Genomic DNA, 57,336 nt, shown 5'->3' on the forward strand with positions numbered 1-57,336 from the left:
AAGCCGAATCCTGACCCTTCGCCTGTTCAAACAGAGCCTGCCAGACGCCGAGCTTTGCCCAGCGGATGAAGAGTTGGGCTGCCGTCCACCAGGGGCCGAGTTCAGCAGGAATGGAGCGCCATTTCGCGCCGTTCTGATGGCGCCAGAAAATCGCTGACATGGTCCGTCGCAGATCGCGAGGCGGGGTTTTGCCTTTCGGACGAACCGTCTCGATCAGAGGTTCCCAGATCGACCATGCATCATCGGAAAATACAGACTGTATCATGCTCATGACAAAGAGCTATGCAGTGCGCTCCGTCTTTCAAGACCTAACAGGCCCTAGCATCATGTATTCTTTTTGAGCACTGATGTCACATAAAAAATTATCTCGGCACGTTTTTATATTTGTAAATATTTCATGATATTAATATAATAATAATAATTCTAATAAGTAATTTCGTGATATATTTTGTTTACATTCTGAATGCTGTTCATAAAAATTACAAAAATTTTCACTCTTAGTTTTACATATATGTGATGTTTAAACACAAACCAATTGCATTTGTGTAGGACGGATTTCGCCCGCTAGAGTCGCAGCAAGGAAGGAAAACTTCATGCGCCCATCATATTTCACTCTTGCTGCCCTCATCGTCGCACACACAGGCCTGTCGGCGCCGCTGAAAGCAGCCACAAGTCGTGACGCAACAGATTATCTAGGTGAAATAGAAGGGGTAAAGGCGCTCGAGTGGGTAAACGCCCAGAATCGCCGAACATCCAACACACTTGAAAGCGATCCCCGTTATAAAGGGTTTTACGACGACGCGCTCGCAGTGGGCCAAAGTCAGGACCGGCTGCCTAAACCCCGCTTTCTTGCCGGACAGATATGGAATTTCTGGCAAGATGCCGGGCACCCGCGCGGCGTTTGGCGCCAAACGACGCTGGACGCCTACCGGCAGCAATTTATCAGCTGGGTCACGCGTCTCGACATCGACGCGCTCGCAAAAAAAGAAAACAAAAATTGGGTGTTCCAGGGCGCTGACTGTCTTGCGCCCAAGGACCGGTATTGTCTTGTCGCCCTGTCCAACGGAGGGGAAGACGCACAAACCTTGAGAGAATACGACACCCATATGGGGCTATTCGTTCAAAACGGTTTCAGTCTGCCACGCTCCAAACAGTCGTCTGCATGGGTGGACCGCGATACAATTCTGGTGGGCCGCGACTGGGACGGAGCCGGGACGACCCTGACCACGTCCGGCTACCCTTTCGTGATCAAGCGTGTGGGACACACACAATCTCTGGAGGACGCAGTAGAAGTCGCGCGAGGAGAAAAGAGCGACGTCGCTGTCGAGCCTGTATCTCTGACAGACGGCGACGGCCACAAAATCGTGCTCATCCGACGCTCTCCGACATTCTTTACCAGCCGGTTCGCGATTCTCGACGGAATGGACAGCGCGCTGGAGGGGAAAGGACCAGGGCATCTCCGCTGGCTAGCATTGCCTGATCACATAGAGTTGCAGGGCATGCTTCGCGGACGACTGATTTTTACCGTGAATGAGGATTGGACGCTTCCCGACCGCCGGCTCATTCCAGCAGGTAGTCTGGTCTCCGTGGCTCCTGCGGCGAGCGATCAGGACGTCGAACTTCTTTTCACCCCCAACGACTCCCAGGCGCTTGATGAAGTCGCCGTGACGCGAAATACTGTCGTAGTTACCTACTTCGAGAATGTTCGCGGTCGAGCGATGACCATGACTGCCCCGAAAAAGGCTGGCGAACCCTGGGCGAAACACGTCCTGCCTTTGCCAGACATGTCGACAGTTCACATTGTCGATGCCGATCGGACATCCGACAGGGCGTTCCTGACGGCCGAGGGATACATCTCCCCACCGCAGTTGTGGCTGGTGGGCGATGTTTTCGGGAAGGCTGAAAAGATCCGTGAAACCCAAGCTATGTTCGACGCCACCGGCCTGACTGTGGAACAGCTTTGGGCGCGATCAAAGGACGGCGCCAGAGTCCCCTATTTTGCCGTACATTCCAAAATGATGAAGAAAGATGGGACCAATCCAACGTTGCTGACGGCTTACGGCGGATTTCAGGCATCTTATACGCCCAGCTATGCACCCGAGATCGGCCGCCTATGGCTTACAAGGGGCGGCGTTTATGTCGTGGCAAATATCCGCGGCGGCGGCGAGTTCGGCCCAGCATGGCACGAAGCAGGACGAAAAACTAAGCGTCAGACAATTTACGACGATTTTTCCTCGGTAGGTCGCGATCTCGTTGCACAGGGAATTACGTCCGTCGCACATCTTGGCATTCGAGGCCGTTCCAATGGCGGCTTGCTGATGGGTGTAGAATTCACCCAGCATCCAGAACTGTGGAACGCAGTTATAATCGGCGTTCCACTTCTCGATATGCTCCATTACGAGACTATGTCCGCCGGAGCATCATGGGTGGATGAATATGGTTCGATGAGCGTTCCGGCGGAACGGCTTTTTCTGGAGTCTATTTCGCCGTTGCAACATCTTCAGGACAAAATTCATTATCCTGAACCGTTCATTTTCACTTCGACAAAGGACGATAGGGTTGGCCCAGTGCATGCGCGGCGCTTCGCCGCACGCTTGAAAGAACTTGACGTGCCGTTCTTGTATTATGAGGATACGGAAGGCGGACATTCCGGAACGGTCAACGCGAGGGAAGTCGCCCATGAACGCGCATTGGAAGGCGTCTATCTTTCACAAAAGCTGATAGATAAACCAGATGCCCATTAGATATGCGACGATCGTAAAAATTACATGTTACATGCATAAAATTCGTCAGATTCAGGCTTCCTGTTGCCTCAGTGGCAATAGGCAGCCCATTTTCAAAACATCCGCCGTTCAGAAAATACAGAATTTAATTCTTAAAATATCACTTGGTTGGTATGTTAGATAAAAATCGAGTTTTATAAATATTAACTCGAAAAAATTAATATCATTTCTTCCAAGTATGTTCTATGTGTTTAAAATCCATACAAAACATCAAAATGGCTTCACAACGACCATAATCACGATCACAATCATCAAAATCGTCGGCACTTCATTTGCGATTCTGTAAAATTTCTCTGATCGGACATTTTTGTCGTCCGCAAAATCACGACGCCACTTCGCGCAAGCTCCATGAAAGGCAAACATACCTGCAAGGGCTAGAAGTTTGGTATGCCACCATCCCGCTTTCCAATCTACCACTCCTGGAGTCAGAACAAGAAGCACGCCAAATGCTAATGACACCATCATCGCCGGATTGATAATTGCGCGCAGAAGTCGACGTTCCATAATTTTAAAACGTTCGCTCTCCTGGGAACCTTTTATCACCTGGCAATGATAGACGAACAGACGCGGCAGATAAAACAGACCGGCCATCCACGCGATCACCGCCATGATGTGCATCGCCTTTAACCACGGATACCAAGGCTGCAACACGCTTATCATGGTGTTTTCAGTTTTTGGGAAAATAGTGCATTTTCCAAAATTGGCTGAAATTCCTTTAGCGTTTCAATTCGAATCAGATTATCTTCATATGGAGCGGACTCTTGTGCTGGACGAAGAAGGACACAAGTCATTCCGGCCGCGAGAGCTGCCCGAGCCCCTGTATCGCTATCTTCCAACACGACGCATTCTGCAGGCGTCACGCCTTCGAGGGACGCAGCATAAAGATACACATCCGGATCAGGTTTCGGCTTTTTCATATCCCTTGCTGAGTGAATGCGTCCATCGAGTCGATCATAAAGACCGGTGACACGGAATTTCACATCCATCTCGGCCATTGAAGAGTTTGATCCCACTCGAACAGGCAAGCCCAAGTTGATGACGCCATCCAGCATCGCATGTGCGCCGTCGACAAGATCAACACCATGCCCAAAAGCCTGAACAAAGCGATCCTGAATTGTGAGACACCAGTTCTCACCCAGACTGCTACCTATAGCCTCTTCAATATCCGTCTGGATCGAAGAAAGCGCCCTTCCAGCGAACCGCGCGACGGCAGCTTCGTCGGGCACATCCAGTCCCGCCTCCCGCGCGGCTTCCGCGACAATCCGGCAACTCGTCGCCTCGCTGTCGACCAGAACGCCGTCGCAATCGAAGATTACAAGCCGCAATCTGCCTTCAGGCGATAGCGCCGAACCGCACGTCAATGTCATGTGTCGATGTTTCGGATAGTCGCGATCAGTTCGCCAACATGCTCAGGCGGCGTGGTGGGCAGAACGCCGTGGCCAAGATTGAAGACATGGGCTCTGCCACGTCCTGCTTCCCGAACGGCCAGAGCCTCCCGACGCATCGCTTCGCCACCCGCAAGAACCGATATCGGATCAAGGTTTCCCTGCAGCACCAGTCCCGGCGGAGCCTGAGCCGCAATCGCCTTGATATCCGCCCCGGTGTCGAGCGCCAGAGCGTCGACCCCGGTTTCGCGAGCGTATTCCAGGGCCATGATGCCCGCCAGTCGAGGGAAACCGATGATTTTGACGCAAGGATGGCGGGCCTTCAATGCGGCGACGATCTGGCGCGCAGGGGCAATCACATGACGGCGAAATTCCGTAGGAGGCAAAAGCCCGGCCCAGGAATCGAACAACATCACCGCCTGCGCACCTGCTTCGATCTGCGCCGAAAGCATATCCACCGTGCTTTCCGTCAGCAGAGCTATCAGCCGGTCGAACAGAGACGGTTCGGAAAACGCCATCAACCGGGTTTGCGCAAACTCTCGCGAACTACCGCCGTCGACCATGTAGCAAGAGACCGTAAAGGGCGCCCCGGCAAATCCCAGCAACGTTACGCTGTTGGCGGGCGCCGCTCCAACGGGTTCGCTCAGGGCGCGGCGTAGCCGAGACAATGTTTCCATAACTGGCGCAGTGACCTCCGCCACGCGACGGGGATTCAGCCGCGCCAGATCAGATTCACTGCGAATCGGTTCGAGGACCGGACCTTTATTTTCAATGAAATCAAGAGATTGTCCCATTGCCCACGGGAGAATCAGAATGTCCGAAAACAGAATGGCACCGTCCATCGCAAAACGACGAATCGGCTGCAGCGTCAGCTCAGTCGCGATATCCGGCGTCATGCACCGGGTGAGAAAATTCGCCTTTTCGCGAAACGCCCGGAATTCGGGGAGGAAACGCCCTGCCTGCCGCATCAGCCATACCGGAGGAGGCCATACGGCTTCACCGTTCAGCGTTCGTAAGAGCCGCCGACCTTGATGCGTCGTATTTTCCACCGTCACCGCCCGTTCACCTCGTATCTCGATCAGTGCCGCCATCTCTAAACAAGAAAAGAGAAGAAAGAAATATTGGGTTTGTTATGAGCCCTGTGGATTAAGGGGTACCCGTCTTTCCAAAAACGTACCCCATGTTTCCCCAGATGTGTACAGATTGCGACCCGTTGAAAAATAGACGTTTTTTGAAGTTATCCCGATTTACTCGCAGGAAGGCTGTGTACAACTCACCGTACCCGGGGGCGAAGGACTTGTCCCCGGTACTCGGTACCGCCGAACTACGCCTCTAGTACTATCCACATGTACCCCAGTACTAAACGGCCTGCCCACCGAAGTACTCACCTCCCGCATCACACCCAATGTTTCGAGTCGATTGTCGAGAGCTATGTAGAGATCGCAAAAACCGACTCGGAAACTGTCACTGGAGGACGTCATATGCAGCGTGAACTGATGGAAAAGCCCCCACTCTTGCTCGCAAGCGGTTCGAGTGCGCGACGTTCGATTCTGGCGGCGGCGGGGCTGGATTTCACATGGCGAGCCGCGCCGGTCGACGAGGCGCTCTACAAGACGCGGGCGCGCGCCATTGGTCAGGACGCTGATGCGGTGGCGCTGGCGCTGGCTGAAGCAAAAGCTGCGGCTGTCGGAGGGATCCCCGGCGTCTCCAGAACGTCCCTGATCATAGGGGCGGACCAGATGTTGAGTTGTGAGGGGCGATGGTTCGACAAGCCCGCGGACATCGAGGGCGCGCGCAACCAACTTCGAGATCTGAGAGGGCGGACCCATCGGCTGCACAGCTCCGTGACGCTTTGGCATGATGGAGAAGTTATATGGCGGCATGTCGCGCACGCTTTCATGACAATGCGAACATTCTCGGACGCGTTTCTCGAGGGATATCTGGAGCAAGAGGCCGATGCATGCCTCTCCTGCGTCGGTGGGTATCGGGTGGAGGGGCCAGGCATTCAACTGTTCGAGGCGGTCACCGGCGACCAGTCCGCTATCCTTGGCCTGCCGATGCTCCCGCTTCTTGGGGCGTTGCGTCGCTATGGCGTAATCGGGGTGTAGGGTGAATGGCAGCTTTAGATTTTATCCTGCGATAGGGGTTGCCAGAGGCTTTCAGCAAGGTTATACCGCGCCCACTCCGTAGGACGCCGCAGGCGACCTTAGCGAGGGGCCATAGCTCAGTTGGGAGAGCGCCTGAATGGCATTCAGGAGGTCGTCGGTTCGATTCCGATTGGCTCCACCACTTCCCATCTACAAATTTTCAAAATTCGGTAGGTGATTGAACTGCGGTGGTCGAGTCTCCGGACTCTTTTGAATCACACCGCCCGCGACTCCATGAAAACTTGATATCTTTGATAGCGGTCGAAAAATCTGCGCGTGAAACTGGCGCAGTTGAGGCCTCCGATCCGACTCAGGCTTTTGCCCCTTTGCTGGCGCAGGCTCCCAATACATCCCTGTGCTGCAGGGTCAGGGAGAGCAGCGGAATTACGGGCCAAACGGGTAAGAAAACTGGTGCGGGGCGTTCCAGTAGGCGGCCAGTTCGTTGTCGGTCAGCACGCGGTCACGCGACGAGTTGCCGCCTTCAACGATCAGATCTCCGAAGGAATTGGCTTCAATCAGTTGCCTGGCGAATTCTAATCTGAAGTGCAGCGTGCGGGGTTTTATCGTGGTTGCGCCAGATGAAGGAGCCACTCCATGCCACGTGGATATGCCCACCTCAGCTTCCCCGAACGCCGTCTGATAGCAACCCTTAGGGAAGCTCTGAGGTCAGCCTGCGCGAGATCGCCGGCAGGACGGGTCCTCACTACTCGACGATCTCCCGTGAACTGTGACGCAACACCCATCGCAGCGACGAGACTGATCTGATTGGCTCTCTGGTCTCGGCAGAATCGTCTCGATGACGCCTGCTTAGCCGAAGCCTGTGAAGCCGCCGCCGCACTTGCAAGAGGAGCTTCCTGCCTGTCCTTACTGTAATTTCGCTGTCACTAATTCCGCTGGCTCGTCGCGGCAAATTGCTGCGCGCCTGAAGGTAGGCTTTTGGTCGGAGCGTAATACAGAGCTTTCCGTTTTGCCCGTTTTTCAAGACTGCTTCGAAGAATCTCGTAGGTATTTCATTCCGTAGCGAGATCAGAACGATATACACATGCTCACTGGAGGCTAATTTCGCTGTTTTAACCGCCGTTCCTCCTAATTCCGGAGCAATGCTGCAATGCCATTGGAAATCATGCCAACCTTCATCCATGAAAGGCAGTTAAGTGCACGTTCACTTCAGATGAAGTCGTTACATCGGTCGGCCGCCTACTTACATTTCGTAGCAATGCTGGAGCGCGTCGTGACGCATACTTGGGTTGTGGTCATGTAAATCGGGCGAGTGACTTCGAATCCCGCCCCTCAGGATGGAAAACGATGAAGCGGACTTTGCTTGCAGTACTGCCTACGATGGCGATCGCTCTGGGCTCTTTTGGTCTGATCGGCTGCGCCGTCGCCCACGATCATCCGCCCATGGAGGCTGGTCCGGGCCCTCATGGTCCCGGCATGGGCGGACCAGGCTTTCCGATGCTCGAAGGGCTCGATCTTACGTCGAAGCAGAAATCGGCGCTACACGACATCTTCAAGCAGGTTCATGAGGACAAAAAGGACGCTCGTGATCAGGGACGTGATCTTCACGAGCAGATCACGAACATCCTGTTGACCCCGGGCGCTGTCGACAAGACGCAACTGGCTACCTTGCAGCAGCAGGAAGAGGCTTTGCACGCCAAGGAAGACGCCGCCCGTCTGGACGTCGCCGTGAAGATTCATGATCTTCTGACGCCGGAGCAGCTTGCGAAGGCGAAGGCGCGGCACGATCAGGTGTCTGCACTTCTCAAGCAACTGCACGACATTGAACGCCCCGGCCCGCAACCGGAATAATTTTCCAAAAACGCTCATTTTGTAACAATTCTGGAGGCCGCGCGTCTCCAGAATCATGGCGATGATGACCTCATCGCCGTGATGACGACAGTGGCGCCGCCACGGTCTCCAGAGATTGGCCCTCCGCGTCGACGCCCCACTTCAGGGTGACGGCCGCCGCGGCCAACATCAGAATCGCTGAAGCCAGGTAGCCGTAGGCAAGTGGTAACGGTCCGGGCTCCTCGATCAGGTGGCCGAACAGCATTGGCGCCGCGACGCCCCCGAACAGTGTGCCGACGGCATAAAACAATGCGATGGCCAGAGCGCGCATTTCCAACGGAAATATCTCGCTGGCGGTAAGGTAGGCGGCGCTGGCGGCGGCGGACGCGAAAAAGAAAATGGCCGACCAGAAAACTGTCTGCGTAAACGCCGTCAGAACGTTGTCGCCAAACAGCCAGGATACAGCCAGCATGAGCGCGCCGGAGACACCGTAACTGATCGCGATCATACGCCGCCGGCCAATCGTGTCGAAAAATCGACCCAGCAGGAGCGGCCCCAGCAGATTGCCGAGGGCGAGCGGAAATATATAAAGCCCTACACGCTCGTCCGCGACATGGCCGTAACGCGTCAGGACAAGGCCGTAGGTGAAGAACACTGCGTTGTAGAGAAAGGCCTGGGCGATCATCAGCACCAGCACATAGGCCGCACGGCTTCGGTAATCGCCGATCATGACCTTCAGACAGTCGAGCAGCGAAAAACTTCCTGCAGGATAAATCGTCACCGTTGGCAGAATTTCGTTGATTGCGGTTGTTTCGACGCCACCGGCGTGAACGCGGCGTTCGATCTGCTCCACGACGCTTTCAGCCTCCACGCCGCGGCGATGTGTCATCAGCCATCTTGGACTTTCCGGAACCCAGCGGCGCAGGACAACGACCGCTCCGCCCAGAATGGCGCCGATCACGAAAAGTAGACGCCAGACGACAGGAACCGGCAGCAGTTGCGACTTCAGCAACCCCATCGATGCCCCGGCTCCCAGGGCCGCACCCGCCCAGAATGTGCCGTTAACAAACAGATCGACGCGCCCCCGCACTCTGGCGGGCACAAGCTCGTCGATTGCGGAGTTTATGGCCGCGTATTCCCCGCCGATTCCAAACCCGGTGATCATCCGGAAAGTCATGAAACTGGTTGCATTCCAGGACAGGCCGCTCAATCCGACGCCGATAATGTAGAGGGCCAGGGTGATTACGAATATATGCCGGCGACCCATCCGGTCCGTAGCCCAACCGAACCCGAGCGCCCCCAGCACAGCGCCAGCCACGTAAGCGGAAGCAGCCTCCCCAACCTGTGCGTCAGTCAGCGAGAGCGTGTCGGGTCTTTTCAACACCGGGCCGAGCGTACCCACGATGGTCACTTCCAGCCCGTCCAGAATCCAGGTGACGCCTAGCGCCGCTACGAGCAGAGTGTGGAATCGTGACCATGGAAGGCGGTCCAGACGCGCCGGAATGGTGGTGCGTAAGGGTTGCGCGTCGGTTAAATCGGAAGCGACGGTCCGCGGCCGTTGGGCGGGCATAGAGAGGTGGCGTCCTTCGGGCGTTTTCCGTTGCTCCAAACCGGGCAAGCTACCCGCATCTTCGTTCGTAAGCTCGCCAGGACGCAACTTGTGGCGGACGTTATGCAGCCTGATCGGTTCGATACACGAACCGATGCTGTAAACCAGTTAATGCAACGACGGAGCGCAGGCGCAACGAGGAGGCGCTGGACTGGGGGGCAAAAAACGTCTTGCTCGAACAGTGACGCCCGAGGTTGATGAGAAACGAAGAACTGCGTCACTCACGGTTTGCCGACGCTCTCCGGCGCTCAGGCGTTGACCGCACGCCCCTCCCTGTTGGCTCTGGTGGAGCCGAAACGCCAGCAGAGATGCGCCAGCGCCATTAGGGTAGGTCCGGCGAAAAGGCCGATCAGGCCCCAGGTTTCCAGGCCTCCGAGAATACCAAGAAGGACCCAGACGAAGGGTAGGCGGATAGAGCCGCCGATCAGGACAGGTCTGATGAAGTGGTCTGCAAGAAACAGGACAACGCCGCCGAACACGGCGACGCATGCGGCCGCGACGACACTTCCTTTGATCAGAATCAGAGCGACGCTGAGAGCGACCGCAACTGAGCCGAGCATTGGAATCATGGACGCCAGGGCGGTGAATATACCGAGCAGGAGTGGCTGAGGCGCGCCCGCGACGACGTAGGACAGGCCGATGACAAGGCCCTCCCCCAATCCGACCAGAACCAGTCCGGCCATTGAGCCGCGCACGGCGCCGACGATCTGTCGCTGCGCCATACGGCCTCGTGGGCCGAAAAGACGCCAGATCAGCAGGTCTAGCCCGTTTGTCAGGCGCGCACCTGAACGCAGGAGAAAGAACAGGATCAGCAGCGTGAAGGTCAGGAGCACCAGTCTGTTGGCGACGTCATGGCCGAGATGCTCGATAGCGCCAAGACTCTGTTCAGTCCGTAGGTGGCGCACTAGTTCGCGTGCGCTGTCCGGTTGAGCCAGATTGCTCGCCCACCAGCTTTCCGCCTGCGCTTTGCCCCATGGAAGACGGTCCAGCCACGCCGGCTGCGGGACGCCGTCGGCCATGATTTGTTTGACCCATGCAGATCCGTCCTTGGCTTCACTTGCCGCTGCGCCGATGAGAAAGCCGGCAGGCACGACGAAAGCGAGTCCGATGGCGGCGACAATGGAGGCGGGAATAAGCGTAGCTGAATGGCGTGACGTCCATCGCCGCTGCAGCCATATCATCAACGGCCAACATGTGACCCCGAGGACGGCGCTCCAAAGAAGAGCGACACGAAACCGCCCCAGCGTATAGAGGGTAAGGCCGACGATTATGGCGACAAGCACGCCCTGCGCCCAGAATTGGAACGTGCGTCGGCCCGGCGGGCGGATGCCGGGTCGAAGGTCGGGGAGCGACTGGTCAGGAGTAGAGTGCATGTGTTGCTCTGGCGAAAGAAAAGTGATCGGAGGCGTAAATGCTGAGATGTGTGGTTTCTGCTGAAACCCGGGATATTCAACGCAAATCCTGCCACGGTGTTCAATCGCCAGAGACGTCGTCGTCCGTAATTATCCAGACGGCGCCACCGGCCAAGCAGGCTTGAATCGAAGTGCGAGTTGCACGGAGAGGCGCGTTGTACAATCAATCCCCGCTGATTGCGTCAGGTTCGACGGGGCACATGCATTACGACCCGTAATCGGGCGGCGTTCGCTATGCAAAAAACGATGGAAGATGCAGCTCCGAATTATATGAGCGCACCGATGCGCTTATGAATTCACGGTGTGCCAGGTTTTTCCCTCGAATTTGTATTTGACGTCGAACTCTTCGATGACGTCGTTGAAAGTGGCCTGATCGTAAATCCTCATGGACGGCAGACCGCCGAGGCGGTTGAAGTCGGCGTGGAAAGCCCTGTTCACAGCGCGATTGAAGACGCCGGGCCCTGTTTTGTATGGAATATAAAGCCCCGGATAGAGGTAGCTGTTTCTGTAAAGAGACAGAAGTATGTCGCCGAGAATAGGGCTGTTGGAGATCGATCCGAAAAAATCATTGTGGATGTAATGATTGTTTGTCAGAAGAAATACGTGATCTCTGCCATGATCCAGTCGTTCGAAGAAAACCTGCTCCGATTTCAGGCGTATATCCGCGTCCAGCCACCACCCGCCAAGTTGCTGGATGACATGCACGCGCAGGAAGTCAGCGGCTTCCGCCGGGTGTCGCGACGACAGAAACAGGTTCCGCGCTTCAACGCCGTAGACGTCATAAAGCCATTGAGCGGCTTCTTCCTGATCGAAAATCTTTACGTCTACGCCCTGAAGGGAGCGGTGATAGGAGAAATTTTTCTCGATTTCCTCGGGAGGGTTTTGGTCCCAGTACATATAGATTTTTCTGGGAATCGCGCCGAAAGTCGAATTCGCGCCGCTGCAAAGGGTGTCGCGATAGACATTGCGCATAACCTCCAGATAGAGGCAGTCGCACTCTTCCCCTGTATGAAACTCATCGTAGCAGTTGCCCATGACACGGGCGGCTTTGACAAAATCGCCGGTCCGCCACGCTGCCTGAATGCCAGTGATATAGTTGAAATAGGGTATGGAGAGAGCCCGCAACTGCTTCAGATCGTCGTCAGCGGGCGTCTCGCCGCTTTTCAGTTCGCACAGAAGACTGACATGCAACAGCGTGTGCGCCGGAGGCATCTGGTGCGGCTGTTTTGAATGCAGGTCGTAAGCTCTCCGGTAGAGACGGGCGGCTTCCGCGACGCAGCGATCCGTGTGGAGGATGTTAGCAAGGGCGAAAGCGTCTTCGACAGTCTTGCAGCCATGTTCACCGAGATAGGCTACGGCGCGTTCGTTTCCGGCCAGATCGCTTGCCGACAAGTCGCTGAGGGTGCTGGTTTCGGACATTCAAACCGCTCCGGACGCAGATTAGCTAGGTCCTGTTCTAGGGAAGCTTTGGGACAGGCACAAGCACGCGCAGAACGAAGGAAATCGGGAGATTTGCGATCGGCCGGGAGTTCCGCATTTGCGGACCCCACTGGAACGACGTCGAAGAACAGGCCGCTTCATCGAGCCGCGTGTGGTCAGATCGCCTGAGCATAGCGAGGCGTCGTGTCGTCCCCGTTCGGGAGGTAACGGTCGAAGACCGCCGCGATATGACGCAGAAACGGCCGTCCGGCTTCAGTAATAAACAATCGACCGCCATCGACGGAGACGAGGCCATCACGAGCCAGAGCGTCGAGAGCAGATTGCTCCCGTTGAAAAAGGCCCTCCGCAAGATCAACGGGCGCGCCACACATGATACGCTCGATCTGGCGTCGTCGGACAAGATCGTCGCCAGAAAACGCGACGCCGCGCGCGACGGGAAGCGAGGACGAAGCATCCAGTTCACGCGCATAGGCGGCAGCTGAAACGACGTTCTGGGCGTAGCCTTGGGGAAAGGAGGAGATCGCGGAAGCCCCGAAGCCGAGAAGAGTTTCCGCCTCGTCGGTTGTGTAGCCCTGGAAGTTGCGCCGAAGCGAGCCCTCGCGTGCAGCCTTGGCCAATGCGTCGTCCGGCAGGGCGTAGTGATCGAGGCCTACAGCCTCGTAACCATGCGCGCGAAGGGTCAAGTCGATAATTTCCCGCTGCGCCAGCCGTTCGGCGCCGCCAGGCAGATCAGAGTCCTTGATCAGGCTCTGTCGTTTTTGTTTCCAGGGCACATGCGCGTAACCAAACACCGCGAGGCGATCAGGGCGGAGACTGGCGATCCTGTCGGCAGTCTGCCGTGCGCCGTCCGTCGTCTGCAGGGGTAAACCGTAGATCAGATCTATGTTCACGCTGTGAAACCCTGCTCGTCGCAGCGCTGCGACGCAGGTCTCGGTTTGCTCGAAACTTTGTATTCGGCCGCAGGCGTGTTGCACAGTCGGATCTATATCCTGAACGCCAAGGCTGCCGCGGGTGAAGCCCATTGCGGCGAGGTTTTTCGCCATGGCCTCTGAAAAATGGCGGGGATCCAACTCTACGCATTGCTCGACGTCAGGCTTCAGGTCGAAGAGCTTCTGTACTTCAGCGAGTATGGCTTGCAGTGTTTCGGCTGGCAGCGTCGTCGGCGTGCCGCCGCCGAAATGGATATGAGCGACAGGAAGAAGACGCTCCGCCTGCGGCATGAGGGCGACGACCCGCCGAAGCTCTTCGATCAGAAGCTCGCCGTATGCCCTGCGCGCTGGCTCCGAACGGACCACGGAGGTGTTGCAGCCGCAAAAGCGGCATAGCTCGTCACAGAATGGCACATGGAAATAGAGGGAGGCCGGCTTGGCCGGAGGAAGACGTCGCAGCCAGGCGGCGACGTCTTCTGAACCGACCGCGTCCGTAAAACAGGCCGCGGTCGGGTAACTTGTATAGCGCGGCAGATTGCCGTTGTAGCGCGCCAGCAAATCGGCGGTCGCCACACTCATTTTCAGAAACGGTACCCGATGCCCATGCCAACGACGGTCGGATCGAGTGAATCATGCGCCTTGATAAAAGCCCCCGACCCACGATCGTTCGCCCAGGCGTGAGCGCGCATGAAGATCTGCTTTACGTCGACGTTGAAGAACCAGTTGCCGACAAGCTGGTAGTCGAAACCGGCATTGATCGCCGGACCGCCGGTCACGCCCATGTTCAGTTTCTGCACCAGACCGCCAGCCGGAGAGACGTTGTGGAACCAGGTTAGCGAGCCGCCCACGCCCAGATACGGGTTGAAGCGTTTGTGGGGGCGAAAGTGCCACGCGAAGGTGACGGTTGGCGGAAGCACCCATGCGCTACCGACGTCGATGTGGCCGTAAGGCGTGGAGTCGGCGGCGATTTCATGCCGTGTGCTGGCCGCAATCAGATCGACCGAAACGTTGTCGGTAAAGAAATACTCAAACGTGAATTCCGGCGCCGCCTGACGCGTGGCCTTGACTCGGCCCGGGATCGCGGCCCCGTTCAGCCAGAGCTTGCTGTCGCGGTCTTGCGGAAGAACGCCAATTGCAGACAGGCGGACGATGAAATCACCGCGCCCCAGCCCAATCCGCGTGCTGGCGCAGGTTTCGAACAGACCACAATGACTGCTGTGGGAAATAGGAGCCGCGACCGGAGCGGCCACAGGCGCGTTGATATAGGAGGCAGCTGCGGATTGCGCCGCCTGTGCGTGGGCGGCGCCGGTGAAGGCGCTCGCCGCAAGCAGCGCTGCGGCCAATGCGGAGCGGTATGCGGTCATGGCTGGTCGTCTTTCAGAAAAACTTTACGTCGAGACGGACAAACCATGGTGATCACGAAGAAGCCTTGATTTGGATCAAGAAAATGGCTGTTCCATCGGTTTGTGGTTTTTCTGCAGCACCACGATTTCGTCGGCTATTCCGGCCGCATGGAATTCAAAAGCCATAGCCATGTCCTGCGCGGCTATATGGTATTCCGTTTCTACGCACCCGAGACGGGCCGCTACCCTGACGCTTTCCGCCGCGATTGCGTGCACCACGGGCCAACTCGCGCCGCAGGTGGCGACGATGATGGAGTTCACAATCAACCGTGTCTTTCCACCACGCTTTGTCTCGCGACGATAAATAGCCAGACCGCAAGGGGCTCGCGCCCCTTCGTAACGCGCCAGTAGGCCGCCCTGCGTAGGGTTTTCGTTTTCGCGCGTCAGAATGCGAGCGGTGCGCATCCAGTCGCCGGGCGTCATGGAAGGCGTCTTCAGTCTCATCAGCGGATAGGCGACGAGAAGGTCGTGTCGCCCCATGGGTTCGACCTGAATGGGAATGGCGTTCGTGCGCTTTTGCGCCATTGTGTGCATCATCCCTGCCAGTTCGCGTTTGCCCACAAGATTGTCAGGAAATGCTCGCGCTTAGCGAACGCGCCTCCGAATGACTACGTTTGTCACGTGTTTTATGCGTCGTAGCGAAACGACCTTTGGAGGTCGTGCGATCAGGCGCGGTAATTGCACGTCAATTCACCAGCAGCGGGCTTTCACGAATAATCTTCTGTGTCGCGTTGGTGGCTGGTGGAGCCGGGTCGGGACAATGATATAAATCAAGAAATTATTCGAACGGAGGGGATGCGGTTTGCGCGTTCTCGCGGTAAAACAACGCGCATCTGCGCCTGGACCATACTCGCGGTCTGCATAAGGAGGATAAAAACCTCGTGTCGACTGTATCTTTATCGGATCAAGCACTCCGCCGGCCTCGGCGGCTTGTATTGGCTGGCATGGAAGGTTGCACAAATTGCGCCGCCTGCGAAGTTCGTGGTCATGGCGTGTGCAGCGCTCTTGCCGACAAGGAACTGGAGCGCTTGTCCCGCGCCGCCGTAAAAGTGACTGTGCCTGCTGGCCACGTGTTTATCGAGGAGGGATCGGCTGCTCACGATTTCTTCAACGTTACTGGCGGCACGGTGAAGCTGTTCAAGTCGCTTCCCGACGGGCGGCGGCAGATAACGGGATTTGTCGGCGTAGGGCATTTTCTGGGGCTGGCCGTTTCCGATCATTACGCTTTTGGCGCTGAATCGGTCGAGCAAGTTCAGTTGTGTCGTTTTTCGCGCACGAAGCTTGAGACGCTCATGGAGGAGTTTCCAAGCATAGAGCGCCGTCTGCTCGCCGAAGCCGCGAACGAGCTGGTGGCGGCTCAGGATCAGATGCTGCTCTTGGGGCGCAAGACGGCGCATGAACGCGTCGCAAGCTTCCTGTGTGGTCGTTTGGTGGAAAAATATGGGGAGTGCATGCCGCCCGCGGCCGATATCTTTCTCCCCATGACGCGCGCCGATATTGCAGATTTTCTAGGTCTTACGGTCGAGACTGTGAGCCGCACCTTCAGCCGCTTGCGGCGGGAGCATCTGATCGGGGCTGGCGCAGGGCAGGATATTCACATTCCGTCGGTGAGCCGGCTTGAAGCGATCGGCAGCGGTGACGGCTAAGCGGCGTCTTTTGTTCGATTTTAATGGAACTTATAGGAAAAATACATTTCCTATTGCCTTCAAGACGCGCCTGTATCAGAGCTGGAAATTTTTACGATCATTCACCAAAGATTATTGCTCCGCAAAATTGTTGAACCGATCTGTTTATTGAGGGCATGCCGCAGTAGCGCGTACGGACACAGCGAGCAGGGCGTCATCCGTTTTCCAGAGCGTACTGGTCCGGCGTGATCGGTTCACGATTTCACCGGTGCCTTGATTTTCGGGAAGAAAAGGCAGCCATTTTCGTGTGAATCGGCACAGGAAATGCGCCGCGCTGCGAGATACGCCGTGTGAGAGGAACATATGTTCTCAACCGGCGCATTATCGCCTGAAATGCTCTGCTATATCGGGATTTTGCGTGGGGTTGGAAATTTCCGCTTCTGACGGTGATGTCGGTATTCTCCAAACCTTGCTTTAAAGTGCTACGCGTCGTCCCAAGACAGGAGGTTGTCTTAATCTGGCGTTGATTTTTCCAAACGGACTCTATGTGCTCTCCTTGGGCTTACGAATTCACCTTTAGCAATTTGGGGAAGATGAGCGAACAAAAGTAGAATGCTTTACAAAACGTAAAAAATAATTTTCTGATCAAAATTAATCCATGCAAAAATGTCGTGTTCTGATAAGCGTTCACATCCAGATGCGACGTGTGATCGATGTACGTAACGGATTCGAATCTAACTCTCCAGAAAATTGCGTTGTTTGCGCCATGTCGGTTTCAAGCATTTTCTGGGACCGAACATTCTGATTTTATGTGTTCTTTGGGACGCCCTGAGCGGAAAAGCCGGGCGAATGAGAAAATCTTCTTGGTCCAGACTGAAACTGATGATTGTCATGCGTCCTTGCGTCGCTGTATGTGCATGGGAACGCGGTGTGCGTCGCACCGGCGGGTTTACGGAGTTATAGTTTACACATGAGCAAAGCGTTCATTGCAGCGGTGCTGCAGGACTCCTTCGGGAGCACGGGAGTCGCCGCGCAGAAGGCGGCTGAAGATTTGATCGATGCGATCGTCGGCGAGTTGCTGTCGACCGGTGGTTTCACGCTGCCGAGCTTCGGCGCGTTCACCGTTCACGACACGCCTGCCCGCAATGCCCTGAATCCCCGCACTGGCGAGCCCGTGAAGGTGCAGGCTGGCAGCACGGTGCGTTTCAAGGTTTCCCCGGTCCTGCGCAAGACGGTCACCGAAATTCGTAAGAAGCCCGCCGCGAAGAAGAGCGCCGCTTCAAAGGCCGCCGCGCCCGCGAAAAAGGCCGCCAAGTCCGCCGCCATCGAGAAGGCTCCCGCCGCCGCGCGTCGCGGTCGCAAGTGATCTGACCGACCAGTCCGGTCGCGCCGGAACTCTTCTGGCGCGCATGGCGGCGCGGAAGCGCCGCCATGCGGTTCTCCTCATTCAAGGAGGAGAAGTGGCGGGTTACCGCCCTGCATTTTCTAGTTGTACCTGCCCGCAGTAACGAGCAGCCCCGGCGTCCTCGCATACGGGGGGCCCCGTTGCGCTTCCCTTGGCGCCATGAAACAGGCGTAAGAGCGGTTAAAAACCCAGAACCATATCCACTCCAAACGTGAACTGCCCGACATTGCGAAGGTCGTTGAAGGGCGTGGTGCCGTTCAAAGAGCGGTCAAATCGAATTTCCGGCCTTATCTCGAACAGCTTCACGCCATGCCCGGTCTCCGGCCGCCAGGTGGCGCCGAGCGTAAGCGCTCCATACGTCGTCGCCGGCGCAGATTGCGTTGCTGCCGATTTGCCGAAAAGTGCGCGCATATAAGCTGTGTCCGACAGGAAGCTTGTGACCACCAGTCCGGTGTTGTCGCGAAATATCTCCCCCCGATAGTTCAGAGTGAGAGTCGGCGTCAGGTGGTAGCTCAGAAAGCTGACAAATCCATATGTGTCGGCGCGCAGGCCTGCATCGTGCATGACGTTCAGCTCGCCAGTCAGGGTCAACTTGCTGCTGAGCTGATACGTGACGTCGAGGTCGTTCCAGAAGCGTTGCGCCCCGTTGGCGCGCGCGCCCAAAAGGCGAACGGCATTTTCCGGGCCGATGCGGCCAAGATAGGTCACTGCCAGCTTGCCGCCAGCCAGCCCCGTTCCGGTAAAGCCGAAATATCCCGCCGCCGCGCCGTTGTTGTCGCCGCCGCCGAACGAAGTCTGGTTGCCTGTGTCCACACCAAACAGAATGTCGAAATGTTTGTTGAGATGAAGTTGGAACATCGCGCCGACATGCTCGAACGGGGTCGCGAACTCTGTCGTGTAAGCCAGAGAATAGAACGGCCGCGTCGTAGGGTCGAGCGTCTCGATCCCCATCGGGGAGCCTAGAACCCCCGCCTGCACGTCGAGCCCGCGCCGGGTCAGCCAGGGAAGGTGCGCATCTATATGCGCCTGCGGCAGGATGAACTGATAACGCGAGGGGATCGCCCGGTCCGTGAGTCCGTCCAGATTGTAATAGCGAGCATCGGAGCCGTAGAGCGCGCGCAGGACAAAACCGAAATCATATCCGCTGGCGCCAGTGTCCACGGCCCGCGCCATCGTGGCCGTCAGCTGGTTAAGCTGAGCCTGATTGGCGCGATCTCCGATGAACTGACCATAATTGACGCCATTGCCGGGTCGGGCCGGGTTGGCGTTGACGCCGCCCTCGATCTGGGCCGCGAACGTCACGCTGGAAAGCCAGCCCTGCGCAGTCACGGCTTCAGACGTTGCGCCGTGCGCCGCTGCGGACGCGCCGGCAGCGGCGCATAGAGCCGCCGCCCGGATCCCGTTCCTCAGGGCGTACGGGGAGATCAGACGACCCTTCCGATGAGTGGCTTCATGATCGGTTCTCCGGCTTGTAAGCGTTACGCACTGCCCGTGCGCGGGTTGCGTCCCGTAAACATGCGGCTTGAGAGTGGTTCATTCTTTCCTGATGGATGAAAACGAGTATCGAGAAAGAATAAGGCAAATTATAGAAGACGACGCAAGAAAGCGTAGTGTATGACTGCGTTACGAAATCCAGTCCGTATTCAGAGCGATTTTTTCGAATACGAAATCTATAGAAAAAATATCCGGATCAAACCATCTTTTCCCCACGACGCATCGGTTTCTTCTGCGCCGGAGTTCCGTGACGTAGCGTCCGCCAAGCAAATCCCGTCTTGCAGACCACCTCTCGCGCACGAACGACGACCGGGCGCGTCATGCACGCTGCAGGTGCCTGTCCCGATGAAATGGCATTCTCCGCCCCGCCGCAACTTCAACAAACCGGGCGCACCCGATAGTATCGACATCGAAAGTAACGCGACGCCCCGCAAAGGGACGACCGCCGGAAAGGAGACGCACGACATGGACGCCGGAACGACCGAACAGAGCCTTCGCGAAGATCTGGCCGCCGCATATCGTCTGATCGCCCATTTCGGCATGACCGACCTTGTCTATACGCACCTGTCCGTGCGCCTGCCGGGGGACGCCAACCGGTTTCTGGTCAACCCCTACGGCTTCCTGTTCGAGGAAATCACCGCCAGTTCGCTCGTCATCGTCGACGCCGATGGACAGCCCGCGCAGAAGACCAGCCACGACGTCAACCCGGCGGGCTTCGTCATCCACTCCGCCATTCATCGCGAACACCACGACGCCGCCTGCGTCATGCACACCCATACGCTGGCGGGCATGGTGATCGCAGCGCAGGAGGGCGGCATCCTGCCGCTCAACCAGATCAGCATCGAGTTCTGTCGGGACGTCGCCTTCCACAGCTATGAAGGCGTGGCTGCCGACGACAACCTGAGCGAGCGGGAACGGCTGGTGCGCGACCTCGGCACGTGCAAGTCCATGATCCTCGCCAACCACGGCCTTCTGACCGTCGGCGCCACGGTCGCGGAGGCGTTCTACCGCATGTATTACCTTGAGCAAGCGTGTCGCATCCAGGTCGCGGCGCAGTCTACCGGCGCGAAATTGATCACGCCTTCCCCCGCCATGGTCGATCGCACCTTCGCGCAGTTCCAGAAAGAGGAGAACGTGGGAATGCTGGTGTGGACGGCGTTGAAGCGGAAGCTGGACCGGGAGCAGCCGGGGTATCGGGAGTAGAATAAAGCCTAAGATTTGGGCTAAAAGTGCTTCCGCGAGAGGACGGTAGCACACGATGGCCATTCAAAACAAAACGACGCCTCGTCCATATGTCCCTGTTGACGTCGCATGGAAAGCGGCGGACGAACGGGTCACGATACTGGACGATCGTATAGACATTGAAGACGATGCTGTATTCGTTTGGCTTAAAGCTCATCTCGTTCACGCCCATGGTCACGGGTTAACTAAGACGGTTATTGGAACGGGGCTTTTGCCACCAGCGTGGCGAGCGGTGACTCGGCGCTTTTCATCGCCTGTCGATGTTCAACACTTCATAAACGATCTTGGGCTTCGCGCTGATACAGTTCTTTCACTTCAAGCTATTTACAGGCAATTGACTCCCGCATCTGGTCCTGTTGATCGTGCTGCCCTCCTAAAGGCAGTAGGGGATGCTATTACGTGCGGACAAGCTTGGGTTTTGGAGGCTCGCCGCATGAAAAGCAGATTCTCAACGAAGACGAGTGAACAAGCTTTTGCTTTCATTAATCCGAAATTAGGTACGAATATAAACTTTCAGTTCATAGCGAGGGCTGAAGGCGATCAGTGGCTACGGGGTTATGTGCCTATGCAGCACGGAGTCGTCATTGGCCACAGCGGTATGACGGTTGCATCAGGTTTCGATTTAGGTCAATGGACCGTTGGTGATATGAAGAAGCAGGGTTTATCAGGACCTCTGCTAGAAAAAATACAACCATTTGCAAATCATAAAATGTTTGGAATGACAAAAGCGCAAGTGGTGGCTTTAATCGCTACGCTCGGTCCGGTTCCTGTTCTCACCAAGGATGAGGCCGATATTTGCGATATGATTATTTTCACCTCTATAACCAATACCGCAAAAATATCGTGGGACACTCAAGCTAAAAATAAAAATGGAGTGCCGCTATTCGCAGCGCTGCCTCAAGGTTGGCAAACTGTTTGGGTATCGAGATTCTACCAAGAGGGAGGAAGTCCCAAATTTTCGAGCGCCATTAATTTCAGGAGCAACGCATTGGCAGGTAATTGGCAGGATGCAATTGATGCACTCAACTCCTATACGAAATACCGGGACAGAATTACCTCGGAAATAAATTTCCTCAAACAGCAAATTCCGCCAAATATTCATGAAAGTGATAATAGAGAAAATTTACAAGCAAACTGAAGACTTTCACAAAAAAAATTGAGGAAGCAATGTCTGGTATTCGTGAAAACATGTCCGTATCCATGTTGGCCTCTGGAATAATGATGTTTCTTTGGAGCGTTTCGGCGTGGGCAATCAATTGTTCAAAAGCATCAAGTTCTGTAGAAAAAAAAATCTGCGAAAATTCGGATTTGATGAAAAAAGATAAAGAAATTTCCGATAATTATCAAACTCTTTTGAAAATGTCCTCGTCAAAAATAGCAGATGCCCTGCGCGCCCAGCAACGGCGTTGGGTGCAAGGGCGTGACGTCCAGTGCCGTCAGAACGCCACAGCTACCTGTTTGATGCCCCTTTATAACAATCGCCTAGATGAATTGACCGCCATGCTTAGTTCGGCCGGCACACAAGAAGACGGCTTGCTTGATACATTGAACCCTACGATCCTTCGTGGTCATTGGGTGGTGGAGCCATTGCAACGAAAAACAAGAGAACGCGACACCTCCTCGGAAGATGAAATCGAGCAACTGTCGAAACAACATCTTCCGAAAGCGGGAGATCAGATTACAGCGACACCTGAGGGGCTATGCGTCGGCGATAACCCATGTGAGGCCGTAAGCTGGTCGAAATCGACAGTCGGATCATTGATAGGAGCTGGTCGATATGAGGAGGACTTTCATCTGCGTCCTGAGCAAGATGTTTACTCCGGGCGCGTATTCGGAAAGTGGAGCTTGCCGATCATACTCGTTCCAGAATCAAACGGCGACATGCAAGCTATCGCCGCTATCTGTGCAACAGGAGGAGAACCCTGCTGGAACAGTTTCCAGCCATGGCGTACGAAAATAAAGTAAGTCCGGCGCCTCGCCGCTTTCACCTCACCCTCCAGCCCCTGTCCCCCCGTTCCGCCTCCCCCCGCAACTCCAACTCATCCAGCATAGCCCCCAACATTTCCGCCGACGCCCGGCGCAGCTTGTCCGGCATCGCGCCGTAAAGTTCGTCGCGCAACGCCTCCTCGCTGCGCCAGTCCTGCGTCAGAAGCCCCCGCGTCTGCTGGATCTTGCGCTGGCGTGCGCGGATCAGCCCCTGCACGAATGCTTCCGGTTCGGTGATAGTCGGGCCATGGGCGCTGAAGATCGCCTCGTACCCGGCAGACAACACCGATTGCAGGCTGTCGAGATAGAGCCGCATGTCGCCATGGGGCGAACGCGGAACAACAGTGGTCGACCACCCCATGATATGGTCGCCGGACAGTAACCGCCCGCCCCCGATATCGAGGCACACATGGTCCATCGAATGGCCCGGCGTCTTCACAAGCCGCAGGCCGGGCGCATGGAACGTATCGACGTCCAACCCGTGCGCGCCGCCATAGACCGTGGCGCCGCTCATCCGCGCGAGGGTCGCGGCCCCGGCCTCGTGGTCGTGATGCCAGTGCGTGACGAAGATGGCGGGCGTCCCTCCGCCGCAGGCGTCGAGCACGGCGCGTAGGTGCTCCGGGTCGTCCGGCCCCGGATCGAGTACCACCTTTCCCTCCGGCGTGTCGATCAGCCACGTGTTGGTGCCGTGATAGGTCATTGGGCCGGGATTGCGCGCGACGATGCGGATCAGCCCCTCGCTTTCGACGATCGTGCGACCGTATTCCGGTGTCGGCTCAAGGTATTTCATGGAATTCGCAGGCCTGTTGAAAACGCGCCGCGTTAATTAGGGGCAGGTTTCCGGTTTTGCATAGGGTTCGGGCGCGCTGCGGCGTCGCGATCACCAGACGTTGAGGTTGTCGGACTGCGAAAGACGCGCTGCAATATGGCGCAATCGGGGATGCGGACGTTACCCTTCCGGTTCGGATCACGAACAGGTTTCATCGTCAGAGGACAGGCAGTGCAGACATTCCTTTTCATAATGGTGGTCGGCGTCGGCTCGACGCTGGCGCTCGACCTGTGGGGTCTGATCGCAAGAAAAATGGGTTGGCTGCCCGGCGCGCACTGGCCGTCGGTGGGACGTTGGCTTCTTGGCCTTCCGGCGGGACGGTTCTTCTTTGACGGGACGAATACGGCCCCCAACACGACGACGGAAAGCGTTCTGGGCTGGGCGTTCCATTATGCCGTCGGTCTGGCGTACGCCGCGATGCTGCCTTTGTTCTGGGGCGCGGACTTTATTCGTGATCCGGGGCTCGGTCCGTGTCTGGTCATAGGGCTGGGTGTCAGCACCGTTGCGGGCCTGGGGTTCTTTATGCCTGCGATGGGTGGTGGCCTGTTTGCGCGCAAGACGCCGTCGCCGCCGATGACGATAGCCTATGTGCTGGTTGCTCATGCGGTCTTCGCGCTGGCCCAGTTTGCTCTGGCTCTGGCTCTGGCTCTGGCTCTGGCTTTTGGCGTCGCTGCGGCGATGTGACGAGAGGCGACGATCCGTCGAACGACAGGTCCGTGCGGCGGCGTGGCCGCCTGATGAGGCTCGTTGGCGGCGGGTAAGCGCGGAGGGCGAGCCTTCCTCGCCTTTTCGTCTCCGGGCGGCGGCTGTATGGTGCGCCCTCCTTGCACCCATACCGGAGCTTGCCTGCCCAATGGACCCGGCGTCACCCCGCCTCACCGACAGACCGCTGTCTTTTCAGGATCTGATCCTGACCCTTCACCGTTTCTGGTCGGAACGAGGTTGCGCCATTCTCCAGCCGTATGACGTGGAGGTCGGCGCGGGCACGCTATCGCCGCACACCACGCTGCGCGCGCTGGGCGATACGCCCTGGAAGGCCGCCTATGTGCAGCCCTGCCGCCGTCCGTCCGATGGGCGTTATGGCGAGAACCCGAACCGGTTGCAGCATTATTACCAGTATCAGGTGTTGCTGAAGCCGACGCCGGAAGAAAGCCAGCAACTGCTGCTCGACAGCTATCGGGCCATCGGCATCGACCCGGACCTGCACGACATCCGTTTCGTCGAGGACGACTGGGAGAATCCCACGATCGGCGCATGGGGGCTGGGCTGGGAAGTCTGGTGCGACGGCATGGAAGTGACGCAGTTCACCTATTTCCAGCAGGTGGGCGGCATTCCGGTCACCGTGCCTTCGACCGAACTGACCTACGGGCTGGAGCGTCTGGCCATGTATGTGCAGGGCGTGGAGAACGTCTACGACCTGGACTTCAACGGCGCCGGGCTGAAATACGGCGACGTGTTCCTGCGGGCCGAGCGCGAATACTCGCGCCACAACTTTGAATTGGCCGACACCTCCATCCTGCATCAGCACTTCATCGATGCGGAGAAGCAGTCGGTGGCGCTGGCGGAAGCAGGCGTGGCGCAGCCCGCCTATGACCAGTGCCTGAAGGCCAGCCACCTGTTCAATCTGCTCGACGCGCGCGGCGTGATCAGCGTGAGCGAACGCGCGTCCTATATCGGGCGCGTCCGCACTCTTGCGAAACTGTGCTGCGAGACCTGGCTGGCTGGTGAGTCCGCCCATACGAAGGGCGAGGGCTGAGTCATGGCCGAACTTCTGCTGGAACTGTTTTCCGAGGAAATCCCGGCCCGCATGCAGGAAGCGGCGGGCGAGGAGCTGACGCGGCTCGTAACCAAGGCGCTCGCGCCCCTGAACCCACGCGACGCGCGCAGCTTCACCGGCCCGCGTCGCATCGCGCTGGCTTGCACCATCGACGCTGAAGTGCCGTCGCAGACGGTGTCAGAGCGCGGCCCGCGCGAGACCGCGCCGGAGCAGGCGCTGGCGGGCTTCCTGCGCAAGCACGGCGCGACGAAGGACGAACTTGTCGCCGAGGGCGGATTCTGGGTGCTCAATCGCCAGACGCCCGCCATCGCCGCGGCGCCCTATGTAGCGGAGCGCGTGGCGGGGCTGCTGCGGCAGTTCGCGTGGCCGAAATCCATGCGCTGGGGTTCGGGCAGCGGCTTCACCTGGGTCCGTCCCCTGCGCCGCATCCTGTGCCTGCTGGACGGCGCCATCGTGCCGTTCTCTCTGGCGACGGATGAAGGCGGCGTTGAGGATGCCGGGCATGGCCTGCATAGCGGCGATCTGACCGAAGGGCATCGCTTCTGGCCGGTCGGCGTGCGCAATGCAGAGCCGTTCGCGGTGCGTGACGCCGCAAGCTGGGCGCAGGGCCTGCGGGAGCGCCGGGTGCTGGTGGACGCGGCGGAGCGGCGGCAGGCTGTCGTCACTGGTGTGAACGAGCTGGCGCGTGAAGAGGGGCTGACCGTCGCGACCGATCCCGGTCTGGTGGACGAGGTCGCGGGTCTGGTCGAATGGCCGGTTCCGCTTCTGGGGCGCATCGACGAGGAATTCATGGGCCTCCCGCCGGAGGTCATGCAGGTCTCGATGCGTGTGAACCAGCGCTATTTCGCGCTGCGTCACAGCGACGGAAGCGCCGCACCGCGCTTCGCCTTCGTCGCCAATATCGAGCCTATTGACGGCGGCGCGCAGGTCATTGCGGGCAACGAACGCGTGCTGCGCGCCCGTTTTTCCGACGCACGTCATTTCTGGGATCTGGACCGCAAGCGCACGTTGGAATCCCGCGTCGCGGATCTCGACGCCGTGACGTTCCACGCAAGCCTTGGCAGTCAGGGCGCACGCGTCGCTCGTCTGGTGCGGCTGGCGCGGCTGATCGCGCCGATGATCGGGGCGGACGCCGAACAGGCGGCCCGCGCAGCCCTGCTGGCGAAGGCCGATCTGCTGACCGGCATGGTCGGAGAATTCCCGGAGCTTCAGGGCGTGATGGGCGGGTATTACGCTCGCCATGATGGCGAGGCCGCTGCCGTCTGCGCCGCCGTGGCCGAGCACTACCAGCCGCGCGGCCCGTCCGACAGCGTGCCGACGGCGCCGGTGTCCGTCGCGGCGGCGCTCGCCGACCGGTTCGACATGCTTGCGGGTTTCTTCGCCGCCGGCGCGAAGCCGGGCGGGTCAGGCGATCCGTATGGCCTACGCCGCGCCGCGCTGGGCGTGATCAATCTGATCCGCACCAACGGCCTGCGTCTGGATCTTGTCGCGCTGTTCGTGGCCGCCGCTGAAGCGTTGCCGGAGGCGTTGCGTGACGCGCCTGATCTGGACCTCCTGCCGGGCTTCATCTCGGAACGCCTGCGTGTGCAGCTTCGCAGCGAGGGTGCGCGTCACGACATTCTTGCAGCGATTTCGGCGAGCAACACCGACACCGACATCACGCGCCTGCTGGCCCGCACCGATGCTCTGGCGTCGATGCTGGAGACCGAGGACGGTCGCAACCTGCTGGCTGCGACGAAGCGCGCCGCCAACATCCTTCGCATCGAAGACAAGAAGGATGGTCCGCACGAAGGCGCGCCTGATGCGTCTTTGTATAGCCAGCCGGAGGAACGTGCGCTGGCGGAGGCTCTGTCGCGCGTGATCCCGGCGGTCGAGGCGGCCATTGAGGAAGAGCGCTTCAGCGACGCGATGCGCGACGTGGCGGGCCTGCGTCCGGCTCTGGACACGTTCTTCGAGTCCGTGACGGTCAACGCTGATGACGCGGCGGTTCGGGTCAACAGGCTGCGGCTGTTGTCGGAGCTTGCGCGCATGACACGGCTGATCGCCGATTTTGGACAGATCGACGGGTAAGGAGCGTACAGGGGGAGCAGGTTTTCGGGGCTTTGCCCCGCTCCCCACAAAGGGACGTGGTCCCTTTGATCCCTGTTTGTTTAGAGGGGGATTCTCGTCGGGTCGTTGCTGTTCCCGTTTGCAAGCCGGTTGCGGAGCGCTTTTTCGCCGCTGGCGCCGGAAGGCCCAACCCCGGCCGGATGCCCTCGGCTTTATCGCGTTTCGCGGACCAGGGTTTTCGGCGGCTCCGCCGCGCGAGAACGAGCGTCCGATCGACAGGGTTCGCCGTTCGCGTCGTCGTGGGCCTGCGGAGGCGGATATATTTGTCCGTCTCCTGCCGGAGAGTCAGCGATAACGACGTCCCTGAAGCGCCGGGCCTGCGCGGTCCCTCTTGAAACACTCTTAAGCCCTGCGTAACCCACCCTCCGGGTGTTATGCTCAGGAGGTGACCATTCTCGACTCCCCCGATTCCGCCGCCCCGTCGTCTCAGGACGGCGGTATGCTGGGCGTCTCCCTGCGTCAGCCTCCGGCCAACCCGGACGCGGAGCAGGCTCTGCTCGGCGCGCTGCTGACCAACAACCGGGCTTACGACCGTGTTTCGGACTTCCTGACCGGCGCGCATTTCGCCAGCCGTGTGAACGGGGAGATTTACGACGCGATCGCCCGACGCATCGAGAACGGACAACTCGCCGATCCGGTGACGTTGCGCGCAACGCTGGAGCATTCCGGACTGCTCGACAGCGTCGGCGGCATCGCCTACCTCGCCAGGCTGCTGACCTCGATGGTCGGCATCATCAACGCTGGCGACTATGGCCGCGCGATCCATGACGCCTGGATTCGACGGCAACTGATCGACATTGGCGAAGGCATCGTCAATAACGCCTTCGGCGCGACCGAGGGGCTGGACGGCCCCGACCAGATTGCGGCGGGCGAAGAGCAACTTTTTCGCCTCGCGACCGACAAGGGACAGGATGGCGGTTTCACAGCATTCGACCGCGCCCTGACCAACGCGATTCAGGTTGCGGAGAAGGCGTTCAGCAACGCTGGCGACGTTTCAGGCCTGACATCCGGATTGCGCGACTTCGACAAGAAGACAGGCGGCCTGCATCCGTCGGACTTGCTGATCCTTGCGGGACGTCCGGCCATGGGCAAGACGGCGCTCGCGACAAAAGTGGCGTTCTCCGCCGCGCGCGAGTTGTTGCGTCGCGCGCAGGAGCAGGGCGACGGCGTGCAGCCTGACGGCGCAGTTGCGATCTTCTCGCTCGAAATGTCGGCGGAGCAGTTGGCCACGCGTATTCTGTCCGAGCAGGCGGAGGTGTCCGGCGAGCGCATCCGTCGTGGCGATATCGGGCAGAAGGAATTCGACCGTTTCGTGCGTGTCAGCCGCGAACTGGCGCAGCTGCCTCTGATGATCGACGATACGCCGGCGATTTCGCTGTCGGCCATGCGTACGCGCTGTCGGCGGCTGAAGCGCACCAAGGGGCTTAGCCTTGTCGTGGTCGATTATCTGCAACTCATGCGGCCTGCGGTCGGCACCAAGCCGGAAAGCCGCGTGCTTGAAATTTCGATGATCACGCAGGGGCTGAAGGCGATCGCCAAGGAACTGGAAGTGCCGGTCATCGCGCTGTCGCAGCTTTCCCGTCAGGTGGAGAGCCGTGAGGACAAGCGCCCGATGCTGTCGGATCTGCGTGAGTCCGGCTCGATCGAGCAGGACGCCGACGCGGTGATGTTCGTCTATCGCGATGAATACTACCTGCAGCAGCGTGAACCGAAAGAAACGGCGTTCGATTCCGCCGACAAATACCAGGCGGCGCTGGACGACTGGCGGCGGAAGATGGAGCTTGTGCATAACAAGGCCGAGTTAATTCTTGAGAAGCAGCGCCACGGTCCGACTGGCGTTGTGCATCTGTATTTCGAAGGCGAATTCACCCGTTTCGCGGATCTTGATACTATGCACGACGATTATCCGATGCATTGAGGCGTGTTCGGGCGGCGTTGTCGCCCGAACACGGTTTGCTCGTGGACGTTCACTCAAGCATCGGATGGGGCTGAGAGAGACAGTTTGTGGTCTGCTGTTTCTCTCACAGACGCTGTTGTGGCGTTTCTATGATTTGTTGGGATTTTTCAGAAAATTTCGAGAATTTTCTTATTTTAATTTATTAATATTCATAATATTTTATTTATTGTGCGTTAAGTTTTCGTATTTATCATCGTGAATTTCGGCTGTAAGAAATGATAAACGATACCGTTTTATCAGACATATTTCAAAATTTTGTGAAAATTTAGAGTGACCGCAGTTGGGCCAGAAAGGTGTCATGCTTTGAGTGTGGCTGAATTCGCATTTGGATAAAGCTCTTTTGTACAGAAGAGTCTATTGATATATGCAATCAGCGTAGAGTATTAAAAATTTATAGGGAAAAAGATATTGCATAGAATGTGAAACCCGTCTGTAAAGCGCTTCCACCGCCCGTCGCAAGCGTTTTTCACAGAACAGAAGTTTGCATATAGTCGAGCCCGGATCTCTTGCATGACCCATGCTATGCAAACCGCAAAGCTATAGAACAAGTCGGAATCAACCGTTCGCCGGAATAGTTACGATTGTGTTCGGTTCCTTGCTTGTTTTGGAGAGCTCGAGGAGTATCTGCAGCATCGTGAAAGCCAGTTTGCTGTCATAATCGTTGTCGGCGATCCAGTAGTATTTGTGATTGTATGTGGTCCATACAAAGACCGAATCAGGTTTTTCATTCGCGACGTGAATCACGACAATGGGACGTTTCTCATGCCCCGTCAGCCTGATTGTCGGCCGGGTGCGCCCGGAGACGATGTCATCCTGCGGAACCTCGATCTGATAGGCGATTTGTCCCAGAACGCCGAGAATTGTCCGGGTCAGAAGGCGAATTTGTCCCGGACGCGGGCGCCCGCCGCCATAAGTGACTTCGACCCGTTCATCGTTCTGGGCCATTCCCAGCAGGCGCCTTACTTCGCGGACGACTCCGGATAAGACCGGATCATCGGACGACATGATGGAGAGATAGACGCGGTCTGGCTGAGCTTCCATTCCCTGTGTCTGTGGCGTCCTCTCAAGCTGGATGCCAAGCAGGCCGGCAAGCTGCAATGCTCTCAGGTCGGATAGAAGGTCAAAAAATACCGGAGTTCCCCGAGCGTTCTCTCCCCCCATAGGGCCAACGTTGTTGATCAGATTGACCGATTGAACGGACAGTCGGAACAGAACATCGATGGGCAGTCCGCCCATGACGAGCGGGAGCAGGTTGGCGGGTGGAAGCGGGCGGAGAAAGCTTTCCGCGTAGGCGTCGCCCGTGACGGGCTGGAAGGTGAACGTCGGACTCTCCTGCAATTGCGCCGCGATGCCGCCGTAAGGCCGCGTTGCGACCGAATAGGTCCCGATGCCGACAGATACGTTGCGCTGTAACTGATATCCGGAAATGAGCTGCGTCGTATCAAGGAATCCCGGAGTGTCCGCGTAGCGTAGTCTTACGACATTCAACAGTGTCTGCTGCTTGCTCGCGCTCGTCAGGGCTCGGGAGTAATCGCTCTGATCACGGTCGAGCCGTGTCGGGCCGATCTCATAGCACCCACTGAGAAAAAACGCTGTGAGCAATGGCAGAGCAGTGTGGATTCGCAACGTTGGGGCCGCCAGTTGTTGTTCGGTCTTTTTGATCGACGGCGTGGACATTGACGCCGGGATCGTGTCCCCAAACTACAGCGACATGATATTTGCACAACGCCCCGACTGCTTCTTTCTGAGGCTCGTCCAGGTGCTGGATGATCTGGATTTTTGTCACCGGCGCAACCTGGAAATGACCGAAAGGCGTCGCCTCGGACTATGCTTTGAACGCACTTTTCCAGACGTTGAGAGGCTATGACCGCTCTGGCCCCATTAAAGCTCTGCCCATTGCCGTAGAAGGTTATGGTAGGTCCCGGTCACCCCGAGCACGCCTTCATGGGAATCCGGTAGTGATTTGCGGATCTCGATGATCGCCTGATCGAATTCGTACATAAGCGTGCGTTTGCCGTCGTCCTTCACCATGGACTGGGTCCAGAAGAAAGACGCCCAGCGACTGCCGCGCGTGATGAGTTTGACGCTGTGGAGGCTCGTGGACGGGTAGAGGACAAGATCGCCCGCCGGAAGCTTCACGCTATGCTCGCCGTAAGTGTCCCGTATCACCAGTTCGCCGCCGTCATAGTCTTCCGGCGGCGTAAGAAACAGCGTGGAGGACACGTCGGTCCTGATCCGATAGCCTGTTTCGGGTTCGGGGCGGATTGCGTTATCGACATGCGCGTCGAAATACATGCCAGTGTCGTAGCGGTTGAACAGCGGTGGAAAGACGCGCAGCGGCAGGGCGGCGCTGGTGAAGGTCGGGTTTCGGCCGAGCGCCCGTAGCACCAATTCCCCAAGTTCTCTGCATTGAGGTGATTTTTGAGGAATTTGCAGGTTATGCTTGGCTTTCGCTGATTGCTGGCCAGCCGTCGCCTTGCCGTCGCCCCATTCGGCGCTCTCCAGCACGCCCCGGCAATAGGCGACTTCCTCTGCGGTCAAAACGTTCTTCACATGAACCAGCATCTTCGCCTCCTGCAGCGCCTTATCGCAAGATCGCGTAACCGGGCGCGACAATACGCGAACGCGTCTGAATTGCGTTTCTATCGCCTTTGAGCGGAGACATCAAATTCCGGGCGGTAAAGGTGGGGACGCTTTCATATGGACCCATATGGCGTGGACAGGTTTATGATTCATGGGCTGGCGAGCGGCACGCTGGCGCCGGTCCGTATACGACGAAGAGAGGAATAGCGCTGGATGGAGCTTTTGACCGCCATCGATCTGGCCGGCAGCGTCGCCCTGCTTCTGTGGGGCGTTCACATGGTGCAGACCGGCGTCAGGCGCACCTTCGGGCCGCGCCTGAATGTGTTTCTCGAGAGGATGCTTCGCGGGCGGTTGCAGGCCTTCGCGACTGGTCTTGGCGTGACGGCTGTCCTTCAATCTTCGACCGCGACCGGGTTGATGATCACCAACATGGCGGCGCGGGCGCACATAGCGCTGTCGGCGTCCCTCGCCGTTATGCTCGGGGCCAATGTCGGGACCACGCTGATCGTGCAGGTGCTCGCGTTCGACGTCACCGCCGTGGCGCCGGCTCTAATTTTGGCGGGCGTCGTGTTGTTTCGCAAAAGTCGGGGGGCGGTGAGGGATTCGGGCCGCGTGTTTATCGGGCTGGGCTTGCTTCTGCTCGCGTTACGCCAGTTCATCGACGTGCTGGAGCCCTATGCGCACCGCCCGGAATTGCAGAACGTGCTCGGCGTCGTTGGCGCGCATCCTCTCGCAGCCGTGTTGCTGGCCGCTGGCGTCACCTGGATGAGTCATTCTTCCGTCGCGACAGTGATGCTGGTGGCGAGCTTTGCGTCGCGGGGCGCGATCATGCCAGCGACCGCGTTCGCGCTGGTGCTGGGCGCCAATATAGGCACGTCCATCAATCCGGTGCTGGAAAGCGACGCGACCGATGCCGCCACGCGGCGTCTGCCACTCGGCAATCTCCTGTTGCGCGCGGCGGCTGCAGCGCTGGTTCTGCCGTTTCTCCGACCCCTGGCGGATTGGGTGTCGGGCTGGGAGGGGACTCCACAGCGAAGCGTCGCGGATTTTCACACCATGTTCAATCTGGCCCTGGCGGTCGTCGCGTTGCCCTTTATCGACCGCTACGCGCGTCTGCTGGAGAAGATGTTTCCCGATCCACCGCAGCAGGCGACGCTCACGCCCGGCACGCCGCTTTATCTCGATCGATCGATGCTCGACAATGCGCCGCAGATCGCCGTCGCCAACGCCACGCGCGAAGCCCTGCGCCTTTGCGATCTTCTCGTCGACATCATGGGCGCCCTGCGGGAGTCCCTCATGACGGCAGACGCGCAACCCGCGTTGAGCATCCGGCGTGACGCGGCTTCAATGGGGCAGCTTGGGACCGCGATCCGCAGCTACCTTGTGGCGCTTGACCCGGAGGCCGCGACTCAGGACGAATTGACGCGCGCGGAGGATATCCGCGCGTTCTGCACGCAATTGATCCATGCAAGTGATATCGCCGAGCGCAACTTGTTGACTGAAGCGCAGAAACTGGCTCGTCAGCGCATACGTCTGGCGCAGGATCTTCTGACGCCTGTGACGAAGATGATCGACCGAATTCACGTCAATATTGATTCATGTGCAACCATCCTGCTGGGCGGAGACGATGCGATAGCGCGCCGTCTGGCGGCGCAGAAAGACGTATTCCGCGAAATTGAGATGGACGCCACGAACGCCTATTTCGAGCGCCTGCGCCAGACCCAGCAGGCTGCGGGCGCCCGGTCTGACGCGGCGCCTTCGGCTCACGACCCCGGAGAAGCGCAGCTGGATCTGCTGCGGGATTTGAAGCGAGTGAACTCCCATATCGTTGCTGCGGCCGCCTACCCGCGTCTCGCCGAGCAGGGCGCGCTGTTGCCCAGCCGCGTGCAGCCCCCTCTGGCTGATGAAGGAAAGGTGGAAGTGAAGACTATTCTGGAGGGGAAGGAGTCTTGAACGCCGGGCGATGAAGTTTTTTGCGTTTCCCAAAACTCTGGTGCTGTATGCGTCAGAATTTTGTGGACGACGACAGCCTGCTGCCTTCAAGCAGGTCTTATTCGATCACGAGTTCAAAGTTTGACTTTTCTAAAAATAGATTCGTATGACAAGCGACAGTCGCACTCGTGATCAGACGCGCCAGAGAACGATCTATTCTGTGTTGCGAGCGTCAATCATAACCCCGGCTTGCGAGACTCTCCTGCACAGCCCGCTCCGCCTCGTCTATGGCGATGTTGGTGAACGCTGCCGCGCCGGAATCTGCGTTGGCGATGGCGATCCGCCCAAAAGGCTTTCTGCCTATGACATGCGGTTGCTCGGCGTCGGGAAAAGTGGGGTCGCCAAGGGTGTCGTAGGTATAGGCGTAACCGTGGGGCCATCGGTTGACGGTGATTGCGAGAATATCCTGCTTTTCGTCGAAGCCATATGAGCCGAACGTTCTTTGGAGTTGCGCGCGCGTTTCGGATTCGATGGTTTCGAAGGACGTCGCCAACATTTCCTGACGTCCCATCCGGTTTTGATCTTTTCTCGGGTGGCCGGGAAAATTTGGATTGCGTAACATATGAAGAGTCGCGGGTTCATCCACTGCGCCGACACTTTCGTAAGCGCCGAGCCGCAATGGCGTATCGAGTAAAAGATGCTGGTAATAGCCATGAGGCGCCATGACGATGTTGACCCCGGCGGATTTCCAGGCGCGCCAGTTCCGCAAAAGGACGCTGGTGTACATCATGGGCACTTTTGACGGGTATTTCAGCGCCTGCTTCTGCGATTCGGGCAATTGCGGTGCTATGTAAGGAATGATGTTGTTAAAGCAGGCGAGAATCACGTTCTCGGCCGTCGCCTCGTAGCGTTGATCGTCCGACCCGTCCGGCTTCTGATAAACCACGCGCACTGGGTGAATGGATCCAGAGGCGTTTTCGACAACGGAGGCGTCGCCGACATGCTCTACGCGAACGACCATCTGTTTCAGCCGAATGCGTACAGGTTGATCAGGACGATCCAGATGGCTGTAATCGGCAGTGGCCGTCACGATGCTGTCCATGGTCTGCGGTGCGCCGAAAACTTTCGGGACCAGCCGCGCGACGAGGAGCCGGGCTATCGACGCGTTTCCGTCAGGAAAATGGAAAAAATCCGCCTCTACAAGCGGATCCTGCTCGACTTCCATTCCGGCGAAGCCCGGCGCGCCGCCGCGCATGGCCATGAACGCAGGGCATGTGTCGATGCGCATGTTGTTGCGATATCCCGCGCCGTCAAAGAAAGAAACTGCCTGATCTGGCAATTTTGCGTACTGGCGTAGAAACGTTTCATAACTCATTGCCTCAAGACGCTTGCGGCGTTCGTGTGGCGTCATGCCCGGCATAAAGTTCGTGTTGGCGTCATACAAGCGCAAAAGCGCCGTTTTCGACGCGAAATCCAGAGGCGCCGCGTCCCAAAATGCGGCGGTCGGCGCTTCTTCATGGTTGAAACCGGGGACGAGACTATCCGCAGTGAAGTGCTCGCGGTCGAAAAATACGCCCGATCCCATGCCCGCAAAGGTTTTCGGCTGCACGACGTCTTTCCACCGGGACGGCGTCACGCCAAGTTCGGTGAGGAGCGATTTGGCGGTGAAACTGTAGGGGAATGGCGTTTCGATGCTCATTGTCCCGCCATAGGACAAATACATGCGGTCTTTGTGGCGGAATTCGTTGCGCTTGGCGTGACCGCCAAAATCGTCATGGTTGTCCAGAACCAGAATGCGCGCCTTTGGACCGAGCGCCTTCTGATAAAACAGGGCGGAACTCAGCCCTGAAATACCGCCGCCGACAACAATAAGGTCGTAGTGTTCGCCAGTACTTTTCGCGGATACAGGACCATTGAAATGACCGTCTCTCGCGGCGTGGGCGATCTCAAACGAGCCGGGGTATTGCCCCCTTAGCCCAGTTCGCAACGGCGGATATGTCGATGCGTCTCGCAGCGCTGCGGCGGTGGCGGGTTTACCCGAAAGAAGAGCGGCGAGCGTTGCGCCCGAGACGCCGTGCACGAAGTCTCTTCGGGTGATATCAGAGTTTGACATATCGTACTTTCGGTCAGTACGCGAAACCGAGGTTCGCGATATTCTTCAGAATGTGGACGGGCCCGGCGTTGCAGAAACAAAGGGAAACGCCTCACGCTCAAGCAGTTCGACCACAGCGCGATGCGCGGCTTCGAAAGCTGCGTCGGTATGGGGGCTGGCCGCGGAATCGGAGTTTGCGATGGCGACGCGACCAAACGGTTGACGCGCTGCGACACAGGGACGCTCGTCTGTTTCGGTAAAGACCCAGTCCAGAGGTTCGTAAAGGCTGTTATAGGTGTAGGCGTAGCCGTGGGGCCAGCGATTGACAGTGATGGCGGCGATGTCGCGGTCCGCGTCGAAACCGCCAGATCCAAGGAGTCTATGCAATTGAGAGCGGATTTCGCGTTCGAATGTCTCAAATGGCGTGGCGAGCAGCGCCGCCCGACCGGCGCGGTGCTGATCGCGCTTGGTCGGGAGTCCGGGTGCGTCGAACGTCTTGATCATACGCACGACGATCGGCCGATCCGGGTTGGTCGGCGCTTTCAGAGCGCCCAGAGAGGCAGGTTCGGCGATCTGCATCTGCTCGAAATACATGTTCGGACTGTCAATGTCCGACACGCCGAGTTTGTGAAATGCACGCCAGTTGCGCAGGGCGACGTTGGCGTAGACGATCGGCCCCTTTACCCCGTAGGCGAGCGCCTTTTTCTGTGCGTCCGGCAGGGTGGGAATCAGATACGGGATGAACATGTTCCAGCACGCCATCACGACCTGCCGTCCGCGCACTTTTCGTATAGCCGTCGGGTGAGGTTCTGAGGCGGGACAACACAGGACCGATACAGCCTCTGCGCTCTCCGCCGGACCGTCATGGGCGACGTTCAGCGCCAGCGTGGACAACCGGATGCGCACCTTGTTCGGTGCCCGGTCCAGCGTTGTGTAGTCGAAGTCGGCTGTGCCCATTGCGTTCTGACCACGCGCGGTTGTGGCGTCGGGGATCAGGGACGCTACGAGCAGGCGAGCGAGCGTCGCGTTGCCGTCGGGAAAATGGACGGAGCGATCGGTTTCGGTCTGGCGTCCATGCTCGCCGCCGGGCAGATCAGAGAGAAGGCCCTCGGGCATGGCGCCCAGGCCAAGACCGGAAAAGCCGGGATATCCCATCGCCCAGGCGAACAAGGCCGGCATTGCGTCTGCGCCGACGCAGAAGACCCCCGCTCCAGCCTTGCGAAACATGCGCGCCACAGCAGGATCGACCTTTGCGTAGTCCAGAAGATATCTGTCGTAGGCCAGCGTCGCGAGCCGTTTCTTTTTTTCTGCGACGGCGACGCCGGGCATGTAGTCCGGCTGCGTCTTCGCCAACAGGCGCTCAAGGTCCTTCCGGGCGCGGGGGCTGAGCGGCGCCTGAGCGATCGCGTCGGCGTCGAGGCTCGGCCAGGGCGCGCCGCGACGTGGACCTCTGCGAGCCATACGATCCGCAGACCAACCTTCGCGATCGAAGAAAAATGCGGACTTCATACCAAGAGTCTCATAAAGAGAGTCCTGAGGGGCATTTTCGCGCTCGTAAGCGGAGAGGTCGACGCCTATGTCGTTCAGAATCGAACGCGCCCATTCGTTGTAACGCTCGGGGGACTCGATCTCCAGCGTTCCCCCATTGAGAACAATCTTGTGTCCGTCAACGTCAAATTCGTTACGCTTTGCGTGGCCGCCGAAATCGTCGTGATTCTCCACGATCAGAACGGTTTTGTCAGTTCCCGCGTAACGCCGAAAGAAATGCGCCGCAGCAAGACCGCTCAACCCGCCCCCGACGATTACGAGATCGTAAAATTCTCCTGTGTCACGAACGTTTTCTGACTTTAGTGCGCCGTCGCGTAACGCATGCGCGGCTTCGAACGCGCCGGGGTGACTGCCGCGTAAACCCGTTTTTTGCGGCGGAGGGATAAAGGTTTCGCCCTCCGCAGCGCGGTCCGATATGGACGGCGCGATGACGGTGGCTGCGACGCCGTTGATAAAGTCGCGGCGACTGATGCTGGGCCATTTTCTGGCGGTCGGCATGTCGTCCGACGCAGGCAAGGTCATTCGATTCTCCACCCTGCCTGACGATTTTTCCGTTGCGCAGGGAGTTTCGATTCAGAAAACCTGCTGGATACATGGGCTCCACAAGATTTTCATTGGCGGCGGCAAGTCAGGGGCGATGACCAAGAGGGTTCCGATCACGCTTTAGTAATCATGTTAAAATCGTAACAAAATGCGTGCAAGCGAATTTTCCGCACGCAATTTCCTGTCCTGTCGCCCCCTTGGCCGCCGTGCGATTATCGTCCGTATCACAATGCCCCGACGAGGGGGGCTCGTCCGGCGAACCGGACTTTCATCCCGACGGTGGAGGTCGTGACTATTCGACGGCCACCATGACGTCCGATGCTTTGATGACTGCGAACGCAGCCGCCCCTTCCGTCAGTCCGAGCTCCTCGACGGCTTCGTTGGTGATCGACGCCATGACGGAAGCGCCGCCGATGTCGATCGTGACATGCGACGTCGTGGCGCCTTTGACGATTTTGGAGATGGCCCCTTTGATCTGGTTCCGTGCGCTCAGTTTCATCGGTTAATCCTTTCAACACTCAGGAATGACGCCGACGCTGCAGGCGCCGCTCGGCGGAAGGAGCGTATACCATCGCTGCGGAAGGATATATTGCGATGCGTTGTCGTAAAGCGTGGAAAGAACAGGCAATGGCCGTGCATATACGAACGTCACGCGTCAGAACCGGGGCCGACGCCCTGATCGGGCGAATGGCGACGGTTGTCCTGTGCGCGCTGATCTCGTTGACGGCAGCGACGGGCATTGCGCGGGCTGAGCAGGCGCGCGTCGCCATAGCGGCGAATTTTATCGGGCCGGCGAAAGCTTTGATCGACGCGTTTGCGCGAAAGACCGGCGACGTCGTCACGCCCAGTTTCGGCGCAAGCGGCCAGTTCCTGATACAGATTGAACAGGGCGCGCCGTTTGATGCGTTTCTCTCGGCTGATGACGCGCGGCCCGCGACCCTTATGCGAGAAGGATTCGCCGCGCCGGGAAGCGCGTTCACCTACGCCATCGGGCGGCTCGCGTTATGGAGCGGCAGCGCGGCGTTTCCCGCGAAAGAGGAGACGTTGCGCAAGGGCGGCTTTACGCGGCTGGCCGTCGGCAACCCGCGAACTGCGCCTTATGGCGCTGCGGCGCTCGCGACATTGCGCTCGCTCGGGCTATACGACGCGTTGCAGCCGCGGCTCGTCACTGGCGTCGATATCGCGCAGGCGTTCCAGTTCGTGCAGACCGGGAACGCGGAACTGGGATTCGTGGCGCTTTCGCAGCTTCATGACCGCCCGCCCGGAACGGTCTGGATCGTCCCTGCCTCGCTTTATCCGCCGATCCGACAGGACGGGGTTCTGCTGAAGCGGGGCGAAGGCAATCGCGCCGCGCGCGGCTTCATGAACTTCCTGCAGACTCCCGAGGCGAAAGCGATCATCGCCGCCTATGGTTACGCGCCTGTATGACGTCGCAGCCTCTGCTATCCGACCCGCATGGCGCGGTTCAGGCCCTGCGTCTGACATGCGCGTTGGCGGCGACCACCACGGACGTCGCGATGCTGCTTGGAGCGCCGCTCGCATGGTGGCTGGCGCGCGGGACGGACTGGCGGCGGGACGTGGTCGGCAGCATCCTGACCCTGCCGCTCGTGCTGCCGCCCACGGTGCTGGGGTTCTATCTGTTGCTGGCGCTGGGCCCGTCCGGCGTCGGCGGCGCCCTGTCGCGATTTACCGGACGGCCGACCCTCGCCTTCACATTTACGGGGCTGGTCATCGGTTCTGTCATCGCGGCGTTGCCCTATGTCGTGCAGTCTGCGCGCGCGGCGTTCGAGACTGTCGGACGGGCCCCTGTCGAGATCGCCTACACGCTGCGCGCCTCGCCGCTGCGTGCGTTCTGGACGGTGGCCGTGCCGCTCGCCGCGCCGGGCCTGCTGGCCGCCGCCGTGCTGGCGTTCGCGCACACGATGGGCGAGTTCGGGCTGGTTCTGATGATCGGCGGAGACATTCCGGGACGGACGCGGGTGCTGGCGATGGCGCTCTACGACGATGTCGAGGCAGGAGAGTGGCGGGAGGCGCATCTGATCGCGGGCGGCATGGTGGGGTTCGCGTTCGTCGTCATCCTTATCATGACGCTGGCGCAAAAGCGGTTGGCGCGACGCAAGCCATGACGCACGGGGATATCCCCTCGCCCGCAGCGCCGACCTTTCGTCGGGTGGAGGACTGTCTGGACGTGCGGTTCGACAGCGCAGTCAGCAGGCTGTGTCTCGATGTCGCCTTTTGCGCCGGCTCCGGCGTGACCGTTCTTCGCGGCCCATCCGGTTGCGGCAAGACCACCGTGCTGCGAGGCATCGCCGGGCTGCTGCGACTCCCGCGGGGGCGTTGCGTCTTCCGCGGCGAAGTCTGGCAGGATGACGTCGTTTTCGCGCCCCCCTGGCGACGTCCGGTGGGATATGCGCCGCAGGAATCGGTTTTGTTTCCGCATCTTAGCGTGCGCCGCAACCTTCTCTACGCCTCACGTGGGCGGCTGCCGCGTGAGGGGTTCCTGTTCGAGCCGGTCGTTGAGCTGCTGCGGCTGGAGCCGTTGCTGGAGCGGGGAACGCAGGCCCTGTCAGGCGGCGAACGCCAACGCGTCGCAATAGGCCGCGCGTTGCTGGCGCAGCCCCGGCTCCTTCTGCTCGATGAACCGCTGTCCGCGCTCGACGGGGCGAGCAAGAAAGAGTTCGCGGGACGACTCTTCCGGTTGATCGAGGAGGCGGATCTGCCGACGCTTTACGTGACGCATGACGATGCGGAGCTTCGCATGGTGGCGACCCGTGTCGTGGAAATGGGATGAGGTTTGAGAGGCTGGGTAGTGAACTCTGTCGGAAGTCGACGCCTTCCGGGAAGACGGCCCCTCACGGAGCGTTGCGACAGGATAACTGGCCCCTTCCCTCCAAATATCCGGGACCAAAAGAGCAACGTCCCTATGGGGAGACCGAGGGGTGGTCCCGGAAACATGCCGTGGTTAGCGTTCGCGCGCCGTCGTTGAAAACGCGCACGAACCCCACGACCGGACCAGCCGCCGACGAGGCCGCTTCGGCCGTAACGCACAAGCCTAATAAAAGGGCCTTCGTTCGTTCAGACGTCGGGAGAACGCCTCAGGCGTTGCCGACAAACGGCGCCAGACGCAGGGGATCGATGTTGATTCCCGCCAGAGCCTTGCGCCACTTGCCCGTGTGATCCACGCCGAAAAGAATGTCGCGCGTCGCCGGGGCCACCAGCCATGCGGAGTGGCGGGCGATTTCTTCCTCGATCTGTCCAGCCGCCCAGCTAGCGTGTCCAAGGGCGAGCAGTGCGTCGCGTGGGCCTGACCCGGCAGCGATGTCCTTGAGGATGTCGAGGCTGGCGGTCAGGGACACGCCTTCGTCGACCGTCATGCTGCCGTCCCCGCTCCAGTCGGACGAGTGCAAAACGAAGCCGCGCATGGATTCCACCGGCCCGCCAGCGCACAGCGACACGCGGCGGCGCGGAGGGGCCGGAGCTATGTCCAGTTGAAGAAGCAGATCGTCGAACACCGGTTGAGACAGGCGCTTATTGACCACGATCCCCATTGCGCCGTCTTCGACGGAATGGGCGCATATGTAGATGACGCTGCGGGCGAAATCTGAATCCGACAATGCAGGCGTCGCGACCAGAAGCCGCCCCGTCAGGGGAGCGTCGCGGAAATTCGTGTAGATCGTTTCGGTCTGATCGGAAGGCATCCAAAGGATATGGGGCTCACCGGACCATTTGACAACACGCCGCCCAACCCCGGCTAATGCAGCGCGTAAGGAATGAAACGCACAGCAGTCTGGGGAGAAGTGCGATGAGCGATACGGTTCTGGTGACAGGCGCCACCGCCGGGTTTGGCAAGGCGATCGTCGAACGCTTGGTCCGTGACGGCTACAGGGTGATCGGGACGGGGCGCCGCAAGGAGCGTTTGACCGCTTTGCAGGATGCGCTGGGGGATGTCTTCCTCCCGCTTCAACTCGACATGACGGACACGAAGGCGCTCCGCGCGTTGCCGGACACTCTTCCGGAGGCATGGCGGCGGGTGGATGTGCTGGTGAACAACGCCGGACTGGCGCTCGGCCTGCACTCCGCGCAGGAGACGAATATATCCGACTGGGAGACCATGATCGCCACCAATGTCAGTGGGCTGGTGGAAATCACGCGTGCCCTCTTGCCGGGAATGACAGAGCGTAACCACGGGCATGTCGTCTCGATCGGCAGCACGGCCGGGACGTATCCCTATCCGGGCGCCAACGTCTATGGCGCATCCAAGGCGTTCGTGTCGCAGTTCATGCGCAATCTCCGTAGCGATCTGCTGGGCACCCGCGTGCGGGCGACGAATATCGAACCGGGCCTGTGCGGGGGAAGCGAATTCAGCAATGTCCGCCTTGGCGACGACGCGAAAGCGGCGGAGGTCTATCGCGATACGAAGCCTCTTCTGCCTGAGGATATCGCAGAGACGGTTTCGTGGACGCTGCGACTGCCCGCGCACGTCAACATCAACCGCATCGAGATGATGCCGGTGTGCCAGGCGTCGGCGGGTCTCGCCGTGAAGCGTGGGGTCGGCTGACGCTACCGTCTGAAGTTATTGCAAGGGGACGTGTCATGAAGCAGAGCGCCGACCTCCAGACTATCCTGACGCGGCGCTTTCGCGTCGACGACGCGGCGAATTTCGACCTGTCGAAATACGACCCGAAGGACAAGGCCGATATCGGGCTGAGCAAGTCCGAAGGCAAAGCGTTGATGAAGGTGGCCAAGAAGCGCCTCGCAGATCTGCAGGACCTGCTGTACGCCAACGGGACGAAGTCGCTGCTTATCGTCTTTCAGGGCATGGACACCTCCGGCAAGGACGGCACGATCAAACATGTGATGTCCGGCGTAAATCCGCAGGGCGTCACGGTCTCTTCCTTCAAGCAGCCGGGGCCGCAGGAACTTCTGCATGGCTTCCTGTGGCGCATTCACATTGCTGGACCCTCGGCGGGGCGTATCGTCATTTTCAATCGCAGCCACTACGAAGACGTTCTGGTGACGCGGGTTCATCCGGAGCTTCTGGAGCGGGAGCACCTGCCGGGAGAGGTCGGGACGCCGGAGTTCTGGCAGGGACGTTTCGACGATATCCGAAATTTTGAGCACTACCTGTCTCGGCAGGGGACCGTCGTGCTGAAGTTTTTCCTCAACATTTCGCGTGAGGAGCAGCGCAAGCGCCTGCTCCGCCGCCTTGACCTGAAGGACAAGCGCTGGAAATTTTCAAGCGCGGATATGAAAGAGCGCGAATTCTGGGGAGACTATCGTCACGCTTATGAAGAGGCGATTCGCCATACGTCGTGTGATCACGCGCCATGGTTCGTAATCCCGGCCAATCGCAAATGGTTTGCGCGGTTGGTGGTCATTCACGCGATTATCGACACGATGGAGAATCTGGGGCAGAAGACGCCTACGATGGAGCCAGATTTGGCAAGTTCTCTGGACAAGTATCGGCAGGAACTCCTGGACGAGGCCGGGTAACATCTTCATGCTCAAAGGGGAGTGCTCCCCGCTTGAGCGTGGCTGATGTTTTTTGTCGTCTACGGGGCGCCGCGACAGGCCGATATTCTCCTCACAGATCGTCGCGACGTTTGATTTCGATAGGGCGATTATTTAAGCGCGATAGTGATGCTTTCAGAAAGAGACGTCGTTGGTTTCCCGATCAAGGTGGAGAGCTGAAGCCCATCATCGAAGAGCGCGCCTTTCGAGGCGGCGGTGTCGCAACCCGCTATGAAATGCGCCAGATCAGCGGGAAGGCCTGCTCCAATAAGAGCTTGGGCGTATTCCGCTTCAGGCAGATTTCGATAAGGAATTTCCTTTCCAGTCTGCCGCGAGATTTCTGCCGCCAAATCTGAGAGTGTCCAGGCGTTATCGCCTGCCAATTCATAGACTTTCCCAGAGTGACCTTTATTTGTGGCGACGACTGCAAGCGCTGCTGCGTAATCGGCACGAGCGGCAGATGAGATACGGCCGTCTGCGGCGCTCCCGATAAATGCGCCTGCCTTGAGAGCTGCTCCGACAGAATTGACGTAATTTTCCGTATACCAGCCGTTACGGAGAATCGTAAAAGACAGGCCCGACGATGCGAGGTCGACTTCGGTTTTGCGATGCTCATCAGCCAACGATAAAAGCGACGCATCAGCATGTAGCACGCTGGTATAAAAAATATTTTGAACGCCAGAGATTTTCGCTGCGTCAATGACATTTCGATGCTGCACGACACGGCGTCCGATTTCGCTGGATGAAATCAGGACCAGCGTCTCAACTCCTTTCAAAGCAGGCGCAAGCGTGTCGATTCTGGAGTAATCGAACTCTCGTTTTTCGATGCCTTCAAGGGCTATTTTTGAAGGTGTGCGGGCTAGGGCGACAATATGGTCTCCGGTCTCTCGGCCTATGAGGGCGTTGAGTGTAAGCTGCCCGAGTTGACCGCTCGCACCGGTAATCGCAATGGCCATGACATTTCTCTCTGATTGTGGTCGGTGACACGTCACGACATAAGATCTTTTCTTCTGATTAGTAAGTACGTACATAAAAGTAAGTATGAAGAAAAATTCGAAGACTCAGCGAACCTCTCTGTCGGAGCAATTGCGTCGAGGCGACCTTATGGCCGCTCAATGTCCCTCACGCGAGGTGCTAAAGCATATGACCAGCCGTTGGGGCGTTCTCGTTTTGATTGCGCTGCAAAACGGAACCCATCGGTTCGGTGAATTACGCCGCCTTATTGGTGGCGTGAGCGAGCGCATGTTGGCTCAGACCCTGCAGTGGCTGGAAAGCGATGGTCTTGTTGATCGCGTCGCGTTTCATGTGGTGCCGCCACATGTCGAATACAGCCTTACGCCGTTGGGACAGGAAGCGGCGGAGAAGGTGTCTGCGCTGGCGGACTGGATTGAAATACGTCTGCCAAGCATCCTCGAAGCAAAGCGCGAAAAAATATGAAATAATAATCTGTATGCATCGATGTTGATGATGAGTACGATCCGTGGCTCTGAAACTGCAAGTTAATCGGTAGTCAAATCAAGAATACTCTCAATGTGTTTGTTTCCAAAGATTATCGCTCAGGCGTGATTAGGGATGGAGGCGTTCGTCAAAAAATATTTCTGAATGACAAACGTTGCCTCCTGGAAGTTTCGGCATTGTCGTTCGGTAGCCATGCTTTTTTATCGTAAGGAGCCTTGTGTATCAGCCGCAGGAAAGGCCCCATCACTCGCAGCACTGAGCGTTGCTTTGGTCGGAGCATGTCAGATTGGGGGCTCGATTTTACGGGCGGTTCCAGTGCGATAACGCTAAGGCTGGCATGACATGGTGTCGCCGATGAAGCTTTGCGACAATGCGGCCACAGCAGATTTACCGTGGCCGCAGCGGGAGGTCAGCTTTTGATAAAGGCCAGCAGATCCGCATTGAGCACATCTGCATGCACTGTCAGCATCCCGTGCGGGAAACCGGGATAGGTCTTGAGCTTGCCATTTGGCAGCAGTTTGATCGACTTGAGCGCCGCGTCGGCAATCGGTACGATCTGGTCATCTTCTCCATGCAGGACAAGCGTCGGCACGGTAATGGCCTTCAGGTCTTCGGTCTGGTCAGTCTCGGAAAACGCCTTGATGCCCTCGTAATGGGCCTTTGCGCTGCCCATCATGCCCTGTCGCCACCAGTTTTGGATGACGCCTTCCTGCGGCTCAACTCCTGCGCGGTTGAATCCGAAGAACGGACCAGCAGGCACATCGCGGAAAAATTGAGCCCGATTTGCAGCAAGAGCCGAGCGAAATCCGTCGAACACTTCGATAGGCAAGCCTTCTGGATTGGCTTCAGTGCGCAGCATCAGAGGCGGCACGGCGCTGACCAAAACAGCTTTGGCGACGCGTCCGGCTGGCTGTCCGTGTCTGGCCACATAGCGCGCAACCTCGCCGCCACCCGTGGAGTGGCCGATATGCACGGCGTTTTTCAGGTCCAGCGCTTCCACGACGGCGAAGGCGTCGGCTGCATAGTGATCCATGTCGTGACCATCGGACACCTGCGTCGAGCGCCCGTGCCCGCGGCGATCATGCGCGATCACACGGAAGCCATGCTGCAAAAAGAACAGCATCTGGGCGTCCCAGTCGTCGGATGAGAGCGGCCATCCGTGATGGAACATGATCGGACGGGCGTCCTTCGGCCCCCAGTCCTTGTAGAAGATTTCGACGCCATCCCTGGTCGTGACGAAAGACATGATCATCTCCGAAAGTTTTCAGCGCAGGCGTTATGCTGTCGCTTGAAACGTCTGATAATCAGGTCGCGCGGCGCTTATCCAAACGTTGTTGTCTGTTTGTTCAGGACAAGGCCGCACGCGCCTGACGACGTTCAGATCTGCTTCTGACCTCCATCGACGTAAAGTTCAATGCCATTTATGAAACTGGCTTCATTGGAGGCAAGAAATAGCACCGAGCGCGCGATTTCCTCGGGTTGCGCCACGCGTCCCGAGGGGATCAGGCTGGCGAGGTAGGTTTTGGTTCCTTCGGCCTGTTCGCCGTTGCCGAAAAGGTGGTTCAGTCCTGCCGTATCGGTCACGCCCGGGCTCACGGCGTTGACGCGGATATGCCGGTCCTTGAGGTCGAGCATCCAGTTGCGTGCGAAGCTGCGTACTGCGGCCTTGGTCGCCGAATAGATGCTGAAAGCAGGCGTTCCGGCTGCGCTGACATTTGAGGCGTTAAGCACGATCGAAGCGCCATCGCGCAACAGCGGAAGCGCCTTTTGCACGGTAAAGAGCACGCCTTTGACATTGCTGTCGAAAGTGGACTGGTAGTGCTCTTCCGTGATCTCTCCCAAAGGCGCGAATGTTCCGCCGCCAGCGTTGGCGAAAATAACGTCGATCTGTCCATGTTTCTGCTGGACCGCGTCATACAGGCGGTCGATGTCTTCCAGATTGCTCATGTCGCCGCGTACGCCGGTGATCTTGCCGCCGATCTGGGCCACGGCGTCGTCGAGCGTATCCTGCCGTCTGCCCGTAATGAAAACGAATGCGCCTTCTTTGGCGAACGCCTTGGCTGCGGCCAGGCCGATGCCGCTTGTGCCGCCGGTCACGACCACCACTTTGCCGTCAAATCCGTAAACCATTGTTCTGCTCCTTGTCCGAGACGCGTTGATTGCGCCGGTGAGAGAGACATGACACCGCAACGATAAGTGCTGTAGACGGTGATATCGGCACACAGCGTTCAGAAAGAGGAACGATGGAACGACGCGATCTCAACGATCATGCATATTTCGTCTCGGTGGTGACGCATGGCGGGTTTTCTGCGGCGTCGCGTGCGTTGCGCGAACCGAAATCCAAACTCAGTCGTCGTATATCGGATCTGGAGACCCGGCTTGGCGCGCGGTTGATCGAGCGTTCGAGCCGACGCTTTCGCGTCACGGAACTCGGACAGGCATTTTATGAGCGCTGTCGTCTCATGCTGGACGAGGCGGATGCCGCGGAGGCGATCATCAGCGCCGCTCAGGCCGAGCCGGCAGGTATCGTCCGATTCAGTTGCCCCACCGGGATGGTCTCCGTCATCGGCGATCTGATCACCGGATTTCTAAACCGTTATCCAAAGGTGCGGCTGCAGCTTCTGGCGGTGGATCGACCTGTTGACCTCGTTCAGGAACGCATTGACCTCGCGCTGCGCGTCCGTCTGGCGCTGACGTCGGATGCAGCGCTGACCATGCGCACGCTGGGCCGTTCCGTGCGAGTCCTCGTCGCGCATCCACGCGTAGCCGCAGGCATTCACGCCCTGTCGGACCTGACGACGGCGCCGCTTTTGACAACGAGCGACGACGCGGCCGATTGCATCTGGCCGTTGATGAACAAGAATGGCGACACGCACGAAATTCGCCGAACACCCCGGTTTGGCTCGCAGGATATGACCATGGTGCGTGACGCCGCGATCGCAGGCCTTGGCGTTGCGTGGCTGCCGGATCATTTCGTTCGCGAAGCGCTGGTTGACGGTTGCCTTGTGCCTGTGCTGCCGGAGTGGACTGGGCCGAACGGGATTGTGCATCTCGTGTTCACCACGCGCAGGGGTCTGCCGTCGGCCGTGCGGGCGTTCATTGACCATCTTGCAGCGGGGTTTCCGAAGCGCCTTTGATCGGTGTGGATCGATGTCTGCGAGCGTTCATTTCCGTGAAGGGCGGATTACGTTGCGATGCTCGTTATGGCAGTTGGAGCAATCAGCAGAAGCGGCGCCCAAGCGTAAAATAAGAAATAAAATCAATATTCCGAATATATTTTTTATTTTTCAAAAAATATTGTCGATGAAGAGACTTGGCTGGCTCTATTGTGATTTTACGTTGGGTTTTCGGAAACCGATAAAATCAGATTTTCCAATTTATCTGCACCACAGAAGATAATGGGTCACATCGACGCAGTTATTGAGCAGCCCACCATGGAGCCGGCGCAGAGTGGAGCAACATCGCTTCCCCACGCTTGTTTTCGGCCTGCGTGGCGGCTGCGACAAGGATCGGCGCTTTTGCGTCGTAGACGCTGAGCGGCAGTATCCCTGCGGGATCGCCGTCAGCCTGCACTGGCAGTCCAGTCGGTCCGCCGATCTCCACGTGCGAAGCATGCAGCAACGAGACGCCCGGAAGCGCGCCCATGCGCCCTTGCGGCAATGCGGCCCCCGCCCGCAATGCGGAGAGCGGGCCGCCGTCGCGGAACAGCGCCACGGTGAAGCCTGGTTCGCCTGGTTGGGCGTCCGGCGCCAGTATGTAGGGGCCGCCATAGAAACGCCCCTTGCTGACGATGACGCTGGCGGCGCGATGCTCCACTCCGTCCAGCCGGATGGTCAAGTCGGGAAACTGGTAGCGCTGCAACTCCCGGAGGGTCTGCAGAACATAGGCGCCGCGTCCGATATGGCGTTTGGTCTGAAGATCGACATTGTGCACCACATGAGCGTCGAAGCCCGCTCCGACCATCTGGACGAAGAGTTTGGTCGATGTCGGCGTCTGCATCACGCCGGGCCAGAGAGGCGCGCTGCGAGGGGAAGAGAGGATCGTGGCGAGTTCGCGCGGGTGGTTCGGCAGGCCGAATTCATGGGCCAGCACGTTCGCCGTGCCCAGAGGAATGACGCCCAGCCGTGCCCGGCCGCCAATCATTCCGGCGACAGTCTCGGCGATCGTTCCGTCGCCGCCAGCGGCGACCACCATCTCCGCTCCGCTTGCCACAGCTTCCCGCGCCAGCGCGGTCGCGTGGCCGCTGTGCCGGGTCTCCAGAATTTTGACCGGCGCGCCGTGATTGACGAGCCAGTCGAGCACGGCCCACAGCTTGCGCGTGTTCCGCCGTCCGGCAGTCGGGTTATGGATGACAAACATTCGTGTCTTTCATCGGGGATTTCCCGTACTTTCTCTGTGAACATTAGGCGGAGACAGGCATCGCGCCAATGCGATCGGGGAATTCCGGTCTGAAATCATCAAACTGTCACGCGCAGCGTACGGCGGATCGCTTATGAGAGATCACGGACCATCAGTCGCGACATGATGAAAGCGGGGCGCCATGAGCTTCGATACTCTCCTCTCCGGCCAGACGTCTTATCGCGCGGTTTTCCTCTCGGACATACATCTCGGCACCAGGGGCAGCCGCGCCGCCCTGGTCGTCGATTTTCTGAAAACCGTGAACTGCGAAAAGCTTTATCTCGTAGGCGACATTATCGACGGTTGGCGGTTGCGGCGCTCCTGGCACTGGGATGAAGCGCATGACGAACTGTTGCGCATGATCCTCCGCCTCGCCCGGCGGGGTGTGGAAGTGGTCTACATCCCCGGCAACCACGACGAAATGTTCCGGGCCTGGCTGCCTATGGAACTGGAGATCGCATCGATCCGCCTTTGTCCCAAGGCCGAGCATGTCGCCGCCGACGGTCGCCGCTATCTGGTGATCCACGGAGACGAATTCGACAGCGTCGTTCGCTATGCGCCGGTTCTCGCGGTGTTGGGCGATCACGCCTATACGGCCGCGCTGACGCTCAACCGCTGGATCAACGGCGTGCGGCGCCGTCTGGGGCTGCCGTACCGGTCTTTTTCGGCCTGGGCCAAAAAGCGCGTCAAAGGCGCGGTGAAGGCGATAGACCGCTTCGAGGAAGCGTTGGCGCGCGAGGCGCGTCAATGTGGCGCTGACGGCGTGATCTGCGGGCATATTCATAACCCGGAAATCCGCGATATCGGCGGCGTGACTTACATGAACACCGGGGACTGGGTGGAGAGTTGCACGGCGCTGGTCGAGGACCGGCAGGGGCGTTTCTCCCTGATCGACTGGAGTTCGCATATGCGCGCGTCATATGGAGCGCCGAGCGCCTCTTCCCGTTCCGAGAGTGGTAGGGCGGCGCGGGGCGGGTTTCGTCAGGAACCGGGTCTGGCGCAGGCGGCGGCGGTGTCCGGCGGGGTCGCTGCGCGCAAGGCCTCGCTGTCGGCGTGATCGGTGTGAATGCAGGTTCCTTGAGGATCCTTGTCGCAACAGACGCCTGGAAGCCGCAGGTGAACGGCGTCGTGCGCACCATGACCACGGTAATCGACGGATTGCGCGCGCGCGGGCATGAGGTCGAGGTGCTGGGGCCTGACCGGTTTCGGTCCGTTCCCTGCCCGACTTACCCGGAAATTCGCCTGGCAGTCTGGCCGGGACCCGGTTTTGACCGAATGGCGCGAGCCTTCCGCCCGCAGGCCCTGCATATCGTGACCGAGGGCCCGATAGGCTGGGCGGCGTGGCGATGGGCGCGCAAGCAGGGAATGCCGTTCACGACCTCCTACCACACACGTTTCCCGGAATACGTGCAGGCGCGCGCGAAAATCGGTCTGGGCCTCTCCTACGCCGTTCTCAGACGTTTTCACAACGCGGCGGAGGCGACGCTCGTCGCTACGGAGAGCCTGCGGGAAGATCTCGCCGCCCGTGGATTCACCAGGTTGAAGCCGTGGACGCGTGGCGTCGACCTTGCCCGGTTTTCTCCCGAACCGCGTCGGGACTGGAAGACCGAACTTGGCGTTCAGGGACCGGTGTTTGTTCATGTCGGCCGCATTGCGGTGGAAAAAAACATCGAAGCGTTCCTCTCACTGGATCTTCCCGGATCGAAGGTGGTGGTGGGAGACGGGCCGCAACGCGCGGCGCTGCAACACCGCTTTCCAGAGGCGTTCTTTACGGGAAGGCTCAGCGAGGGGGCTCTGGCCGCGGCATATGCCGGGGGGGACGTTTTCGTGTTTCCCAGCCTGACCGACACGTTCGGTCTTGTTCTGCTTGAATCGCTCGCCTGCGGCACGCCGGTCGCGGCTTACGACGTCACTGGCCCACGTGATATTCTGGCCGGGACTGGTGGCCGTGTGGGCACGGTGGGCGCAGACCTGCGCGCCGCCTGTCTCGCTGCTTTGAACGCGGATCGAGGCGCATGCCGCGCCCACGCCGAACGGTTTACATGGGAGGCGTGTACCGAGATGTTCGAAAAGGCGCTGAGTCCGGTTTCGGCATTGTAGCGCCAGGGCCTTATCCGTTCAAAGGGATTCACGGATAAGGCCCTGGCTTGTTGTTTTAGAGGGCCTCTTTATTCGATCAGCGGATGCCGCCCGATCGGATGATGCTCTGGACGGCGCAGGATCCCCGTCTAATCGAATATGACGCCGCGTCGCCGCGGGCGGGCGCCGTGCTTCGGGGGACGCAAGGTGCGGGCGTCCGGTCAAAGAGGCGCATCTGATCAGGGATCGTCCATGTGCGGGCCGCCGCGCTTATCCTGTGTAAATCAGATTTTCGGGCATGGCTGCTGTTTTGGCAGTGGCTGGCGTGGAATGCGCTGAGCGCAACCTCTGAACGCGAGATGTTCTGTCTGACGGTATAGTGACCTCCACGTCTGAAGACCCCGAAACAATAGGACGGCGGCGGGTCTGAGCGTGGCAGGCGGACGAGCGCGGGCCAGGAAAAACTTCGTTTTTGAGAGATGACGCTACGGCGGTAAGCTGCTTTTCCTGTATGCGCCTGACATCCGGTCGACGTGGATGGCCAGAGATATCCGGGCGCGTCGCAATCGGCGTGTTCGGACCGGCGGCAGGACGCGAACCTCATGGGGTCGCTCCGGTTCCAGCGCGTCATGCGGCGCGCGCCGGGTGGCGAGTTGTCGTTCCTGCGGATATACAGGCCGCGACACGAAACAAAAGTTAAGACAATGAGCGTCAACGTATCGCAGAAAACTCTGACAGCCACGGACATAAGACTGCGAAAGGGGGGAGAACCTCTCGTATGCCTGACGGCGTATACAACGCCGATCGCAAAACTGGTGGACGCCCATTGTGACGTCGCGCTGGTCGGCGACAGTGTGGGCATGGTCCTGCATGGCCTTCCGTCGACGCTGAGCGTCACGCTGGATATGATGATTCTGCACGGTAAAGCCGTCGTTCGCGGCTTGTCGCATGCGCTCTGCGTCGTCGACCTGCCTTTTGGAACTTACGAAGAGAGTCCAGAGCAAGCGTTCAGGAGCGCCGCGAGGATTCTTGCTGAAACCGGGGCCGCCGCTGTCAAGCTGGAAGGCGGTGTCCACATGGCCACGACCATCGATTTTCTGGTGCGACGTGGCGTCCCGGTCATGGGACACATTGGCCTTACGCCGCAATCTGTTAATACACTTGGCGGCTACAAGGTGCAGGGGCGCGATGCGGATGCGGAGCGTGTGCTGGCGGACGCGTGCGCTGTGAGCGAGGCCGGTGCGTTCGCAGTCGTTCTGGAGAAAATCTCACAGTCCCTTGCGAAACAGATTACGTCTTCGATCGCCTGCCCCACAATCGGGATTGGGGCAGGCCCGGATTGCGACGGTCAAATTCTGGTTGTTGACGATATGTTAGGAATGTTTTCTGATTTTCGACCGAAATTCGTCAAGCGTTACGCAGATCTGGCCGCGCAGGCGGAGACGGCGGTCAGCGCCTACGCCGAAGAAGTTCGTCGCCGGAAATTTCCTTCTAAAGATCATAGTTTTGGAGATCTGGCGTGATTTTCCGTACTGTCTCCAGTTTGCAGGCCCAGATAGCCGCCTGGAAAGCTGAAGGCGCGACGATCGGCCTGACGCCGACAATGGGTGCGCTGCATGACGGGCATCTCTCGCTGGTGAAGCGGGCGCGCGAACAGTGCGATCGCGTGATCGTGTCGATTTTCGTCAACCCGACGCAGTTCAACAATGCAGCCGACCTTGAGACCTATCCTCGGTGCGAAGATCGGGACGTCGCCTTGCTGGGGGGTGTAGACGCTGTGTTTATCCCTTCTGTTGCCGAGATGTATCCGGAAGGGTTCATATCGAACGTCCATGTGGGCGGCCTGTCTGAGCGACTGGAAGGCGCGCACCGCCCGGGGCATTTCGACGGCATGGCGACCGTCGTGATGAAGCTTTTCAATATATCGAAGGCTGATGCTGCATTTTTTGGCGAGAAGGACTGGCAGCAGTTGCAGATCGTTCGCCGTATGGTGAAAGACTTCAACCACTCGATACGCATTGAGGGCGGCGCGACGCTGCGTGAGGCGGACGGCCTTGCCATGTCGTCACGGAACCAGCGTCTGGGAGAGGACGCGCGGCGGCGCGCGCCTGCGTTGTACGCAGCGCTTCAGAAGGTTGCAGATGTTGTGCGAAGCGGCGCGACGAGAAGCGTTGCGCTTGATATGGGCACGCAAATACTGCGTGATTCTGGTTTCGAAAATGTCGATTACCTTGACGTGTGTGATGCAATGACGTTGACGTCTGGAGAGAAGTCGGATGGCTCTCTCAGGGTGTTGGCGGCGGCCTGGCTTGATGGGGTTCGGCTCATCGACAATCTGGCTGTTTAGCAGGGTTTGCTCTTGTCGGGCGCTGTTTCAGGGTTGATGACCGCTACAGGACTGGGGGTTCTACTCGTTTGAGTTTTTAAAATTAGTGCATATTTTTTTAAATGTGCGAAGAATATCGATTTTCTTTTGCGTGGTTTTATCTGGGGAAAATTCATAGATCGCTCAACGAATTTCGATCTTGTAAAAACTATAAGTGATGTTGTTCCGAATTTCCCAAGGTCGAGAATGTCGTGGGTTTCGGAAAAATCGCCCTCTGATAAAAACCGATGTGAAAGCCCTTTGTCGAAAAGGCGCTCTTGACGTAAAAGGGCGCGTCAACATTCCCATGCCGTCGTGTAGGTGTGTTGCGAAAGACTTTACCGCCCTATCGCGCCAACGCGGCTCCGGTCAGACAAGATCGTTTAGGCGGGCGCGGTTGATCGGGAGCATGGATGTCTGAAGCGTCGCCTCTGCATTGAGGTCCAGTGGTAGCGCTTCAGACTCCCGCCGTCAGATGACAGTTGCGCCGCGTTTTGCCTTCGAAGCAACTCCCTTTGTTCGTTCGAGAGACTTTCGAGATGATTTGCCCTTTTCTGAGGTTTTTGAAGCAATCTCAGGACGTCCTGTGGCCTTGAGCAAGGGCGCGAGAAAACGACCCGTATGGCTCTCGGCGCAGGCGGCGATAGTCTCGGGAGTGCCTTCGGCGACGATCCTGCCGCCGCCATCTCCGCCTTCCGGCCCGATATCCAGAATCCAGTCCGCCGTCTTGATGACCTCGAGATTATGCTCGATCACGACAACAGTATTGCCCTGCTCCACCAGCGCGTGCAGCACGTCGAGCAGCTTGCGTACGTCTTCCGTGTGCAGTCCTGTGGTGGGCTCGTCGAGAATGTACATTGTGCGGCCGGTGGCGCGTCTGGCCAGTTCCTTGGACAGCTTCACGCGCTGGGCCTCGCCACCTGAGAGCGTCGTCGCCTGCTGGCCGAGCGCGACGTAGCCGAGGCCGACCTGTTGCAGGATCGCCAGCCGGTCGCGGATGCGGGGTTGAGCCTGAAAATACGGCAGGGCTTCGTCAACGCTCATGGCGAGAACGTCGGCGATGGACTTGCCCTTGAACTTCACCTCTAACGTCTCACGGTTGTACCGCGCGCCCTTGCAGGCGTCGCAAGTGACGAACACGTCCGGCAGGAAGTGCATCTCGATCTTGAGCACGCCGTCGCCCTGACATGCTTCGCAGCGCCCGCCCTTCACGTTGAAGGAGAAGCGGCCGGGCTTGTAGCCGCGCGCCCTGCTCTCTGGCAGTTCGGCGAACCAGTCGCGGATCGGCGCGAACAGATCGGTGTAGGTCGCAGGGTTGGAGCGCGGGGTGCGGCCGATCGGCGACTGGTCGATGTCGATAATCTTGTCGAGCAACTCCATGCCGTCGACGCCCGCGCACGGCGACGGCGACTGCCCGGACCCCATGAGGTTGCGTGAAAGCGTCTTGTAGAGCGTGTCGATAACCAGCGTCGACTTGCCGCTGCCCGAGACGCCGGTGATGCACGTGAACGTGCCGAGCGGGAAACTGGCTGTTACGTTCTTCAGGTTGTTCCCGGTCGCTTCGCGGACGGTGACGACCTTCTTCTTGTCGAACGGTCGGCGTTGAGTCGGAACGGGAATCTGCCTGCGGCCGGATAGATAGGCGCCAGTCAGGCTGTCGGGGGATTCCGCCACTTCCTTCGGCGTGCCTGCGGCGATCACACGTCCACCATTGACGCCTGCGCCCGGTCCCATGTCGATCAGCCAGTCAGCGCTGCGGATTGCGTCTTCGTCGTGTTCCACGACGATCAGGGTGTTGCCGAGGGATTTCAGCCGCTCCAGCGTGCCGAGAAGACGCTCGTTGTCGCGCTGATGGAGGCCGATCGACGGTTCGTCGAGCACATACAGGACGCCGGTCAGGCCGGAGCCGATCTGGCTCGCCAGGCGAATGCGCTGGCTTTCGCCGCCGGACAGCGTGGCGGAGCCGCGCGAGAGCGTCAGGTAATCGAGGCCGACGTCGACAAGGAATTTCAGCCTGTCGACGATCTCTCGCAGGATGCGCCTCGCGATTTCCGCGCGCTGCGGCGTCAGCGTAGGCAGCACGTTGTCGAACCACTCAAGCGCCTTGCGGATGGACAGGTCGGACGCCTGCGCGATGTTGAAGCCTGCGACCCGCACGCAGAGCGCTTCCGGCTTGAGCCGCGCGCCGTCGCAGACATGGCATGGCTTGTCGGATTGATAGCGCGTCAGCTCTTCCCGCGCCCAGACGCTGTCGGTCATCGCCAGCCGCTTGCGCAGATTGGCCAGCACGCCGTCGAACGGCTTGGTGACGGCGTAGGCCTTGCGGCCGTCGCGGTAGGTGAAGACGATGTCGTCCGGCGTGCCCTCCAGGATGGCTGTCCGTGCGGCCTCTGGCAAATGGCGCCATGGCGTCGTCATCTCCACGCCCAGATGGGCGGTGACGCTGGCCAGGGTCTGTTCGAACAGGTCGTTCTGTGCGTTGCGCCACGGGGCGATAGCCCCCTGCGCCAGAGACAGGCCTTCGTCCGGCACGACCAGATGCGGATCGAAATACGTCTCCGTGCCGATGCCGTCGCAGGTCGGACAGGCACCCTGTGGCGCGTTGAAGGAAAACAGGCGCGGCTCGATCTCTTCCAGCGTGAAGCCGCTTTCAGGACAGGCGAAGCGCGAAGAAAACACGGTGCGTGCGCTTTCGGTCGCGGCGTCGCGTGAGACTTCTTCGGCGTAGACGATCCCGTCCGAGAGGCCGAGCGCGGTTTCGAAACTGTCGGCCAGACGGCTTTCAATGCCCGGCTTCACGACGATCCGGTCAACCACGGCTTCGACCGTATGCCGCAGCTTGCGGTTCAGCTTGGGGACTTCGGAGATCTCATACAATTCGCCGTCGACCTTGACGCGAGAAAAGCCCTTGCGCTGAAGCTCGGCGATTTCCTTCTGGTATTCCCCCTTGCGGTCGCGAATGACCGGGGCCAGCAGCATCAGCCGCGCACCCTCCGCCATCTCCATCACGCGATCGACCATCATGCTGACGGTTTGGGCCTCGATCGGCAGGCCGGTCGCTGGCGAATACGGCACGCCCGCCCGCGCCCAGAGCAGACGCATGTAGTCGTGGATTTCAGTGACGGTGCCGACGGTCGAGCGCGGATTCTTGGACGTGGTTTTCTGTTCGATCGAAATCGCAGGCGACAGCCCGTCTATCGAGTCGACGTCCGGCTTGCCCATCAATTCGAGGAACTGCCGCGCATAGGCGGACAGGCTTTCGACGTAGCGTCTCTGCCCTTCGGCGTAGATCGTATCGAAGGCGAGCGACGATTTGCCCGACCCCGAAAGGCCGGTGATGACGGTCAGCTTGTCACGCGGAATCTCTACATCCACGGATTTCAGGTTGTGCGCGCGTGCGCCCTTGACCCGGATGGCGTGGCTGGAAATCGTCTGCTTCGTCATCGTGCCGTCAGTCGTCCTGTCGTTCCGACCGACGAATATAGGCGGCCCGCCGGATTTTTACAG

47 protein-coding genes, 1 tRNA gene and 1 pseudogene are annotated in these 57,336 nt (G+C 58.9%); 25 read left to right on the plus strand and 24 right to left on the minus strand.

Annotated elements, in window-relative coordinates:
- On the minus strand, positions 1 to 265 hold a 265-nt coding region (locus tag G442_RS0109830; RefSeq protein ID WP_154660363.1), incomplete at its 3' end, for a transposase.
- Positions 266 to 593: 328 nt separating this feature from the next.
- Here G442_RS0109830 and G442_RS0109835 point away from each other — a divergent pair.
- The gene (locus tag G442_RS0109835) at positions 594 to 2,744 is read left to right on the plus strand and encodes a prolyl oligopeptidase family serine peptidase (RefSeq protein ID WP_026397869.1); all 2,151 of its coding nucleotides are present in this window, start codon (positions 594 to 596) and stop codon (positions 2,742 to 2,744) included.
- 249 nt (positions 2,745 to 2,993) lie between these two features.
- Here the strand turns inward: G442_RS0109835 and hemJ are convergent, their stop codons facing one another.
- The 3 genes from hemJ to hemE are packed head-to-tail and all read right to left on the minus strand — an operon-like array spanning position 2,994 to position 5,136.
- Positions 2,994 to 3,443 carry a protoporphyrinogen oxidase HemJ gene (gene hemJ, locus G442_RS0109840; protein ID WP_026397870.1) on the minus strand — a complete coding sequence of 150 codons (450 nt, stop codon included), beginning with the start codon at positions 3,441 to 3,443 and terminating at the stop codon, positions 2,994 to 2,996.
- Positions 3,440 to 4,150, minus strand: a complete 711-nt coding sequence (locus tag G442_RS0109845) for an HAD family hydrolase (protein WP_026397871.1) — start codon at positions 4,148 to 4,150, stop codon at positions 3,440 to 3,442. The genes hemJ and G442_RS0109845 overlap by 4 nt, the downstream gene beginning before the upstream one ends.
- Positions 4,147 to 5,136 carry a uroporphyrinogen decarboxylase gene (gene hemE, locus G442_RS0109850; protein WP_246789416.1) on the minus strand — a complete coding sequence of 330 codons (990 nt, stop codon included), beginning with the start codon at positions 5,134 to 5,136 and terminating at the stop codon, positions 4,147 to 4,149. Before hemE ends, G442_RS0109845 begins: the two co-directional genes overlap by 4 nt.
- Positions 5,137 to 5,649: 513 nt before the next feature.
- Here hemE and G442_RS0109855 point away from each other — a divergent pair.
- Together G442_RS0109855 and G442_RS0109860 are read left to right on the plus strand one after the other, a co-directional pair.
- Complete coding sequence (locus tag G442_RS0109855) at positions 5,650 to 6,276, plus strand: Maf family protein (RefSeq protein ID WP_026397873.1); 627 nt, start codon at positions 5,650 to 5,652, stop codon at positions 6,274 to 6,276.
- 105 nt (positions 6,277 to 6,381) lie between these two features.
- A tRNA-Ala gene (locus tag G442_RS0109860) sits at positions 6,382 to 6,457 on the plus strand.
- 242 nt (positions 6,458 to 6,699) lie between these two features.
- On the opposite strand, the gene G442_RS0109865 is transcribed toward G442_RS0109860, so the two are convergent.
- Positions 6,700 to 6,930: a hypothetical protein gene (locus G442_RS0109865; protein ID WP_026397874.1), complete on the minus strand. Its 231-nt coding sequence runs from the start codon at positions 6,928 to 6,930 to the stop codon at positions 6,700 to 6,702.
- Positions 6,931 to 7,620: 690 nt separating this feature from the next.
- Between G442_RS0109865 and G442_RS21680 the strand changes: the two genes are divergently transcribed.
- A complete protein-coding gene (locus tag G442_RS21680; protein WP_035376453.1) occupies positions 7,621 to 8,124 on the plus strand; it encodes a Spy/CpxP family protein refolding chaperone in 504 nt (167 codons plus the stop codon).
- 70 nt (positions 8,125 to 8,194) lie between these two features.
- On the opposite strand, the gene G442_RS0109880 is transcribed toward G442_RS21680, so the two are convergent.
- The 6 genes from G442_RS0109880 to G442_RS0109905 form a co-directional block, all read right to left on the minus strand.
- The gene (locus tag G442_RS0109880; protein ID WP_026397875.1) at positions 8,195 to 9,673 is read right to left on the minus strand and encodes an MFS transporter; all 1,479 of its coding nucleotides are present in this window, start codon (positions 9,671 to 9,673) and stop codon (positions 8,195 to 8,197) included.
- A gap of 287 nt (positions 9,674 to 9,960) precedes the next feature.
- Complete coding sequence (locus G442_RS0109885) at positions 9,961 to 11,085, minus strand: AI-2E family transporter (RefSeq protein WP_084440488.1); 1,125 nt, start codon at positions 11,083 to 11,085, stop codon at positions 9,961 to 9,963.
- Positions 11,086 to 11,412: 327 nt separating this feature from the next.
- Positions 11,413 to 12,543, minus strand: coding sequence for a glycosyltransferase family 32 protein (locus G442_RS0109890; RefSeq protein ID WP_026397877.1), 1,131 nt, complete (start codon positions 12,541 to 12,543; stop codon positions 11,413 to 11,415).
- A gap of 176 nt (positions 12,544 to 12,719) precedes the next feature.
- Positions 12,720 to 14,072, minus strand: coding sequence for an oxygen-independent coproporphyrinogen III oxidase (gene hemN, locus G442_RS0109895; protein WP_026397878.1), 1,353 nt, complete (start codon positions 14,070 to 14,072; stop codon positions 12,720 to 12,722).
- 2 nt (positions 14,073 to 14,074) lie between these two features.
- Positions 14,075 to 14,857 carry an OmpW/AlkL family protein gene (locus G442_RS0109900; RefSeq protein ID WP_026397879.1) on the minus strand — a complete coding sequence of 261 codons (783 nt, stop codon included), beginning with the start codon at positions 14,855 to 14,857 and terminating at the stop codon, positions 14,075 to 14,077.
- Between the two features lie 75 nt (positions 14,858 to 14,932).
- Positions 14,933 to 15,421 carry a hypothetical protein gene (locus G442_RS0109905; RefSeq protein WP_146882272.1) on the minus strand — a complete coding sequence of 163 codons (489 nt, stop codon included), beginning with the start codon at positions 15,419 to 15,421 and terminating at the stop codon, positions 14,933 to 14,935.
- A gap of 419 nt (positions 15,422 to 15,840) precedes the next feature.
- Between G442_RS0109905 and G442_RS0109910 the strand changes: the two genes are divergently transcribed.
- Together G442_RS0109910 and G442_RS21685 are read left to right on the plus strand one after the other, a co-directional pair.
- Positions 15,841 to 16,542, plus strand: a complete 702-nt coding sequence (locus G442_RS0109910) for a Crp/Fnr family transcriptional regulator (RefSeq protein WP_174766885.1) — start codon at positions 15,841 to 15,843, stop codon at positions 16,540 to 16,542.
- Positions 16,543 to 17,491: 949 nt separating this feature from the next.
- A pseudogene (locus tag G442_RS21685) lies at positions 17,492 to 17,758 on the plus strand (HU family DNA-binding protein); the annotation flags it as partial.
- Positions 17,759 to 18,106: 348 nt separating this feature from the next.
- Here the strand turns inward: G442_RS21685 and G442_RS0109920 are convergent.
- Positions 18,107 to 19,255, minus strand: a complete 1,149-nt coding sequence (locus G442_RS0109920; protein ID WP_246789400.1) for an outer membrane beta-barrel protein — start codon at positions 19,253 to 19,255, stop codon at positions 18,107 to 18,109.
- A gap of 630 nt (positions 19,256 to 19,885) precedes the next feature.
- On the opposite strand from G442_RS0109920, the gene G442_RS0109925 reads away from it, so the two are divergent.
- The 3 genes from G442_RS0109925 to G442_RS24380 are packed head-to-tail and all read left to right on the plus strand — an operon-like array spanning position 19,886 to position 22,627.
- Complete coding sequence (locus G442_RS0109925) at positions 19,886 to 20,623, plus strand: class II aldolase/adducin family protein (RefSeq protein WP_026397883.1); 738 nt, start codon at positions 19,886 to 19,888, stop codon at positions 20,621 to 20,623.
- A 55-nt stretch (positions 20,624 to 20,678) separates the two neighbouring features.
- Positions 20,679 to 21,800 (plus strand): pesticin C-terminus-like muramidase, encoded by a 1,122-nt coding sequence (locus tag G442_RS24375; RefSeq protein ID WP_084440491.1) that lies wholly within the window; start codon positions 20,679 to 20,681, stop codon positions 21,798 to 21,800.
- Between the two features lie 29 nt (positions 21,801 to 21,829).
- Positions 21,830 to 22,627, plus strand: a complete 798-nt coding sequence (locus tag G442_RS24380) for a lysozyme inhibitor LprI family protein (RefSeq protein ID WP_084440492.1) — start codon at positions 21,830 to 21,832, stop codon at positions 22,625 to 22,627.
- 19 nt (positions 22,628 to 22,646) lie between these two features.
- Here G442_RS24380 and G442_RS21695 read toward each other — a convergent pair whose 3' ends face one another.
- Complete coding sequence (locus G442_RS21695) at positions 22,647 to 23,438, minus strand: MBL fold metallo-hydrolase (RefSeq protein WP_051292175.1); 792 nt, start codon at positions 23,436 to 23,438, stop codon at positions 22,647 to 22,649.
- A 210-nt stretch (positions 23,439 to 23,648) separates the two neighbouring features.
- On the opposite strand from G442_RS21695, the gene G442_RS21700 reads away from it, so the two are divergent.
- The 4 genes from G442_RS21700 to G442_RS0109955 all read left to right on the plus strand — a co-directional run bounded on the left by G442_RS21700 (position 23,649) and on the right by G442_RS0109955 (position 29,281).
- Positions 23,649 to 24,161 carry a DUF2938 family protein gene (locus tag G442_RS21700; protein ID WP_161628349.1) on the plus strand — a complete coding sequence of 171 codons (513 nt, stop codon included), beginning with the start codon at positions 23,649 to 23,651 and terminating at the stop codon, positions 24,159 to 24,161.
- 169 nt (positions 24,162 to 24,330) lie between these two features.
- Positions 24,331 to 25,233, plus strand: coding sequence for a glycine--tRNA ligase subunit alpha (locus G442_RS0109945; protein WP_026397885.1), 903 nt, complete (start codon positions 24,331 to 24,333; stop codon positions 25,231 to 25,233).
- Between the two features lie 3 nt (positions 25,234 to 25,236).
- Entirely contained in the window at positions 25,237 to 27,324 is a 2,088-nt protein-coding gene (gene glyS / locus G442_RS0109950) for a glycine--tRNA ligase subunit beta (protein ID WP_026397886.1), read from the plus strand.
- A gap of 478 nt (positions 27,325 to 27,802) precedes the next feature.
- Positions 27,803 to 29,281, plus strand: a complete 1,479-nt coding sequence (locus tag G442_RS0109955; RefSeq protein WP_051292177.1) for a replicative DNA helicase — start codon at positions 27,803 to 27,805, stop codon at positions 29,279 to 29,281.
- 594 nt (positions 29,282 to 29,875) lie between these two features.
- Here the strand turns inward: G442_RS0109955 and G442_RS0109960 are convergent.
- Together G442_RS0109960 and G442_RS0109965 are read right to left on the minus strand one after the other, a co-directional pair.
- A complete protein-coding gene (locus G442_RS0109960; RefSeq protein ID WP_246789401.1) occupies positions 29,876 to 30,997 on the minus strand; it encodes a hypothetical protein in 1,122 nt (373 codons plus the stop codon).
- A gap of 204 nt (positions 30,998 to 31,201) precedes the next feature.
- Entirely contained in the window at positions 31,202 to 31,885 is a 684-nt protein-coding gene (locus G442_RS0109965; protein ID WP_026397889.1) for a Fe2+-dependent dioxygenase, read from the minus strand.
- Between the two features lie 231 nt (positions 31,886 to 32,116).
- Here G442_RS0109965 and G442_RS21705 point away from each other — a divergent pair, with 231 nt between their 5' ends.
- Entirely contained in the window at positions 32,117 to 33,856 is a 1,740-nt protein-coding gene (locus G442_RS21705; RefSeq protein WP_035376456.1) for a Na/Pi cotransporter family protein, read from the plus strand.
- Between the two features lie 211 nt (positions 33,857 to 34,067).
- On the opposite strand, the gene G442_RS0109975 is transcribed toward G442_RS21705, so the two are convergent.
- The 3 genes from G442_RS0109975 to G442_RS0109990 form a co-directional block, all read right to left on the minus strand.
- The gene (locus G442_RS0109975) at positions 34,068 to 35,948 is read right to left on the minus strand and encodes an NAD(P)/FAD-dependent oxidoreductase (RefSeq protein ID WP_051292178.1); all 1,881 of its coding nucleotides are present in this window, start codon (positions 35,946 to 35,948) and stop codon (positions 34,068 to 34,070) included.
- A gap of 45 nt (positions 35,949 to 35,993) precedes the next feature.
- Positions 35,994 to 37,997 carry an NAD(P)-binding protein gene (locus tag G442_RS0109980; protein WP_246789402.1) on the minus strand — a complete coding sequence of 668 codons (2,004 nt, stop codon included), beginning with the start codon at positions 37,995 to 37,997 and terminating at the stop codon, positions 35,994 to 35,996.
- A gap of 313 nt (positions 37,998 to 38,310) precedes the next feature.
- Positions 38,311 to 38,517, minus strand: coding sequence for a TOBE domain-containing protein (locus G442_RS0109990; RefSeq protein WP_026397892.1), 207 nt, complete (start codon positions 38,515 to 38,517; stop codon positions 38,311 to 38,313).
- Positions 38,518 to 38,645: 128 nt separating this feature from the next.
- Here G442_RS0109990 and modA point away from each other — a divergent pair, with 128 nt between their 5' ends.
- Genes modA through G442_RS21710 form a run of 3 tightly spaced genes read left to right on the plus strand, consistent with a single transcriptional unit; the run spans position 38,646 to position 40,809 of the window.
- Positions 38,646 to 39,446: a molybdate ABC transporter substrate-binding protein gene (gene modA, locus G442_RS0109995; RefSeq protein WP_246789403.1), complete on the plus strand. Its 801-nt coding sequence runs from the start codon at positions 38,646 to 38,648 to the stop codon at positions 39,444 to 39,446.
- Positions 39,443 to 40,144, plus strand: coding sequence for a molybdate ABC transporter permease subunit (gene modB / locus G442_RS0110000; RefSeq protein WP_051292179.1), 702 nt, complete (start codon positions 39,443 to 39,445; stop codon positions 40,142 to 40,144). Before modA ends, modB begins: the two co-directional genes overlap by 4 nt.
- The gene (locus tag G442_RS21710) at positions 40,141 to 40,809 is read left to right on the plus strand and encodes an ATP-binding cassette domain-containing protein (protein WP_051292180.1); all 669 of its coding nucleotides are present in this window, start codon (positions 40,141 to 40,143) and stop codon (positions 40,807 to 40,809) included. The genes modB and G442_RS21710 overlap by 4 nt, the downstream gene beginning before the upstream one ends.
- Before the next feature lie 304 nt (positions 40,810 to 41,113).
- Here the strand turns inward: G442_RS21710 and G442_RS0110010 are convergent, their stop codons facing one another.
- On the minus strand, positions 41,114 to 41,716 hold the full coding sequence (locus G442_RS0110010; RefSeq protein WP_035376457.1) for a YqgE/AlgH family protein: 603 nt from the start codon (positions 41,714 to 41,716) through the stop codon (positions 41,114 to 41,116).
- Positions 41,717 to 41,820: 104 nt separating this feature from the next.
- Here G442_RS0110010 and G442_RS0110015 point away from each other — a divergent pair, with 104 nt between their 5' ends.
- Both G442_RS0110015 and G442_RS0110020 read left to right on the plus strand, forming a co-directional pair.
- Positions 41,821 to 42,576 (plus strand): SDR family NAD(P)-dependent oxidoreductase, encoded by a 756-nt coding sequence (locus tag G442_RS0110015; RefSeq protein ID WP_026397896.1) that lies wholly within the window; start codon positions 41,821 to 41,823, stop codon positions 42,574 to 42,576.
- Positions 42,577 to 42,611: 35 nt separating this feature from the next.
- The gene (locus G442_RS0110020) at positions 42,612 to 43,511 is read left to right on the plus strand and encodes a PPK2 family polyphosphate kinase (RefSeq protein WP_035376458.1); all 900 of its coding nucleotides are present in this window, start codon (positions 42,612 to 42,614) and stop codon (positions 43,509 to 43,511) included.
- Between the two features lie 128 nt (positions 43,512 to 43,639).
- Here the strand turns inward: G442_RS0110020 and G442_RS0110025 are convergent, their stop codons facing one another.
- Positions 43,640 to 44,485 carry an SDR family oxidoreductase gene (locus G442_RS0110025; protein ID WP_026397898.1) on the minus strand — a complete coding sequence of 282 codons (846 nt, stop codon included), beginning with the start codon at positions 44,483 to 44,485 and terminating at the stop codon, positions 43,640 to 43,642.
- A 187-nt stretch (positions 44,486 to 44,672) separates the two neighbouring features.
- Here G442_RS0110025 and G442_RS0110030 point away from each other — a divergent pair, with 187 nt between their 5' ends.
- A complete protein-coding gene (locus G442_RS0110030) occupies positions 44,673 to 44,966 on the plus strand; it encodes a winged helix-turn-helix transcriptional regulator (RefSeq protein WP_246789404.1) in 294 nt (97 codons plus the stop codon).
- A gap of 430 nt (positions 44,967 to 45,396) precedes the next feature.
- On the opposite strand, the gene G442_RS0110035 is transcribed toward G442_RS0110030, so the two are convergent.
- Positions 45,397 to 46,233 (minus strand): alpha/beta fold hydrolase, encoded by an 837-nt coding sequence (locus G442_RS0110035; protein WP_026397900.1) that lies wholly within the window; start codon positions 46,231 to 46,233, stop codon positions 45,397 to 45,399.
- A 131-nt stretch (positions 46,234 to 46,364) separates the two neighbouring features.
- Positions 46,365 to 47,117, minus strand: coding sequence for an SDR family NAD(P)-dependent oxidoreductase (locus G442_RS0110040; protein WP_026397901.1), 753 nt, complete (start codon positions 47,115 to 47,117; stop codon positions 46,365 to 46,367).
- A 113-nt stretch (positions 47,118 to 47,230) separates the two neighbouring features.
- Between G442_RS0110040 and G442_RS0110045 the strand changes: the two genes are divergently transcribed.
- Positions 47,231 to 48,124, plus strand: a complete 894-nt coding sequence (locus G442_RS0110045) for a LysR substrate-binding domain-containing protein (RefSeq protein ID WP_026397902.1) — start codon at positions 47,231 to 47,233, stop codon at positions 48,122 to 48,124.
- A gap of 280 nt (positions 48,125 to 48,404) precedes the next feature.
- On the opposite strand, the gene G442_RS21715 is transcribed toward G442_RS0110045, so the two are convergent.
- The gene (locus G442_RS21715; RefSeq protein WP_084440495.1) at positions 48,405 to 49,346 is read right to left on the minus strand and encodes a diacylglycerol/lipid kinase family protein; all 942 of its coding nucleotides are present in this window, start codon (positions 49,344 to 49,346) and stop codon (positions 48,405 to 48,407) included.
- 181 nt (positions 49,347 to 49,527) lie between these two features.
- Here G442_RS21715 and G442_RS21720 point away from each other — a divergent pair, with 181 nt between their 5' ends.
- The 4 genes from G442_RS21720 to panC all read left to right on the plus strand — a co-directional run bounded on the left by G442_RS21720 (position 49,528) and on the right by panC (position 53,811).
- Positions 49,528 to 50,442, plus strand: coding sequence for a UDP-2,3-diacylglucosamine diphosphatase (locus tag G442_RS21720; RefSeq protein ID WP_084440496.1), 915 nt, complete (start codon positions 49,528 to 49,530; stop codon positions 50,440 to 50,442).
- A gap of 20 nt (positions 50,443 to 50,462) precedes the next feature.
- Entirely contained in the window at positions 50,463 to 51,485 is a 1,023-nt protein-coding gene (locus G442_RS0110060; RefSeq protein ID WP_026397903.1) for a glycosyltransferase family 4 protein, read from the plus strand.
- Positions 51,486 to 52,168: 683 nt separating this feature from the next.
- The gene (gene panB, locus G442_RS0110070) at positions 52,169 to 52,987 is read left to right on the plus strand and encodes a 3-methyl-2-oxobutanoate hydroxymethyltransferase (RefSeq protein WP_026397905.1); all 819 of its coding nucleotides are present in this window, start codon (positions 52,169 to 52,171) and stop codon (positions 52,985 to 52,987) included.
- Complete coding sequence (panC, locus tag G442_RS0110075; protein ID WP_026397906.1) at positions 52,984 to 53,811, plus strand: pantoate--beta-alanine ligase; 828 nt, start codon at positions 52,984 to 52,986, stop codon at positions 53,809 to 53,811. The genes panB and panC overlap by 4 nt, the downstream gene beginning before the upstream one ends.
- Before the next feature lie 489 nt (positions 53,812 to 54,300).
- Here the strand turns inward: panC and uvrA are convergent, their stop codons facing one another.
- Positions 54,301 to 57,273, minus strand: a complete 2,973-nt coding sequence (gene uvrA, locus G442_RS21725) for an excinuclease ABC subunit UvrA (RefSeq protein ID WP_051292181.1) — start codon at positions 57,271 to 57,273, stop codon at positions 54,301 to 54,303.
- Positions 57,274 to 57,336: the final 63 nt, after the last annotated feature.

Origin of the sequence: Acetobacter nitrogenifigens DSM 23921 = NBRC 105050 (assembly GCF_000429165.1) — a bacterium.
Classification (GTDB): domain Bacteria; phylum Pseudomonadota; class Alphaproteobacteria; order Acetobacterales; family Acetobacteraceae; genus Acetobacter; species Acetobacter nitrogenifigens.

What these genes read in the sequence shown, in the direction of transcription:
- G442_RS0109835 (WP_026397869.1), top strand. Translation starts at nt 594, where the DNA reads ATGCGCCCATCATATTTCACTCTTGCTGCCCTCATCGTCGCACACACA.
- hemJ (WP_026397870.1), bottom strand. Translation starts at nt 3,443, where the DNA reads ATGATAAGCGTGTTGCAGCCTTGGTATCCGTGGTTAAAGGCGATGCAC.
- G442_RS0109845 (WP_026397871.1), bottom strand. Translation starts at nt 4,150, where the DNA reads ATGACATTGACGTGCGGTTCGGCGCTATCGCCTGAAGGCAGATTGCGG.
- hemE (WP_246789416.1), bottom strand. Translation starts at nt 5,136, where the DNA reads ATGCGGCAGGCAGGGCGTTTCCTCCCCGAATTCCGGGCGTTTCGCGAA.
- G442_RS0109855 (WP_026397873.1), top strand. Translation starts at nt 5,650, where the DNA reads ATGCAGCGTGAACTGATGGAAAAGCCCCCACTCTTGCTCGCAAGCGGT.
- G442_RS21680 (WP_035376453.1), top strand. Translation starts at nt 7,621, where the DNA reads ATGAAGCGGACTTTGCTTGCAGTACTGCCTACGATGGCGATCGCTCTG.
- G442_RS0109880 (WP_026397875.1), bottom strand. Translation starts at nt 9,673, where the DNA reads ATGCCCGCCCAACGGCCGCGGACCGTCGCTTCCGATTTAACCGACGCG.
- G442_RS0109885 (WP_084440488.1), bottom strand. Translation starts at nt 11,085, where the DNA reads ATGCACTCTACTCCTGACCAGTCGCTCCCCGACCTTCGACCCGGCATC.
- G442_RS0109890 (WP_026397877.1), bottom strand. Translation starts at nt 12,543, where the DNA reads ATGTCCGAAACCAGCACCCTCAGCGACTTGTCGGCAAGCGATCTGGCC.
- hemN (WP_026397878.1), bottom strand. Translation starts at nt 14,072, where the DNA reads ATGAGTGTGGCGACCGCCGATTTGCTGGCGCGCTACAACGGCAATCTG.
- G442_RS0109900 (WP_026397879.1), bottom strand. Translation starts at nt 14,857, where the DNA reads ATGACCGCATACCGCTCCGCATTGGCCGCAGCGCTGCTTGCGGCGAGC.
- G442_RS0109905 (WP_146882272.1), bottom strand. Translation starts at nt 15,421, where the DNA reads ATGGCGCAAAAGCGCACGAACGCCATTCCCATTCAGGTCGAACCCATG.
- G442_RS0109910 (WP_174766885.1), top strand. Translation starts at nt 15,841, where the DNA reads ATGGAAGGTTGCACAAATTGCGCCGCCTGCGAAGTTCGTGGTCATGGC.
- G442_RS0109925 (WP_026397883.1), top strand. Translation starts at nt 19,886, where the DNA reads ATGGACGCCGGAACGACCGAACAGAGCCTTCGCGAAGATCTGGCCGCC.
- G442_RS24375 (WP_084440491.1), top strand. Translation starts at nt 20,679, where the DNA reads ATGGCCATTCAAAACAAAACGACGCCTCGTCCATATGTCCCTGTTGAC.
- G442_RS24380 (WP_084440492.1), top strand. Translation starts at nt 21,830, where the DNA reads ATGTCTGGTATTCGTGAAAACATGTCCGTATCCATGTTGGCCTCTGGA.
- G442_RS21695 (WP_051292175.1), bottom strand. Translation starts at nt 23,438, where the DNA reads ATGAAATACCTTGAGCCGACACCGGAATACGGTCGCACGATCGTCGAA.
- G442_RS0109945 (WP_026397885.1), top strand. Translation starts at nt 24,331, where the DNA reads ATGGACCCGGCGTCACCCCGCCTCACCGACAGACCGCTGTCTTTTCAG.
- glyS (WP_026397886.1), top strand. Translation starts at nt 25,237, where the DNA reads ATGGCCGAACTTCTGCTGGAACTGTTTTCCGAGGAAATCCCGGCCCGC.
- G442_RS0109955 (WP_051292177.1), top strand. Translation starts at nt 27,803, where the DNA reads ATGCTGGGCGTCTCCCTGCGTCAGCCTCCGGCCAACCCGGACGCGGAG.
- G442_RS0109960 (WP_246789401.1), bottom strand. Translation starts at nt 30,997, where the DNA reads ATGTCCACGCCGTCGATCAAAAAGACCGAACAACAACTGGCGGCCCCA.
- G442_RS0109965 (WP_026397889.1), bottom strand. Translation starts at nt 31,885, where the DNA reads ATGCTGGTTCATGTGAAGAACGTTTTGACCGCAGAGGAAGTCGCCTAT.
- G442_RS21705 (WP_035376456.1), top strand. Translation starts at nt 32,117, where the DNA reads ATGGAGCTTTTGACCGCCATCGATCTGGCCGGCAGCGTCGCCCTGCTT.
- G442_RS0109975 (WP_051292178.1), bottom strand. Translation starts at nt 35,948, where the DNA reads ATGTCAAACTCTGATATCACCCGAAGAGACTTCGTGCACGGCGTCTCG.
- G442_RS0109980 (WP_246789402.1), bottom strand. Translation starts at nt 37,997, where the DNA reads ATGACCTTGCCTGCGTCGGACGACATGCCGACCGCCAGAAAATGGCCC.
- G442_RS0109990 (WP_026397892.1), bottom strand. Translation starts at nt 38,517, where the DNA reads ATGAAACTGAGCGCACGGAACCAGATCAAAGGGGCCATCTCCAAAATC.
- modA (WP_246789403.1), top strand. Translation starts at nt 38,646, where the DNA reads ATGGCCGTGCATATACGAACGTCACGCGTCAGAACCGGGGCCGACGCC.
- modB (WP_051292179.1), top strand. Translation starts at nt 39,443, where the DNA reads ATGACGTCGCAGCCTCTGCTATCCGACCCGCATGGCGCGGTTCAGGCC.
- G442_RS21710 (WP_051292180.1), top strand. Translation starts at nt 40,141, where the DNA reads ATGACGCACGGGGATATCCCCTCGCCCGCAGCGCCGACCTTTCGTCGG.
- G442_RS0110010 (WP_035376457.1), bottom strand. Translation starts at nt 41,716, where the DNA reads ATGCCTTCCGATCAGACCGAAACGATCTACACGAATTTCCGCGACGCT.
- G442_RS0110015 (WP_026397896.1), top strand. Translation starts at nt 41,821, where the DNA reads ATGAGCGATACGGTTCTGGTGACAGGCGCCACCGCCGGGTTTGGCAAG.
- G442_RS0110020 (WP_035376458.1), top strand. Translation starts at nt 42,612, where the DNA reads ATGAAGCAGAGCGCCGACCTCCAGACTATCCTGACGCGGCGCTTTCGC.
- G442_RS0110025 (WP_026397898.1), bottom strand. Translation starts at nt 44,485, where the DNA reads ATGGCCATTGCGATTACCGGTGCGAGCGGTCAACTCGGGCAGCTTACA.
- G442_RS0110030 (WP_246789404.1), top strand. Translation starts at nt 44,673, where the DNA reads ATGACCAGCCGTTGGGGCGTTCTCGTTTTGATTGCGCTGCAAAACGGA.
- G442_RS0110035 (WP_026397900.1), bottom strand. Translation starts at nt 46,233, where the DNA reads ATGTCTTTCGTCACGACCAGGGATGGCGTCGAAATCTTCTACAAGGAC.
- G442_RS0110040 (WP_026397901.1), bottom strand. Translation starts at nt 47,117, where the DNA reads ATGGTTTACGGATTTGACGGCAAAGTGGTGGTCGTGACCGGCGGCACA.
- G442_RS0110045 (WP_026397902.1), top strand. Translation starts at nt 47,231, where the DNA reads ATGGAACGACGCGATCTCAACGATCATGCATATTTCGTCTCGGTGGTG.
- G442_RS21715 (WP_084440495.1), bottom strand. Translation starts at nt 49,346, where the DNA reads ATGTTTGTCATCCATAACCCGACTGCCGGACGGCGGAACACGCGCAAG.
- G442_RS21720 (WP_084440496.1), top strand. Translation starts at nt 49,528, where the DNA reads ATGAGCTTCGATACTCTCCTCTCCGGCCAGACGTCTTATCGCGCGGTT.
- panB (WP_026397905.1), top strand. Translation starts at nt 52,169, where the DNA reads ATGAGCGTCAACGTATCGCAGAAAACTCTGACAGCCACGGACATAAGA.
- uvrA (WP_051292181.1), bottom strand. Translation starts at nt 57,273, where the DNA reads ATGACGAAGCAGACGATTTCCAGCCACGCCATCCGGGTCAAGGGCGCA.